A 57,671-nucleotide genomic window follows, 5' to 3' on the forward strand; every position below is an offset into this window, starting at 1 on the left:
GTTAATTTAAGAGATTCTATTGTGCAGCTAATATTTTTCTCTCGAGCTTTTAGCTCAAGAGAAAAACAATGACCAGTCACATTTAACAGTCCATCAAGGATGATATTTTTTGATTGCATCAATCAGATGAATCTTTCGTTCTTACCTTAATAGTACCATTAACTTTCCAATGTGCTTTGGGCGAATCTTGAGAAGTAGAGCTGGGAACCCATACTTCTAGTTGATGGAAGGTATAGGTAATCTCAGCACCTCTGCCAGTTAATTTATCATAGAGTGAAATGGCTAATTCAGGCCAATTGGTAGTTTCATTACTCATCATTTTTCCTTTCTACCGAACGATAACCCTGGATATCGACAAGTCAAATTAGCGTATTCGCATTTATTTTGTGCATAGAGTTAGACAGCAAAAAAAATGATTATATATTCCGTTATGACAGATTTTTTATTGTTGTTTATCATCATGTGTAATAAAGAACCGTTTCAATCTCGAAATTTCTCTGCTTAATTCCGCCTGTCTTACTAACCCTGACTTGAAGAATTGGTCATGAAACAAGTAGCTATCATCGGTGCGGGTATAGCAGGTCTTGTTTGCGCAAGAGAGCTAAAAAAATTCAAATACAAGGTGACTTTGTTTGAAAAATCCCGTTCTTTAGGAGGCAGATGTGCGACTAGAAAGTGGAATAGTCATATCGTTGATCATGGTTTACAGTATTTCACGCTTTCTAACGAAGAGATCCATAAAAACGTCAAATACTTATGTTATTCCAGGATAGGCCTATTAGACAAAGCCATCGTTGATTTACAAGGAGCAGAATGGCAGCCTGATGAGAAAAAATATTATCATCTAGACGGAAATAATCGTATTGGCAAGGCTCTGGCTCAAGGTCTGGACATTAGAATGGAATCGCCGATAACTACTTTGCAACCAATTACTTCGAAATGGCGAGTGAATGATCATAGTTTTGATTATGTCGTGAGTAGTGTTCCTTTTCCTCAATTAAACAATTTTATTCCTCTAGAACCATCCCTTCAAATTCGATTTGAACCTTGTTTGACGGCCTTGTTCTCCTATGAAGGTTTACCACAGAACATGAGTGCAGACATCTATGGCATCATTGACACCTCCAACACGTCCATCATTTCTTGGAGCGCTTGCGAAAACCATAAAACCAACCGTATCCCTCTAGACGAAACCGTTTTCGTGGTTCATGCCTCAGAAAAATTTAGCCGAGAATATTTAGAGACCAGCTCAGACGCATACCTACCTCACCTTCAAAGGGAACTCGAGAACACTTGGCAACTTTCGCCTACCAAACAAAAGAATTCCTTTTCACATAGATGGAGATTTGCTCGCTCCACAGACCCTTACTCCCTTCCCAATGCGCAATTACCAGAAAATTTTTTTGTATGCGGAGATAGCATCGTAAAGTCTCGCTTCGAAGACGTATGGCTAAGCGGTTTGCAAGCCGCTTATTTATTAATAGCCAAAGACCAACAAACTGAAATACCATTTGTAGACAAACAAATAATAACAACTTGAGCCATAAAATGAGTAATTACCTAATCATTGCCTCTAGCAGTACAATAGGACAAGAATTAGTCAAGATTCTTCATCAACAAGCAGACCAACTCTATTTAACTTCCAGAAACCCTGATAAAATTCAGCAACTAGCAGATGAAACACAATCCTCCTTTTCTGCTCTAGACGCATCATCATTTGAAGAAGTGAACCAAGTCTTCGAAGATGCAAGTGATAAATTGGGGCCACTGGATGGGGTTGTTTGTCTCGCCGGCTCCCTTTTACTAAAAGCAGCTCATCAAACATCAGAGCAAGAGTATTTACACACGATACAAACCAGCCTAACAACAGCATTTGCTACTACTAAAGCTGCAGGTAAGCACATGAGAAAAGGAGGATCCGTTGTTTTGATCAGTTCAGCAGCAGCTATGCAAGGCTTTGCTAACCATGAGGCCATTGCTGCAGCAAAGGGAGGGGTAATAGCCCTTGCTCGTTCAGCAGCTGCTACCTACGCCAGACAAAATCTGCGCTTCAATGTCGTTTCACCTGGATTGACTGAAACAGCACTAACCAAGAGTCTTTTTGCCAATGAAGCAAGCAAACAAATCTCCGAGAAAATGCATGTTCTAGGTCGATTAGGTGAAGCGCATAAAATCGCTTTAAGCATCGCTTTCTTATTAAATCCTGAGAATGATTGGATTACTGGTCAGGTGTTAGGTATAGATGGAGGACTTAGTCGAGTCGCACCAAAGATTAAAGGCTAAGAATTAACGCATTTTTGAATTATATTGAAACATCGATATTTGTCATACCTCGGTCCAACCAGCGTACCCAGTAGATCCAAGTATTTATGATTTCGCCACATTGATCCCCTCATATCAAGCACTGATCCAAGCATCATGGGAACTCTACAGGTTTTCTTCCTTAAGATTGGCAGGTTGGATTAGGCACTGTGTCTCCTAATTAGAAAAGGCCAGCTTCTGCCAATACAATTACGGGCAACGACCTTATTACATGGTATTACCGGTTGATGAATTTTTAGGCTGCTCTAGCAAATATGGGGAATGATCTTTGAGTTTATTTCATTTTTCTTGCCTAACCACATCACCAAGACACTATCTTTGTCGCACTTTACAAATGGAAAAACCGAATTGATTATGGGTAAAAGTACTTGGATATTTTTATGGGCTCTGACTGTAAACTCAGCAGTCGGACAAATTGAGGAACCTGAGCCAAACACTATACCTCCAGAAGAGATTCAAGAAATTACCTTGCCACCAGCTCTGTCGCCTCCATCTATCAAAATCAAGCCCATACAAATCGTATCTGCTTCTCCTATACCAAAAGATCTTCAAGATCCAGACAAGCCCATTGGTCATCAAGAAGGTCTACAGATCTACTACCTCCTCGAAGGCAAAAATCTAGTCGGAATCAACAAAGACTCCTTTAAATTGGACTTTTTAACGATGGCTGGTAAGGAAGATTTCTTGGAGCAACAAGGCAGGAATCTCACCCACGTATCTATCATCTATACAAAATTTTCTGAAGACAAGAAATACGGGATCTTTGCTCTTCATATCCCCTGCGACAAATTCTACTCCAAACCTGATATTTCTTTTAGAGGTTCTGCGAAGATTCTTTCTAGCGAATCTCCAGAAACAGCCAGCATCCTTTTAAGCATGGAATCAAATGAAAAAAAACGGGTAGGTCCCTTTGAAATAGAAAAGAACGGAGCCAATGCTTCCTTTTTTGGCATTAGTCTGGATGCCAAAAAAGGACTCGGCATTAAGTTGCAAGGACCCATTGAAATCCTAAGCAAGATCGAGGTGTTGGATGGGAAAAAGCCTCTATCAATTTCAGGTGGTATCTATGAGAACGGTGGTAAAACTTTCTTCTACCGCCTACCAAAAGCGGAGAATGTGAAGGTAGTTTGTCATTACTGGTCGAACGCTCAAGAAATCCCAGTAATTATTAATTACTAGAGTCGCTTTCATTTATTGCGAAAAGGCAGGAGGGGTAATATTTTTTAAAAATCTCTTGCCAAAATGGAATCAAGCTGCCATCTTATTCGGCTAATTTGTCAACTTGACCCAATTTCTAAGATAATTATGGTAACACCTAAACACGAATCCGTTAAAGAAGCTTTGCAACATGTTGAGAATCCACAAATTCTCATCAATATGGTGTCCCGCCGTGTTCGCCAACTCGGCATGGGCTACCGACCATTAATCAATGTTAATCCTCGCATGACTTTCCTAGACGTTGCTTTAAGGGAAATTGCCGATGGCAAGCTTTCCTATGAAGCAGTAGAATTTGCTGAAGACGAAGATTAAGAAACCCTCGCCTACAGCCTTCTCTCTGAATAATGCGGGTGGAAATATTCTCTTCCTGCGATGGCTCAAGAAATAGAAATTAATAACAGGCGCGCGCGACATGATTATCATGTTCACGATAAACTGGAAACTGGCATCTCGCTCCAAGGCACTGAGGTCAAGTCATTGCGATCTGCACAGGCTAGCTTAAGTGATGCCTTTGCTCGCTTAGAAAAAGGTGAGTTGTGGCTCTACAATTTCCATATCTCACCCTATGACAAAGGCAACCGAGAAAACCATGAGCCGAAACGTAAACGTAAACTGCTCATCCATAAGAGGGAATACCGCAAGCTCAGTGGCAACGTCGTGCAGTCAGGTAAATCTCTCATTCCTCTTAAAGGCTATTTCAAAAACCGTTATTTCAAAATCCTCTTAGGTATCTGCACCAGTAAAAATAAAGGCGACAAACGCCAAGATCTTAAGACACGCGATGTCGAGAGATCCATTAGGCGAAACTTTGGTCGCGTCTAAAAAAACTTCCAGCATAATCGTTGCTTATGGATCAAATGAACCCTTCAAAGCACTGGATTCCTGAACTCCAGCGCAAGCTTCCACTCTCCGTAGTTAAAGTCGACGAGAAATCTCTGCACACGCACGGAGGGGACGCATGGCATGCTCACGCCATGCCCGAAGCGGTTGTTGAAGTCAGACATGAAAAAGACATACAAGCAACCATGCGGATCGCCTCAAAATACAAAATCCCTGTGACAGCCAGAGGTTCTGGTCGCGGTTATGTCGGCAGTTGTGTCCCCGTTAAAGGTGGCATCAGCCTTTCCTTAACGAAACTCAACAAAATCTTAGAAGTCTCAGCCAAGGATAGTCTAGCCGTTGTTCAACCTGGAGTCATCACCGAGAGGCTGCAAATAGAAGCAAAACGCAAAGGCCTTTTCTACCCTCCAGATCCTGCCAGCCTTAACGAAAGCTCTATAGGTGGTAACATAGCCACCAATGCGGGTGGGCCACGCTGCTTGAAATATGGAGTCACCAAGAACTATGTTATGGGACTGAACATTGTATTACCCAATGGTGAGTTAGTTAAGACCGGTGGGCGGTGCCACAAAAATAAATTAGGCTTCAACCTGGTTGACCTCTTCCCAGGCTCTGAAGGCATGCTCGGAATCATTAGTCTAGCAACGCTTAGACTTATCCCCCATCCTCCCGCACGCTCTGTCTTGGTAGCCTCTTTTTCAAAAGTTAAAGCTGCTGCTAAAGCTGTCACAGCTATTCAACAAGCAGGCTACCTGCCCTGCGCATTAGAGATTGCTGACAAATTTACCTTAGAGGCTGCGAGAGGTTATAATAAAAGTGTTCCGCCTGGTGAAGCACTTATCATTGTAGAATTAGATGGCCAAGCCCAGTCCGTCCACCGTGAAATCCGAGCGCTCAAAACAGTCATTCAAGAAATCGGAGCGCTTCAAACTTCCATCGCTTCCACCGAAGCTGCTTGCGAAAAACTTTGGGATATCCGGCGTAGCTTTTCCTACAGCCTGCGTGCTACCGGACTAATCAAAATGAATCACGATGTTGTTGTGCCTCGGGGTAAACTTACAGAATTATTCAAAGTAGTTGAGAAAATTCAACAGTCCTTTTCTGATTATCGTGTAGCATCTTTCGGTCATGCTGGCGATGGTAATATTCATGTTAATCTTATGATAGATCCATCTGAAGAAGGGAGGCCTAGAGTACGCAAAGCCATCGATATGCTATTTGCATCTGTTCTCGAACTCGATGGCACTATTACCGGTGAGCATGGAGTTGGCCTCGCTCGCAAGCCTTGGTGGAACGTTGCTACTAGCAGACCTTTACGCTCCCTTCACCACACCATCAAAAACGCTTTAGATCCTCACCATCTGCTCAATCCCGGCAAGTTTTTAGGGTAGAATATCACAATCATATTGATACCCTGGTAGGGGAAAGCATCTCCCTCATCAACACGAATGATAACCAAGACTTATTATACAAGAATTATTGCGCTAGGATGCTGGCTGGGAATCTCATGCAGTATAACTCTGGCTGAAATACTAACCGAATCCAAGGAGCAAACAGAATTAACCAATACTAATAACTGGCCTGAATTTCGGGGTGGAAATGAGGGGCGAACTCAAGTGCGCAACTTACCTCTTGCTTGGTCGGACCAAGAGGGAATAGCCTGGCGTTTAGACTTACCCTCTCAAGGACAATCTAGCCCAATCGTCTGGAATAAGGCTATTTACTTGACCGGGGTATCCGGTAAGAAAAAGGAGAAACTTCACCTTTACAGCTACAATCTCAGCGATGGAGCTTTGAATTGGTCGCGTGAATTCAAATCGCCGCAACTAAGAAAGATGAGCAAAATGGTTTCCCAAGCGGCACCAACCCCAGTAGCAGACAAGGCAGGAGTTTATGCTTTCTTTGAAGGAGGCCTCTTTGTGCATACTGATCACGATGGTCATATAAACTGGCAACGGAATCTAATTGCAGACTACGGAGAAATCAAAGGTAGTCATAGCCTTGGCAGTTCCCCCACGCAAGACAACAAATACCTCTACCTTCTGGTAGACCACGATGCCCCAGGCTACCTACTCGCCTTGAATAAAGCTTCCGGTGCAACTACTTGGAAAACAGACCGACCGAAACGTGTTTCCTGGTCATCACCCATTTTACAAGACAAGACCATCTACCTTAGTTCTAATGGCGTGGTTCAAGCATACGATGCCTCTAATGGAAAACAGTTATGGGAAATTGATGGTATTTCAAAGAACACTGTCGCTTCGCCTATCATTGCTAATAGTTTACTACTTGCCGCTAGCTCAAAAAAAGGTGAATGCATTGCAATTCGCCTGTCCGCTAATGAAGAGAAACCTCAAATTGTTTGGCAAGCCGCCTCAACTTCAGGTGGATTTGCTTCCCCACAGGTGCTTGGAGAACAAGCTTATTACACCAATAAATCCGGAGTGCTTAGCTGCGTCAACTTGAAAGATGGAAGCCTAGCTTGGAGCGAGCGCATAGGAGGTTCTTGCTGGGCTTCACCTATTGTGGCTGGCAACTACCTTTACTTCTTTACTAGAGATGGGAAGACTGTGATCTATAAAAAAGACGAAGAACGAGCGAAACAGATTGCTGAATCAAAATTAAAGGGTATCAAAACCGTATATGGTGTCGCCGCTGTTGATGGAACTCTCGTCATGCGAACTGAAAAACAACTGATTTGCATTGGCAAGCCTATGCCTAACTCAAATTTTTGATTATTGTAACCTTTGATAAAAGCAAATAAACCGAGAAAAAGGGCTGTGCCCACAGCTCAGTATGATAGGTCGATTCCTCTATACTTAGGCATTTTTTGAATTCATTTTAAACATGCATATTTGTCTTATCCTGGTTCAACCGAGGTATGCAAGAGGTTTAAGTATTCCTAGATTGTACTGCCGAATTGATCCTCTGATACCACAGGGATCCAAGCATTAGGGACTATACAAATCTCTAGAGACTTTCATCGGTGAACCCAGGGACTTAGAGGTTGGATGAGGCACTATTGCCTATTCGTTATGAGTAAGTGAATGCACTAAGATTATTTTCATAAGTTAAGATCCGTGAAAATCAGTCTAATCTTTAGCTAAAACCCATACCCCCTCACTTTGATCTGGTAACAGTTCCACATGCTTCACTTTGAAAGAATGCTTTTCTACGAGTTCAGTAAAAGCTTCTGAGGAAAAGCGGTTAGAGAAAAAAGTCCTGACAGATTCCCTAGCCTCCACCTTAATCACATTACGCTCGTAGTTGATATCTAGATCATCATTGAAGAGAGCATTCACCTCTACTCTCAGGTAGTTTATTCCTTGAACAGCAGCGTTACATAAATTAAATTCCCAATTCCATGTATCTTCTGGGACATCTAAGTCGTCCCAGAAGCATTCTAACCAGTGCTTAGTCTCAGGGTTATCGTACTGTGTTATTAACCCATGTTCATCCATTTGATCACCCAGCAGATTGGCACTGATGATCAGAATATCTCCTAGCTCTAGTCCATGACTCAATTTTGCAAGAGCATGTGCTGGAGACATGTTAGGAATCATACCAAGGAAAAGAAAAACGCGTGACTTATCTTTTTTCCTTTGGCCCACAAGAGCATTCAAATCTTCAGCTTGCAAAAAATCTCCTATACTTCCCCTCAAGACCTTGCATCTGCTTAGCTTATTTGCCTCAAGACTTGCTTGTGTTACTAATGGCAAGCTGATGTCGGAAGGTAGATAAGAGATATGATTCCCAGTCCGCAATAAGGCTTCCAATAAAATCATATCCTTATTTCCTGCGCCACACCCTAGGCTAGTCACTTCTACACATTCCTGATCTGCTAAAAGTTTGGTCACATAATCAAATGCTTTCTCATATAGCCTTTTACCCTCTGAATGTATGGCTACCGGTGAATAAGCCTTATGCAGCTTACTCCATCTTTGTGACTGGCGGTAGCTAAGATAGTGAAACTTAGGGGCTATTTGCTTGTTGATTAAAGAATCACGTAATGATTTTTGGTGAGTTGTTAGAAACTGACTTTTATGAACCCAGGTAGATAGGCCCTGTTCACCATGATCATATTCCATGATGTTTTACTCGTTTTATACTTTCAAAGCATCTAGGTCTTGATTGAGTGAACGTGGCAGCATACGAAGTGCTTCAAGGTAGCCGTTAGATTCAATTCCTTCTAGCATCTTATCAGATCGCTCAAGTAAATCTTTTGCCTTACGCACGGCATAGGTATGACCACCGGACTTGATGACTTTATCCACCACGATGCCATAGTCACTACCCTCACCATGTAAAATGACTTCAGAAATTTCTTCTGACTCTTTTTCATTAAGCTGCTCTAACATCCATATAACTGGTAGTGTCATTTTTCCACGAGCAAGGTCTGTACCTAAGGTTTTGCCAAAAACATCTTCTTTACCAAATAAATCCAGACAATCATCGTAAATTTGGTAGGCTGTGCCGAGTTGATCCCCATAAATAGAAAAACGTTTCTGTATATCAGTGTCTTGATCTGAACAAAAAGCTGCCAATTCAGTAGCAACTCGGAACAAAGCCCCAGTCTTCATACTGACAATTTTCAGATAATCTTGGACTGAGAGTTTCAAATCATAGCGCCTCTGCGTCTGAAGAATTTCTCCGGTGCACACTTCACTAGCCGCATCAGCTACTTGCTTGCTAACTTCTGAAGAAGAAAAGCGTGTGCACATCTTAAAGGCGTGGGCTAACAAGCTATCGCCTACTAAAACAGATAGTTCATTGCCCCATTTCTGGCACATAGTGGGCTTTTTACGCCTTATTAAAGCTTGGTCCATGATATCATCGTGAATAAGAGACGCTAAGTGAATAAGCTCAATAACTACTGCCAGATCGATGTGTTTTTTATTCAGCTCCCCTAAAGCATGTGCACTTAGCAAAACTAAAGCAGGCCTAATGCGTTTACCGCCTGTTTCCGTTGCATATTCAACATACGCCATGACATTTGGGTCAAATGTTTGGACTTGTAAGGCTATACTTTCGTTAACCTTCTCTAGATGAGGTATGATATCTTTGAAGTGCTTCTTTAGTTGTGTCTCCCTAGCTAATGCAGGAAACTTATCTAAAACCTTGTTCATCAAGGAGTCGCTTTTTGATACCATCTTAGCCACATCTTAATCTAAATTACCACAGCCCAAAGTCAAACTTTCCAACTCTAATGTGATGTCAAAAATATTTTATCTTCAGAGAGATAGTATGAATGTGCTTGCGAAGCACATTTGTCTATCGCATAACTTTTAGTTGATGCTTTTGGGTAAAATAAGACTCAGCTTGATCACTTGCTTGGCAGTAGCTCTTATTCTGAGCTGTGGAAAGGAGAATGAAGTCATTAAGGAAGTTGATGCTTTAATGGAGGGTAGAAACTACAAGCAAGCGCTTGAGAGACTACGCAGAGCCCTAAAAGAAGACCCTAAAAACCCTAAGCTATTGCGCCAACAAGTTTTACTTTTTCTCAAAAGCGAACAGGTCAATTATTCTATGGCCGCCTACGAAAAACTTCATAAAGCTAAGCCAAATCATCCCGTGTTAATTAATGCACTCAGCAACAACGATCCCGTTATACGAGTGACCTCAGCAAAGGCTTTAGGACTTATGCGCAGGCAAGATAGTATTGATGCGCTTATCAAAGCAGCTAAAGATAGTGATAAATCTGTTCGACAAGCTGTTGTGCTTGCTTTAGGCGATTTAAAAAACAAAAAAGCAGTTACAGTTCTTATTGAGACTTTAAAGGATCCAGATTGGTTCGTCCGTGCTGAAGCTGCCCAAGCTCTCAGTAAAATTGGAGATAGCCAGGCCGCTGAAGAGCTTTTCGCCCTTCTCAAGGATGAAGACGTATATGTGCGCAAGAACGCTCGTAAAGCGCTACAGGACCTGGCAAATGAAGAAAATAAAAAGACCTACATTGAGGCCCTTACTCATGATGACGACGAAGTTAGACTTATGGCAGCAATATCTCTGGCCAACATTGGTGACGCGTCCTCATTAAGTGTTTTAGTAGAAGAACTTGATTCTAGTGATTCTGCAGATCCTATCGATGTGATCCGAGCTTTAGTCAAACTTCGAGATAAACAAGCTCTTCCAGCCCTTCGCAAGACTATGAAGGAAGCAGACGGAGAAGCTAAAGCATATGCTATATTAGCTCTTGGGGAATTCCGAGATAAAGAGTCCACAAGCGCTATTAAAAAGCTATCACAGAGTAGCAGTACTACCCGGGAAGTGAAAATGGCTTGCCTCATGGCTCTCAAGCGCATGAATCAACCCATGAGATTGCCGGATGAAAAGTAGCTAAGGCATTCTTTCAGCTTTTTTCAATTCTGCAAAACCGCTAGATTTAATTTATGCCTGATTGGATACTTTACGTTTTATTAGGAATCATTACTGGATTTGCCAGCGGCTGCTTTGGAATAGGTGGTGGAGCCATTATGGTGCCTATTCTCATCCTTTTCTTTAAAGTTCCCTATCACACTGCTATCGGAACCTCACTAGCACTGATTATTCCGATATCGCTGGCAGGTGGCTTTAAAAATTTTCAAATAGGAAAAATTGATTGGAACATTTTTTACGCCGCAGCTATTGCCGGCATTGTTGGAGCATTGGTTGGTGTTTCCCTTATTCAAAAAGTCCCTGCTGAATACGCCAGAAAAGGATTTGCCGTTTTTTTGCTTTTTACCGCCTATCGCCTTTGGGTCAAATAAGTGTTTGGAGCAGAAAGTGCTTAAGTTATAAAGTCACTATAAGCAATACTTCAAGATCCCACAGCTCCTCCAGATAATTACTACCTTACTCCTCTGAACCCTTTTCCATGGCTGCAAGCTTTAGTTCGAGATCTGAAGCTTCTAGCTGGTCCATGAGTTCTTCTACCTCACCCTCCATAAAACCTGTCAGGTTATAAATGGTGTAGTTGATACGGTGATCGGTAATACGGTTTTGGGGATAGTTGTACGTGCGAATTTTCTCGTTACGATCCCCAGAACCTACTTGTTGCTTCCGATGTTCCGCGTATTTTTTGCGCTCTTGTTCTTGTTTTGCTTCGAGAAGACGGGCGCGTAAGATACTCATAGCCTTCTCACGGTTTTTGATTTGGGAGCGCCCATCCTGACATTTGACTATGATGCCGGTGGGTAGGTGGGTAATCTGCACCGCAGAATCTGTTGTATTTACTCCCTGTCCACCAGGCCCACCTGAGCGACATACATCCACACGTATCTCATCTGAGCGAATTTCCAAATCCACTTCTTGTGCCTCAGGCAAAACAGCTACGGTAGCAGTCGAAGTATGAATGCGGCCCTGGCTTTCAGTAGCAGGAACTCTTTGGACCCGGTGAACACCACTTTCAAAACGCAACTTCTTGAAGACATCATCTCCATTCATTTGAAAGGTAATTTCCTTATAACCCCCGGACTCTGAAGGACTCGCATCCATCGGCTCAATCTTCCATCCTACGCGTTCAGCAAAGCGATTGTACATGCGAAACAGATCTCCTGCAAATATGCCGGCTTCATCCCCTCCAGCACCCGCACGAATTTCCACGATAGTATTACGGGAATCATTTGGATCTGGCGGGACCACAAACTTTAAGAGTTCTTTTTCAGCTTTTTCCCAATCATTTTCTAGCTCGGGCAACTCTTCCTGGGCCATTGCCATAAGCTCTTCGTCCTCAGCCTTGGAGACTATTTCCTTATTCTCTGCTAAATTTTTTTTAATGGTTTCGTAACGCTCTGAAAGTTCTATGGCAGTTTTCAGGCGCGAATGTTCCTTTAGAGAAAGCTGAGCCTCCTGTGGATTGTCGTAGAAATGAGGTCCTGAGATAAGCGTCTCAAGCTCCTTAAAGCGCTTGTAAAAGCCTTCTATATGTAGGGCGAGGTCCATATCTAATTCTCAGTAATTTTTATGGACTTGCCCAGGCAAAAGGCATGAATCTCATGCAACAAGAACAGTCCACATGAGATCCTGTAAGCTATTTTCCAGCTTTTTTCTTCTTCTTTCTGTTGGCCAGAATAGATTCGCCGAAACGCTTCTGAAACTTATCTACGCGTCCAGCGGTGTCGACTAAACGTGTTTGACCTGTGTAAGCAGGGTGTGAATCGGATGTCACGCCACACTTGACTACAAAATGCTCTACTCCCTCAATCACCCGAGTCTCCTCGGTCTTGATAGTCGAACGGGTCGCAAACTCGCGATTCGTCGCCAAATCAACAAATACTGTTGGATTGAGCTCTGGATGGATTCCCTTTTTCATACCGAAACCTTTCTTAAAAAATAAAACGAGCTAAGGATCAAACCAGCTTTCTGGCTATTAGGCAAGCATTATGTCCACCAAACCCAAAAGAATTGCTCATAGCCACCCTGATTTCTGCCTCGCGTGCCTCGTTAGGCACATAATCTAGATCACATGCCGGATCCTGTTCCTCTATATTAATTGTAGGGTGAACAACCCCTGTTTTGATGGTTTTTAAGCAAGCAGCAAGCTCAACACCGCCTGCAGCCCCCAGTAAATGACCTGTCATCGACTTAGTAGAACTGACCAATAGTCTATTTTTTGCATGCTCTCCAAAGACTGACTTTATTGCCTTCGTCTCCGCCACATCACCTACCGGTGTTGAAGTGCCGTGAGCGTTGACATAATCTACTTCCTCTGGATCAAGACTCGCCTTACGCAACGCAAATTCCATGGCCAGAGCTGCCCCATTGCCATCAGAAGGGGGACTTGTCATATGATAAGCATCTGCTGAGGCCCCATAACCCACTATCTCACCATAGATCTCAGCACCACGCTTCTTAGCAGCCTCGTATTCCTCAAGCACAACCACACCAGCACCCTCACCCATCACAAACCCATCACGATCTTTATCAAAAGGTCTAGAAGCCTTTTCTGGCTCATCATTTCGGGTACTAACCGCTTTCATGGAAGAAAAGCCCCCCATTCCCAAAAAGGTAATGCTAGCTTCACTTCCTCCCGCTAGGGCAACGTCCACATCTCCATCAGCTATATAACGGAAGGCCTCTCCTATGGAATGCGAAGCAGTTGCACATGCCGTCACTATGGCAAAGTTTGGACCTTTAAAATGGTATTCGATTGCAATCATCCCGGAAGCAATATTACTAATCATCATCGGAATCATGAACGGGGAAATTCTTCCAGGACCTCGATTTAAGCCATTACTGTGATTATCTTCCAGGGTCTTGAGACCACCAATACCTGCGCCTATGAAAACACTTGAACGCTCCGCCGGGTAAGCATCTTTCTCTAAGCCAGCGTCTTGAAAAGCTTGTCTTGCACATGCAATTGCTAGCTGTGTGTAGCGGTCGCATTTCCTCACTTCCTTGGCGTTATCGAGATATTCTAGAGGATCAAAGCCTTTTACCTCCCCAGCTATACGTGAATTCAGGTTTGATGCATCAAAATGCGTAACCGGCCCGATCCCACTTTTTCCGGCAACAAGATTCTTCCAAAACGTTTCCAGGTCATTACCTAGAGGGTTTATTGTCCCTATCCCTGTTGCTACGACTCGCCTTTTGCTCATACTATTTTCTACTAATTTCTCCCTGAAATAGCAAGGGCACCCCATTCCAACAGGGTGCCCGAAAAAAACGAAAGTGATACTAGCTTACTTTCCGCCGTCTTTTTCTTCAATATACTTAACGACGTCACCAACTGTCTGAAGCTTTTCCGCATCCTCGTCGGGAACTTCGACACCGAATTGTTCTTCGAAAGCCATTACCAATTCGACCACGTCGAGAGAGTCCGCTCCCAAATCTTCGATGAATTTTGCCTCTTGCGTGACCTGTTCTGCATTCACACTTAGTTGTTCTACTATTATATCTTTAACCTTTTCTTCTATTGATTTCTCTGACATTTATGCTCCTAACATCATTTGGTTAACGCTTCTTATGACTTTCTGCGCGCGTTTGGCAACAAAAATCTTTCATTTTCTTTTTTCATTGTTTCTTTAGATAAACAATCCTCCGTCCACTGTAAAGACTTCACCGGTAATATAACTTGCTGCATCAGTGGCTAAAAAAGCCACCAGGGAAGCAATATCCTCGGCTTTCCCTAACCGTTTGAGAGGTATCTGTTCCAGTAATTTGCTCTTCAAATCATCCGATAAAACCTCTGTCATATCTGTTTCAATGAAGCCGGGACACACAATATTACAAGTGATGCCTCGAGCCGCAAATTCTTTAGCTGTCGCCTTGGTGAGGCCTATCAGGCCAGCTTTTGCTGCGGAGTAATTAGCTTGCCCAGCATTGCCATGAAGACCTATTACAGAGCCTACGTTAATGACTCTGCCCTTGCGAGCTCTTGCCATTTGCTTGGCAACTGGACGAGTCCAGTAAAAAGCGCCTGTTAAATTTGTATCGATGACCTCTTTCCAGTCATTGGTGCTCATCCGCATCATAAGACCATCTCGTGTGATACCGGCGTTATTGATCAGTATATCCACCTCGTCAAATTTCTTAAAGATTCCACTTACTGCTGCGTCTACATCTTCTTCTTTACTGATGTCTACTCCATATGGCTCATACTGAACGCCAAGAGCTCTAATTTCCTCTGAAGGAAGAGTTGCTGACTCCAGACTGCGACTCACCCCAGCAATATGGCAACCTTGTTTAGCGAACTCTAGCGCAATGGCCTTACCAATACCTCTGCTAGCGCCTGTGACAATCGCTACCTTATCCTTTAAGCTCACTAAGCACTCCTTTTAATTCTTCGTAATTGCCCGCTGACAAACACGGACTTGGGGTTTTTATACGGTTACACAGGCCTTTAAGCACACGACCAGGACCCAGTTCAATAAATTGCTCAATGCCATCATCCATCATTTGGCGAATACATTTCTCCCACAAGACACTCCCTGTAACTTGCCCGATTAAAGAATCCCTAAGTTCGTCTTCATGTTTTGTAGGATAGCCTGAAATATTCGCATAAACGGGCACGCCGTTACTTCCTAGAGAGACAGAAGATAACTCGTTCTTTAAACCATCTTGTGCTTGTTGCATCAAACGCGAATGATAAGCTCCGGCTACTTTAAGTGGGATAATCTTTCTTAATCCCATTTCTCCGCCTATTTCCACAGCTTTTGGGATCAATGCTTTCTCACCAGAAAGCACTACCTGACCTGGACAATTGATGTTTGCGACTTGCAGCCCGGTCTTTTTCGCAACTTCCCGAGCTTGTTCCTCGGTAGCACCTAGTAGTGTTGCCATTCCGCCCTCAGTTGCTTGACAAGCTTGTTGCATGAGTTTTCCTCTCACGGCTACCAAATTTAGGCCATCTGCAAATGAGAAATGTCCTGCTGCCGCATGAGCGGTGAATTCACCTAAGGAAAGACCTGCGCAAGCAGTAAATACAAAGTCGGGATATTCTGCCTTGAGTATAGTGAGCAACGCCATGCCATGAACATAGAGTGCTGGCTGACAATAGCTGGTGTCTGTTAGCTTCTCTTCAGGACCATTGAAGCAGACGTCCTTAAATCCATTTTGAAGAAGCCGATCCGCTTGATCAAAGAGATCTTTTCCTTCTAATGAGAGCTCATATAGGTCTCTTCCCATCCCTACATGTTGCGCTCCTTGTCCAGAAAACAGTAATGCTAATTTTTTCAAGCCGCATATGGAACCACGTCCCCTATAGGTAGACAACCTTTTTTTACTTACCAGGTGGAATAAAATAGAACTAAACCCTACTAGCCCAAGAACTCGTAGGATACTTTTGGCGAATTTCACTCCTCAATTTTTGCGCCCTTTGGGGATTACCTAGTTTCTCATAGGACTGAGCCGCATGATAAAGTGCCTCTGCGCAGATTTCCCCAAATTGATCCATGGTAATGGCTAGCTTTTCTAGTTGTTTGGCTGCTACTTCCAGAATCTTAACATCCTGAGGAAACTCTTTAATAGTACCCCCTGATTCCGCAACTTCTATTAGCATCTTACCCAACTCTAATTGTGCCTCTGCCTTCGTCTGATTTGAAGAACGACCAGACTTTACTACTTGCGACCAGAGTTCATAGGCTTGATCATAATCTTTTTTATCTCTAGCGAGCCTCCCTTTATAGTAGAGAGCATCAAAATTTTTGGGTGATCTGGGATACTTCTCTTTTAACTCATTGAATAACTGATCAGCTTGTCCTGCGTCCTCCTGAGATAGTGCTACGAGTGCCTTGTAGTAAATAGCTGTCGCCTGAGCCTTTTCCTTGTCTGAATAAGCTTCGGCTAAAGTAGCGGAGAGCTCTTTGATTTTGCTGTAATTCTTAACATCTAGCAGAAGTTTTAAATAATTATCGTAGTTATTAATGGAAATAGATCGAGGATCAGGAACTGAGCTAAATGCCTCTTCATAGCGGTCGGAAGCTGCCTTTTTCTTGCCTCTTTCTAAAGCGATGCTGGCCAGAGCCAATCGATATTGAAGTTGTAGTTTGGCGCTATCTGTGGAACCAATCTGCTTGCTCAGTTCTTGAGTCACTTCCTTTTCCTTTACAACACCGTTGGCGATTCGAAGTAACGCGACATTAGTCCAACGCTTAAAGGCTTCTACACCTTCTTTAGTATCAGCAAATTCAACACCCGCAGTCCATAGTAAGTCTGATGCTTTCTTGAGACGATCATCCCATTTGGTCATATCCTCCGGTGACAAAACAGCGGGCGGTCCCATCTGCTCAGCCAACTTCCTATAAAAGCCGGCAATGGTAATAATGGCATAGCTACCGTAATTATATGCCGCGCCACCCTTATTAGCTAACGCGCTACCTTCAGCTTTCCTTTGTTTATAGAACTCATAGATGGTGTTTAGGGCTTCAATTGCTTTATTCAGTTTCTTATCGACCTTTAGATAATGATCACTGCGCTCCTTCAATGCGGCTAAAACAAATGGAGACTTCGGATACTTTTGGATCAGCTCATCTTGAGCTTTAAATTTAGCCTCTATGTCACCCTTCTGTTGGTGCAGTTGCCAGATTTTTTGATAGGCCTTCGGAGCTTGTGCTGTATCTCCGTAGTTCGCTATGATTTGATCGAAATAGCTTCTAGCTGCATCATATTTTGTTGGATCTTGCTTAGCTAACTCACCCAACAAACGCCCAACTTGAAACAACGCGACAGGGGCATCTTTTGAATCAGGATAGACTTTTGCATAGTCCTTGAAGGCTTCTATCGCCTTATCTATTTCCTTGGTTGTTAAATAGAAACGAGCAATTGTAAAAGCTGCCTTTTCCTTAACCATTTGAGATTTTGCAGTGTTAATTACCTTTTGAATGAGGTCTAATGCTTTTTCTTTCTTGCCGGTTGACCAATAGGCATTTGCCAGCCTGAACTGAGCATCTTCGAATTGCTGATCATCACTACCGCCAGCACTAATATACTCTTGGTAAGCTTTGATAGCCTCTTCGGTTTTTTTAAGCTCCATGTAACAGTTAGCAATGTGGTAGGTAGCCTCAGCTTTCAAGTCTCCGTCAGGATTATCGGTTATGTATTTTCTGAATTCTTCTATAGCCTCTCCATATTTGCCTTGCGTCATCAATGAACTTGGTAAGAGAAAACTCATTCGCTTCACCGTTTCATCATTAGGGTATTTTGCCAAAAGATCTTTATATAGTTTATCTGCCTTATCCGTCAGACCTTGTTGTGCATAGGTAAAATAAATCTGCAGTGACGTGGTCTTCTTCTGATCCTCTTCCATAAAAGGCTCAAAGTAACGATAAAGCACTCGCGCTTCATCATACTTTCCTAATTTTATCATGGCATTAGCGACTCCCAGCATAGCCCTCATAAAGGGATCTTGATCGGCTTTGATTTGCGCGAGCTTTTTAACCTCTCTTTGATGATAACGTTTATTGCGCTTAAAAAGTGCCTCGCTAGACGCAGTGGCTGTCATACGTTTTCTTGCTTCTTCAATCCGCTTCTCTTGAGAGACAATGATCTTTCTTTTAGATGGCACTTGGTTGAAGATCTCAAAGGCTTGATCAAATTTCCCTTCATTTAAATCAAGAAGACCTAGCTTTAATATAGCATCCGCAGCAAAGGATAAATTAGAGCTGCTCTGAAGCTTTTTAAAAATGCCCTTGGCCCTATTATAATATTCGTTAGCTTGGCTTTTGTTTTTCTCTCGCTTCGCTTTATCTCCCTGTTCCATTGCAGTCTGGCCCATCAAAAATTCAATGTTATCTCTTAATATGCCCTCTTTATCCTCCTTTTTTAAGGCTTCGAGTGTTGACCAAGCCTGGGCATAATCTCTGGTGATAAGGTTGGCTTGCACCTGTATGAGTAAAGCGTCTTGCTTAAACTCTGTATCAGGGTTGTCTTCTAAATACTGGGCTACTTTTGAAGCTACATCCCCGTAGAATTCTTCTGCCTTGATCTTGTCCCCTACTGCTTGAGCTTGGTCAGCTTGTGATTTGTAACATTGAATGATGGTGAAGGAGACCAGTGGTTTGATTTCTTCTAAAGTCTGCTGAGTCTCCTTATCCCCCTCCTCAGCCTTTAATGTAAGAACCCTTTCCAAGGTCTGAATCGCTTCCTGATGCTGCTTTAATGTTAAATATGCAGATCCAAGAAAAAACTGTGCTAGGGGTGCTTGATTAGGGCGAATACCCTTTGTTTTTTGTAAAGCCTCTATAGCCTTTTTATGGTCCCCTAAATTAAAATGAGAAACTCCAATGATATAATTGGCTGTCGCTTTTTGTGAATCATTTAGACCGTCCGAACCCAGGTATCTTGTCATGAACTCGATGGCTTTAGCATACTCACCACGACTAAAGGCTTCTTCGGCTTCTTGGGCTAAGCCACGAGATTGAGAAAAGACCTTAGCAGGCTCATTCGCCCAGGTTACTAGTAGCAGTAGCGAAAAATATAGGAATTTACGCATAGTTATTCCATTTTGACATAAATATGGCTATTCCGAAGCAAAAAATTGCAATTAAAAGCTTTAAGACTCTTATCATAGCTCAAAGAACCTATTTAATTTTCTCTTAGAAGCTGAATGAGCGCAGAAAAATCCTTATCCTGCAAGCCCTGAGATACGCCCTTTGCGTAGAGCTCTTCGTTACACTTTGTCAATGGCAAGAGACTGTCTCCACCTGATGACAAGGCAAGTTTGATATCTTTGTGCATATGCTTGATAGAAAATTGTGGTGTATAATCATTTTTCGTGAGTTTGGGCATCTTAAGCTTAGCCACCCCGGATTGAGCAACGTTTTCAGACAAGACTTTGAAGAATAATTCGTCTTCTATACCCGATTTCCGCGCAAAGCTGAGTCCTTCATTCAGAGCTTGAGAAATCATAGCTATCTGTATATTCATAGCTAATTTAATGCCGCATGCTTGTTCCACGCTGCCCACATCAAAGCAATTTTTAGCAATTGGAGCCAAAACCTGTCGGGCTTTCTCTTTTGCCTTCCCCTCGCCCCCCAAAAAGAAAATATTGGCTCCTTCCTCTGCTGCTATTTTGCTACCGGTAAAAGGGGCTTCTACGTAGGAAGTCCCCAAAGCTTGAACTTTATCTGAAAACTTCCTAGCCCATTCACCGGAAATAGTGCTCGATTGAATGATCAAGGCATGCTTATCAACCACCTCTATGATTTGATCTAATACACCCTCAACAGCAGGAGGATCAGCTACCACAATATGAATAGTTTCGGCAGCAGAGACCGCTTTTTTTAGATTTGGCTCATAACCCTTCAAATCCTTGGGCGTTCTATTCCATAAAGACAAGTCATACCCTATTTGATGATAATGAGGTGCCCACGCGCAGCCAATGATTCCCAACCCAACTAAACATATCTTCATGTCAGCATCGTAGGCGGCCTTCTAGCTTCTTGCAATTTAAACCCAAAAATGCCTGAATGAGATTTATTTATGGACCCAATACCTCTAGCTACTAGGTTGCGTTTCATTCAACATCCCGAGCAATGTTCCTTTTACAACATGGCCGTCGATGAAGCCCTCCTGCGTCTTATCAATGAAAAAGAGAAACCTATCTTAAGAGTCTATGGTTGGTCTGATCCAGCCGTTTCTATCGGCTACTTTCAGAAAATGGATGACGTGCCTGAGGGCAGACCTTTTGTGCGGAGGTTTACTGGTGGTGGACTAGTAGACCACACCAACGATTACACCTATTCCATCATTGTTCCCCAGCAGCACCCCATCTACCAAATGGGTACCTCTAAAAGCTATGCTAAAATCCATGAATCCATTAGTCATGCCTTAGTTGATTTGGGACTCTCGGCAGCACTCGCAGAAGAATGTTCAACGGGTGATAGCAATGCATGTTTTGAGAAACCTGTTCGCTACGATGTCATGCAAGGCGAAAGCAAACTAGCTGGTGCTGCCCAAAGACGTAACCGTTTAGGTTGCCTGCACCAAGGCAGTATCCTAGTGCCTAATCTCGACCATGGCAAAATGAACCCCGCACTGCTGCGACATCTACTGCCATTGCTTGCTCAAGATTGGGAAGAGTCCTCGCTGGACAGCCAGGAACGAACCAAAGCAGAAAAACTTACTCAACAACGTTACTCCACTTACATCTGGAACCACCAAAGGTGACACACTACCAACCCAACTGAAAGTTTTCAGCTAGTTTTCTCAAAATCAACTTCTCGATTAAGTATAGAACGCACGCCTAAGTTTAAAGATCTCTAAGTCTCTATTACATAGTAAGAGTTAAACTCTTGATCTACCTATGATACTAAATTCGCACACCGACTTTCTCCTATTTGGCGTGGTCCTGGCCGGCTAATAACCATAAACTAAAACAATCCGCGTCAAGTGAGATCCTAGCAATACATCAGTCTCATTGCTGTCCCAAATGGCAACTTTGACCCCAAGCTTCATATTTAGCTAACTATTTCTGCATAAGTGGACGAAGTCAGAGGTAATACTTAAAAGAAATTAAATATATGCACAAAGCCCTTCTATTTACCCTCCTAGGAATCTATACTCTTTTCAATCTCAACTCTTATTCAGCCGTTGCTCTACAACTTACAGATCTTGAAGAGAGTAATATCGAGCTAGTCACCAATACTTCCCTCAGCCTAGCTACTACCGATACTTCTCCAAACAACAGATCGGATCTTATCAAGCCCAAAAGAGAATTGGAGAAAAAACCTACAAGCCAGATAGAAGAATTTAAACCATCAGATGAGGCTGCCGTGTTCATCATGGATACTGAGATGCATTCCAGCCATCACACGAAACATACTTCCCTTGAGGGTAGTAGCCCCATAAAATCTTGGCTCATTATTGCTGCAGCGATTCTTTTTTCAGCCGTTCTAAGTGTTCTTACCTATTTTATTACTCGCAACAAGAGCGTCGTTTACCGCTTCTTTGCTTGCTCCGGTTCCATCTTAGGTGTCACAACCCTAATGTCTGTGATCGTATATGTTGACCTCAATATCGCACTCCAGAAAACAAGTCTCATCAGTAGAGATGATATCCCTATTCTAACTACCTTAGCAGATGCCGAGGCCAGGATGTTGGAACAAGCGCTCTACTTAGAGAAGTATCTAAGCAAAAGTCAAGAAGCCTATACAGAAGCATTTATCAAGCGTGGCAAAGAAGTGAAGCAAGAACTTATGGATGTCGAAAAACTTCTTGAACACGCTAAGAACCATTCCATAAGCGAGAATGACCAAAAAGCATATAGTCATATCTTAGGTGAAGTCATTAAATTGGAAAAACTACATGACGAGTTCGATAAAACAGGAGAAAGACTTGTGGAAGCGAAAAAAAATGATAACACTTCGTTAGTCAGTGACCTTACGCAAACGGTGGCCAAACAAGAGTTTGATATGAGAAAGCTATTCAATAACGTCATCAACCAGGAAAAAGAGAAAACGATCGCCAGCGCTCTTGAGACTGAAGCTGCCAGTAGGGAAGCGCAGCTAGTTCAGATTGTTGGAGCAGTCACTGCATTAGTAGTGGGATTGATCTTAGCATTCTTCATGGGAGTTCAAGTCAACAAATCACTTCTAGCCATTTCCAGCCGTATTACAAACAGCACAGACTCAGTAAATGAAAATTCAGCAGAACTTTCTAGATCTTGCATGTCGATTGCAGATGGCGCAAGCCAGCAAGCAGCAGCCTTTGAAGAAACCAGCGCATCCATGGAAGAAATATCCAGCACCGTAAATACCAATGTCGAACATGTTGAAAACAGTAAGCGCCTTGCGGATTCTGCGCTCTCATCAGCTCAAGCCGGTGTCGATAATATGGGACAAATGAAAAACTCTGTTGAAGCAATTAGTGAATCCTCTGACGAATTACACAAAGCTATGTCAGACATTAAAAGCTCTAGCGAAAGTATATCAAAAATTATCAAATCGATTGATGAGATTGCTTTCCAAACCAATATTCTCGCCCTTAATGCTGCTGTTGAAGCAGCCCGCGCCGGAGAAGCAGGAATGGGATTCGCAGTTGTCGCTGACGAAGTTCGCAATCTTGCCAAGCGCAGTGCCGACGCTGCTCGAGAAACTTCTGAGATGATTGAGGATGCCAACCTGAAAGGATCAAAAGGTGTAGAGGTAAGTGAAAGCATCCTTACCAAACTTCAGCAAGTCGTGTCTAGCACCGGAAAGCTTGAAACCAATTTACTAGAGATTCAAAACAAAGTCCACGAGGCCAATAACTCTACCGCAGAAATTGAAACTTCCTCTAAGGAGCAATCGGTAGGAATCACCCAAGTCAATGAAGCCATCACACAGATGGATCAAGTCACTCAGCAAAATGCCGCCACTGCTGAAGAAAACGCGAGCCTTGCTCAAGAGCTATCTAATGAAGGCAGACAACTTAAAGGTATTATCGATGATTTGAACAAGATCGTGCTCAAAAAGGGTTCTGAGCCCTCAAAGCCAGTATATTCAGCACCAGTTGAAAACACAGAGCCCTCTAATCCTCCTTCCTTAACGGCTAGCGTTAGAAAAAATCAACCAGCCCAGGAGGCCGTTTTCTCGGACGACGACAACTTTTTCTCTTAGAAATGAATGAAGACTATCAAGCGCCGTGCTCTTAGCTTGAAGTGCTAATGACTTGAATTTCCCTCATATCATCTAATAACTTACTCATGCGTTCATCTATCTCAGGCTTAATTTCTCCTTCCTCTTTCCAATCATCCTGAGATACATACAAAAACCTGGGAACAATCACTGAACGAAAATCTAGCATCAGATGATTGGCAAAGCCCATGATCGACATATAGCTACCGCTCCCTCCCGCTGAACAAATAAAGCTAATCACTTTCTTGGTGAAAGCTCGCCCAATTAACTCAATCACATTCTTAGCAGCTGAATTAACATCATAACAATAGATAGGAACTGCAAAGACAATATGAGATGAACGCTCCACCTCAGCCTTTAAGTGTTGCGCTTGACTAGATTCCCACCCCTCTCTAGTGCCAGAAAACGGCAGAGCAAACTCTCTTAGATCCATCAATTTAACGCTTACGCTAGCCTCTAACAGTTTCTCTGCAAACTGCCTTGCTAATAACTGAGATTTTGAATCCTCATTTAAACTCGTTGAGATAATGGTGACATGTTTCATCTACTAGTATTACCAATGTTTTCCGCATCTTACGACCTTTTCCAAGATGAAATAAACACAGCCTAGTTCTCTTCAAAAATACAAACATACTTTGCTAGATTACAGTCTTGGCAAAGGGTGGTATCATAAACAAAAGGAATATCTTGAAACTTGCCATTAGGCTTAACTTTCACCTTCAACACCAACTCATAAGGAACATCACTAGGAAGTGGTTGTAAGGCAATAAAGATTTCCTCTTTAGCAATCAGACCAAGCTCTTGCTTACCAGATGAAGCTTGAGCCACCACCTTGACTTCGGAATCACTTGATTCGAAAGCTTTTAAGGACTTATCTAATAAACGAACCTCTACAAAATGCTTTTTAGAGGCAAAAAACTCGACATATCCTTTGCCTAATTTCATAACCCGTCCACCATTAGGTCCTTTAGTTTTTTCTTTCGCAATCACCGGCAATGCCAAGATGGTTAGCAATATCCAAGTCGCTACTATTTTAATGTATTGAACCCTATTCACTCTATTGACTCTGTATTTTTTCATATGACGCTTTTCTTGTTATGGCTATTTCATGAAATCTTTCAAATTCTAATTACTGCCTCTTAATACCCTTTTAATTTTCTAGCTATCAATAAAGTCCAAGGCTAAAAAAAATACCCCATCACTTCATCAACTACTACACATGCTAGTAAATTCAAAACGTACAAGATAAAATGAAATCAAAGAAGATAGCTAAGACAAGGAAAAGAGAGTGGACGAAAATGTATTAATCCCACCTCAGGACTGAGCTGTTTTAAGCTAGAAAGGGCCAAACCATCAAGTACAGAGAGCGCCAGTTCAAATAGAATTGGGACATGAATCTCCAAAGGTGACACTTCTAATTGACCTATTTCATACGTATGAATAAAGAGGCGGGTATCATTTATTGACAGGCTAAACCCTTGGAGATTTTTTATGGACCTATATGCCAGACATGGCCTTCTAGTTCTTGGACCTAGCGGTTCCACGACTTTTGCCTTGATGAGGCAGGCTGGCCATGGCGCATGCAATCTAATTTATGTTCGTTTACTCTCTAGACCTCGCCAATCATCTACCTTTTTTATCTGTTGTCTTGAGAATTGTCGCAGAATTAATGGAAGCTCAGCAAAAATTTATCAATTTCTGCAATCATTCATCACCATGAATCGTTCTTCTAGTACTGATGCGATTGAGGTGTCAGACACGAAAACCTGCGTCATGTAATAGAAGTTGAAGGAGATGCGCGATAGCTTGAGCCGTAAGAAAAAGAGAGTTGATGAAAATGTATCCAATAGGGATACCTCTAGAAGGCCCTACGTTTCTTGAGACCAAGATCCTGCACAGATCTTTAAGTTCTATTGCATTATTCGGATTAAACTAAAACTTAAAAATAGGAGAATGGAAAATGAAATTTAAAATACTGATGATTATGATAGCTGCTTTGTTGCTAAACCTAGCCAGTAATCAGGCTATGGCCGCTAAAGACCCCAAAATTATTGTCGCTAAATTCCATGCAGACTGGTGCGGTAGCTGTAAGGCTATGGAGGATAGTCTAGTCGACTTATCAAACAAATTTGATGGAAAAGAAGTATTATTTGTAACATTTGATCGAACCAATAACACGACTACACATCATTCCGAACTATTGGCTTCGGCCATGGAATTGGGTGAGATATACGATAGCCATGCAGGCACAGGCTACGTCCTATTAATCGATCCAAAAAACGGAAATGTCATTGAAAAATTAAAGGGGATGAGCACCAAGGAGATGGGGAATAGCATTGCTGCAAAGCTGTAGTATAGTACGTTAAGACTGCTAATCCGTCCGACCCGGGTTAAAGTCTTTCACAAAGACTAAAAACAATCACAACTTACGAGTATTTTCTAGTGGAAGAAAAAGATCTTATTCAGCACGGTTATCGATACGCCCTATCGCTCACTCACCATCACTATGATGCAGAAGATCTTGTCCAGCAGGCCTGGATCAAATTACATAAAAAGTACGGAACGGTTGAAAATAAGAACATTCTTTTCACCACCGTTAAAAATATTTTTTTGGATCGCTACAGAAAAAATCAGATCGTTGTTTTTGAAGCCTTAGAAAATCAAGACACCCCCACCAAAGACCATTCACCTGGTGCAGAGATTGATATGGAAACCATTCTCTCAACCCTAAAATACGAAGAACGCGAGGCGCTCTACCTAAATATCGTCGAGGGATTTACCGCTAAAGAGATTGCGAAACAGACAGGAAAGTCACGTGGCGGGATACTAAGCTTAATTTTTCGTGCCAAAAAAAAGTTAGAAAAGACCTTTTCTGAAACAGATGATGGGAAAAGGAGGGCTTAATGGATGAGATAGAAAAAAAGCATAAGGAGTATTACCAGCAGCAAAAACTCTCTTCGAAACGAGTAGAAGAGATACTAACCTCCGCAAAAGAGGTCGAGTTAGAAGTTCCCTGGTGGCGAAAAAACGCAGGTATCTTACTAAGAGTAGCAGCGTTTCTGCTGATGTTTGGCATCATTTTTACATTCTCACTAAAAGACTCTCGCAAGAACGACCTAGGGTCAACTGTAGCTCGTGACTTAATAAAAAATCATAACAAGCAACTAAGACCCGAAATTGTTTCTTCAAGCTACAATGAAATACAGGGATATTTAACGAGAATGACTGTTTCTGTTGAACCCGCTGAAATCTTTCTCGAAAAATTCGAGATTATTGGGGGGCGCTATTGCTCCGTTCAGGGAGAACTCGCGGCCCAGCTTAAAGTCCGGGAAAAGGAAAGCAATCGCATGGGTTCCTTATACGTCTGCTCAGACAAAAGCATGCTCGATAGAATTCGACCCGACGTTTACGAAATCAATAGTCAATTGGTAGAAATTTGGAAAGATAAAGGAAGAATCTTTTTCTTAGTGCTCTGAGGGAGCATGTGCTCCCCAATAGTTATCTCTCTCAAATTTCCTAAGGCTATCACCCACATAATTGCTATCACCCACATAATTTTCTAATGGAATCTATGTCAAGAATGGGATCGCATCCTTTACAAATTTGCGAACAAGCCTAGCTTTACAACAACTACTTCAAGTATTTGATCTATAAAATATGAGACATCGCAATACTCTAAAAGTCGGAATCTGTGTCATGATGGCCGTGCTCGCTGTTGAAACTTCTCAAAGTTCGGAGAAAACTGCTCTGAATTCAAACCGATATATGGAGGCATATAAACAGTACTCGGATGCACAAGCCCCCCTCCCAAAGGATAAAATCAAACACTTTGTTTTCATTTCCCGGTACCAACTCAAGAATCATGTTTTCTTGAAGAATTCTCGTATCGCTGGTGCCCAGATTCTCTATCCATGGACTCAGTTGGAAACGGACCGAAGCCAATACAACTTCAAGAACATTCGAGACGATCTTCATTATCTGCTGTCTAAGGGGAAGAAACTCTTCATCCAGCTCCAGGACACCACTTTCCATCCAAAATGGAAAGCTGTTCCGGATTACATGCAGACACCTGAATTTGATGGAGGCCAATTTGCCAAACAAAATCACAAAGGCCTCCCTTCTGGTTGGATTGCCAAAAGATGGAATCCAATAGTGCAAAAACGCTTTGCTCTATTGCTCCAAGCCTTAGCAGAGGAGTTTGACGGTCACCCCAGTTTTGAAGGTATCAATTTACCAGAAACTGCGGCAGAGGGCCTAGATAGCCAGCGTGACCCCACATTTACTCCTGAAGTCTACGCAAAAGGAATCAAAGCCAACATGCTCGCTATGAAAAAGGCCTTTCGAAAATCCGTAACAATGCAATATGCAAATTTCATGCCTGGTGAATGGCTGCCCTGGGAAGACAAAGGATACCTCCGAGCAATTTACCAACATGGAGAAAAAATTGGGGTAGGCTTAGGTGGACCCGATCTGATGCCCAAACGAAAGGCACAACTAAACCATGCATTAGCTTTGATGCATGAGGGGTCCTTCACCGTGCCCTTGGGCGTTGCGGTGCAAAGAGGTAATTACATTGGGATGACAGGAGCCGACGTTGACCCTGGCGAAAGCATAACCAAAGATGGCGAAAGTAAAGACACTAACATACCTTTGTTACACGCTTTCGCCAAACACTTCCTCAACGTGCAATACATCTTCTGGCAAAATGAAGAGCCTTACTTCAGTAATGTTTTCCTCACTATTCTCCAATAGGCTGATACAGGAGGGTTTCCCAACAGATTATCTTATTCCTGATTCCAGACCATTTTGATGGAATTCTCAATCCCATACCCTTTGGGGCTAGCCTCAGAGCGATTATTTGCGGCGAACATCGTAATTCGATCATCTTTCTTCTTAGCATCCACTCTGCGACGGGTAGGTATTTGGATAAAACCATTGGAATCATTTTCCTTTAGCCAAGCAAGCGCATAGGCAAGCCATTGCTCCCGATAGCTTTTGGTCTGCACAGCAAACCAAGATATCTCATCATAGCCCCACACCCAAATTCCGCCAATGCTCCTTCCTTCTCTTCCACTGTATCCCCAGTTATCAAATTCAACTAAAAAAGGTAGCGACTTACACTGCCAGCCACTGGGAGTAATCCCCCCTTTACTTTGACCATAAATCCGGGTTAGAGGTTGCTGAAGAGACAACTTAATCGCCGTAGGCTTACCTTGAACCTCAAGGGGCCTGAGAGGAAATGAATGAAAATCAAAGAGCAATTTACCCTTGTGTAACTCACCATGTGTACGCGCATCACAAAGCACAAGGTGTCTTCTTGCATGTTCTTTGGCATAAGCCCGCACCCGACTTAGCATATCAAACCAGTGTGTATGGTCTTCATCTGCATCATCCATCAATGCCACCTGGCCAAAGTGAATGGCTTCTATCCCGGAGTCGATATAGCGCCTAGCTCGGTAGTAAAACCATAACCGTGTTTCTAATTTGGACATATCAGGGACTGAACCCTCAGGCCAACGATCCACATGCTTTCCATCATCAAAGAGCATGAACTTATATTTAAAATTTCTTTCTTCGACGACCTCCCCAAATGCCTCGAATGCCCAGGCAGGAATAGGAATATTTCTCACTTTTGGGGAAACTACTTCAGAGATGCAAGCTTGAAGAACCATCTCAGGGTCCATCGCATGAATCTTAGCAGCAGCCTCCTTTACTTCTCGAAAATGCTTTTCTTCACTACCCATAATGTATCGGATATAGGCCGCTCGACCTATGAATTTTGCACCTATGCTTTGTAGCATTCTCAGATCATCGTCAAATGAGTCAGTAGTAGGACTGGGATAGGAGCCACAAAGGCCTACATGAGTTACAGCACGCGATAAGTAATTTTCCAGGACTTTGCGGGAAATCGTACCATCAAATTGATACTTTCCCTCTACAGCACAAGCCTTGAAACTTAAAGCTAGCGTAGTAGCTACGCATAGAAATATCCACGGAATCCCAAAAACTCGTATAGCCATTTTCTCAAATAATGTAGGACCTTGTATAACCGACTAGCTATAGAGCACGCATAGTGCGAGAGAGACTTAAAGACTTGTACAAGCTTCCGGTGCCAAGAAGCATAGAGTCTCTTAGAAACATTACTTTGGGTTCATCTTCGTCGACTCTCTTTACCATGTCGCTCAAGCTTTTACGCATTTCATTCAATTTTATGACATCATCCGGATAAAGTCTACCACTCCTTGTAAGAACTTAGCTGCGGTAGCTGTTCCTATAAAGATAAAATATGCGCTTTTATTTTGAGTGCCCTTAACTCCGGGTCTGGATATGTAATTCCTTAAGCTGCCTAGGAGTGACTTCCGTTGGAGCCAGGGCCATAAGGTCAACCCCTTTGTTGTTCTTAGGGAACGCCATGACCTCGCGTATACTCGTTGCGCCTGCCAACATCGCAACTAGCCTATCTAAGCCTAAGGCAATACCTCCATGCGGTGGTGCGCCAAAACGAAAAGATTTCACCATATAACCAAATCGTTCTTCCACAACTTCTGGGTCAATTTTCAAAACATCAGTGAAGACTTTTTGCTGAAGGTCAGGGTTATGGATACGAATACTCCCCCCACCAAGTTCTACCCCATTGAGAACAATATCATAATGCTGACCTCGAACTTTATCCGGATCTGATTCTAAGAGCGGCACATCTTCCGTTACTGGAGAAGTAAATGGGTGATGTGTCGCAACATATGTTGCCGCATCTTTATCATAGATCATTAAGGGAAAATCAACGACCCAATGGAAGTCCCAGATATCTTTCTTTTGTAGCTTGCCCAGCTTTTCTAAATACTCAGCGCAACGCAAACGAATTTGCCCAAGCACCTCACAAGCGTCTACCCATTGGTCTGCGCCAAATAGAATAAGATCGCCTTCTTCAACATCGAGCTTCCTTTTTAAAGCCTCTTTTTCAACATCGGTAAAGAATTTAACGATGGGGGATTTCCACTTACCATCTTCCACCTTGATCCAAGCTAATCCTTTAGCTCCTAAGCTTTGGGCAAGCTCTGTTAGACCTTCTATCTGACCTGTCGTTATTTCTGCGAAACCCTTCGCATTAAAGGCCTTCACAACTCCGCCTTTAGAAACCACAGACTGGAAAACCTTGAAAGCACTGTCTTTGAACTCATCAGTAAAGTCGACTAATTGCATCTCAAAGCGGCGATCTGGCTTATCTATACCGTACTTATCCATAGCCTCTTTAAAGGGTATACGCTCGAAAGGAGTGGGAATATCTACATCAAGAACATCTTTCCATACTCGCTTGAGCATTCCTTCAATGAGGTTGTAAATATCCTGGCGATCAATAAATGACATTTCTATATCAATCTGAGTAAACTCTGGCTGCCGGTCCGCGCGTAAATCTTCATCACGAAAACACTTGGCAATCTGGTAATATTTTTCTACGCCCGCCACCATTAACATTTGCTTATATTGTTGAGGAGCTTGAGTCAGAGCATAGAACTTTTTGGGATTCATTCGTGAGGGAACTAGAAACTCTCGTGCCCCTTCAGGAGTACTCTTGAAGAGTATGGGTGTCTCAATGTCCAGAAACCCCTCAGCATGCATGTAGTCACGAACTGCTTTGACTGCCTCGTGACGTGTGCGCAAATTCTTGAGCATCTTGGGACGACGCAGATCGAGATAGCGATAACTCAAACGTAAATCCTCGTTTACACCATCTTCATCAATGGGAAAGGGAGGCGTTTCTGCTTCATTGAGAACTTCTAATTCGTCCACCAAAATTTCTATCTCACCGGTTGTTAGGTTTGCATTCTCCGTTCCTTCGAGACGCGCAACAATTTCACCTTTCACCTGGACCACAAATTCACTACGAAGCGTGTGGGACTTTTCAGCAGTCTCCTTATCATGTTCAGGGTTAAAAACAATCTGAGTAATTCCTTCACGGTCACGTAAATCAATAAAAATGACTCCGCCATGGTCACGCCAAGAGTCTACCCAACCTACTAAGGTTACCTTTTGCCCAATATCTTGCTTACGCAGTTCGTTACAATGATGTGTCCTAATCATGTCAATAGTTCTTCTAGTGAAGGTTTGAAAGCTACCTTGCCATTTTCTAGCGTAAAGGAAATTTCACTTTGTTCTCTAGTTGCCAGGATCTTTACCTGGCATTTTCCAGAAGGAAATTGCCCATCTATGACAAATGCTAGCTTTGCTCCCCGATCTTCAGCAGCCTGGAACTGTTTACCGATTTTAAGGGCACTCATGCTGTAATCTACCTTTAGCCCGCTATCCCTTAGGTCTCGAATAAAACCTAGCGCTGATGAACGAAGAGCCTCATCTACAATGACTACATATGCGTCAATTAGAGATTTTCCTACCGGTAGTAGCCCCTTGTCCTTGAGAATCTCACCTAATACCACATCTCCCATACCAAAACCCACCGCAGGCAAATCCTGGCCAGTAATCAATTTTACAAGGTTGTCATAGCGCCCTCCTCCAGCAATTGCACGAAATTCACCGGCCCGATCATGCACTTCAAAAACAGCCCCCGAGTAATAAGCAAGCCCCCTGACAATAGTAAGATCCACAGACACCCAGTCCGCATACCCCATAGCTTGAAGCAATTTCATTAACTCAGACAATCTCTCACTAGAGGCTCCTTTGGAGAAAGCCTGCTTAACTTTGGGATATAAATCGCCTAATTTCTCTTGAGTCACTTTTTCATCAGTTCGCTCAATTTTATCTAGCACTTGTAAAAACTCATATTGTTTATCTTCGGATACTGCGTGATTCTGCATGAAATCCATCCAATATTGACGGTCACTAACCCTGACCACAACATCTTCAGCCGTTAGTCCAAGACGTCTAAATGATTCAATGAGCAGTGCAATTAGCTCCACTTCGGCTCCTGATCCCTTTTCACCCATAATATCTGCGTTCCACTGGAAATGCTCACGCAGGCGTCCCCTTTGCGCCCGCTCGTAGCGAAAGAGCTGCGGGATAGCAAACCATTTCATGGGCTTTTTATACTCTCTTTGTCGCGCCCCAGCCATCCTAGCAAGCGTTGGCGTCATCTCCGGGCGCATGGCAACTTCTCGTTCCCCTTTGTCCTGAAAGTGATAAAGCTGTCCTAAGATTTCCTCTCCAGATTTCTTCTTAAATAACTCTAAACTCTCTAATGGAGGCCCGTCATACTGCTCAAACCCACAGGACCCGGCCACTTCACGCCACGTTTGGAAGATATATTCTCTGATACTACACTCAGATGGATAAAAATCCCTAAAACCAGGTAAACTTTTAAAAACCGTCATATTACAAAACCTTTCCGGACAGCTTAGACAGATGGAGATTGTATTAAAATGGGAAAACGAGGGGGGTAATTATAGAGATGGATTTACATCCGTAGCACCCAAGGGCGGCGACGCATGATTTGATGCAGCGGCCGGAGGTCTGTTACTATTGGCCTGAATCTCTAAAATTTCTGCAGCAGAATATTCTCTTCCTTCGGGTAAATGATCTGTAAGTCGTTCACTCAGAAGAGATACCTTATGCTTCATTTCTTTTCCTGGCTTAAATTTAACCACCGCTCTAGGTGGTATTGGCACATCATTTTCTGGCTTATTAGGGTTCCTACCGACTCGAGCCTTGCGAAGCTTTACTTCGAAAACACCAAAATTTCTCAATTCTACTGTCTTACCTTCAGATAGACTCTCCGTTAAGTAGTCTAGTGTTTTTTGAATTACATTCAAAACGTCTTGTTGAACCATTCCCGTTTCATTGCTGATGCGGATCACCAAATCCCTCTTCGTTAAATTAGCCATAACATTGAGCCTTAGTCACTTATCTATATTTTCCCGAGCTTGCAAGCTATTAATTTTAAAAAACCACCAACTCTTCAAAATTCACATAAACCCTTATAAATTACCAGCTTATCTATAAAATTTTTATTTCAGCAGCTTTAAAGCAGTTTACCTGCCATTGCCTCATCAAAAGTCTTAAAATGTCGTTTCGAAACCTTTTCCAGCAAATCGGCCCCCCCTTTTTCAGCAATTTCCTGGGCAAGTGACTGTACTTGCTTGCTAGCACCTTTGAGAAGAGCATAAGACGCTTGATCACTCAGTTTTTTTAGACCCTGTAAAAAACGCCATCTCGCTAAAATAGATGCAGCAGCAACTGCAATATCTTGCTCTGCTTTAGGTCTTTGTTCTAAAAAAATCTCCACATCTTTTCTCTTCAATTCGACTTCTATTAAACGAGGATTGCCAAACTGATCAGACAAAGCCCTTGGACAATTTTTTATTTTCAATTTCAAATTCTCAATAACCTTAGCATGTCCCCAAGCTAACAAGCGATTTAAGTTGCGAAACTTGGCATAAAGCTCGTTGTATTTTTCTGGAAAAATGGTGATTACTTCCCAAGCGCCACTATTTGATCGCATGATTTTCTCAATTTCTAAAGTCAATTGCTCAGCTCTTTTGTCTGTTAATCTTTTACTATCCTTTACTCCCGCTTCTATTAACCTTTCGGCAATGACATCGTTAACATAAGCGCCAGCTATGACTAATGGACCAAAAAAATCACCTTTTCCCGCTTCATCCACCCCAAAATGAGGCTCAAACATTTCAGGATGTTGCTCTTTGGCCAAATATTGTTCATAGCCGGTCACTACAGTTTGCAAGACTAGCGGCTCAAGATAAAACTCAATAAATTCTTTGGCGTCCTTTCCATTAACTACTATCTTCCCACTATGATAATAATTGACTCCGCATTTTCTTAACTTTGCAGCGAAATAGCCATAGGATAAATCCCGAAAATCAAAACCCTTTTCCTCTAGGATTGCTTTTAACCGTTCCCCTTGCGCCTCATTGATTTCAAAAGTATAGGAAGATGGAGGATTGCTAGGCATACCTATAGACATTACAAACAAAAGCTCATGCGACAAAAGAAATCTACATTAGATATCCAGCTCACAGCTAGTATCCTACGAGCTTTTCACCAAAACCTACCAGAATGGTTTATCCAAAACCGAAGAGATCTTCCCTGGAGAAGAAACCGTAATACTTACACAACTACGGTAAGCGAACTTATGCTCCAACAAACACAGGTAACTACTGTTATACCCTACTTTAATCGTTGGCTTGAAAAATTCCCTAGTTGGCCTGAACTAGCTCAAGCATCTGAAGAGAAAGTTCTGAAAGCTTGGGAAGGACTTGGTTATTATCGTCGTGCCAGATTCCTTCATGCGTTAGCAAAAGTAGTCACTTATGAATATAAAGGGAAACTACCTAACGATGTTGCAACATTACAAAAACTACCCGGTATAGGACCCTATACAGCAGGCGCTATATCTAGCTTAGCTTATAACCAAAGCTCAGCCATTTTAGATGGGAACATCGAAAGAGTTTTGTGCCGTGTCTTTAACCTTAGCCTAAATGTCTCTGAATCTAAAAATAAGAAAGCGCTCTTTTCTCTCTCGTCTCGCTTATTACCACCTGAATCTTCTCCCGAACCTCGTATTTTCAATGAAGCACTAATGGAATTGGGGGCATTGGTTTGTTCGCCCAGGAAGCCTCAATGCCTCATTTGCCCTCTCCAAGAAATTTGCCAAGCAAAAGATCCAGAAAAAATCCCCGTAAAATCACGAATGAAGACTATCCCGGAAACAATGGTGGTTCCCCTTGTAGAGAAACAGGGAAAGCTTCTTATTTTAGAGCCCAGCGAAAGTGGTCGCTGGAAAGGATTTCATCGTTTTCCTTTTTACGACCAAAAAGCCTTTTCGTTAGATGAAAAGTTTGCCACTTTCACTTTCAATATTACTAAGTACAAAATAACAGCTCATTTACACCACGCTCAACTCAACACAGCCCCTAAACCTCAACCATTTATATGGCTCTCTCCTGAAGAGTTAACTCAGCTCCCTCTGCCCAACCCACAACGTAAAATCTTAATGCTCTATAAAAACAAAGTCGCCTCTCAATAGTTCAAAAAACCTTAGAAATTCTAGAAGTTGTTTGAAAACTTTGCCATGTCCTCAGGGAAACTGATTAGGATTACCCTGCTAGTGGCTGAGCTAGTGCTTGCCAAATCTTAGATTTTTTAGACTTCTTGAGTTCCTCAAGCTCTGCAGCTTGTTCTGCCGTTAGTGTTGCTTTGATAGCGGCAGATCGCTCCAAAATTAGCTTGCGTATTTTTAATTTTCTTCCAGTGACATCAGGAACCTCTTGTATTTTCTTATAGGTATCTTCGTAAATACCTTTTACTTTTTCCCTTTGCTCGTCTGTAAGCTCAAGTTCATCGGCTAACACTTTTAGCCTTTTTTCAATTTCCTTACTTTCAGCAGTCTCTTCAGCATAAGAAATAACTGTATGCGTTAGAAAAAGCGCTCCTATTATTAGTGTCATCTTTAATGTAATATCTTTCATAAGGCTTGGTACATACTTTCCGTAAGAGTTAATTTTTTACATAAGCTTAAGGCTATACAGTAGTATAGTGTATCTAATTGGTTCCTAATTCCTAGTGAATTTTTACTATGCTGTTTGCTAAAGGTGAGTTAGACATAAAAGCATTAAGCATGATTACTGGTTTTACTTGTTATTTGTTTGCTTATTGATTCTCAATAGATTCCTCTTGCTTTATTCTTAAACAGAACGAGTCTCTAGCATCGCTTGCCCAAGGATTTGAGTATTTTTATCTGCCATAAAGTTTTTTTCTACCCACGCCCTACCATTAGCACCTAATAGGTCACACAATTCCTTATCATTGGCTAAGCGGTCTACTGCTTCCGCAATTTGAATTGGCTGCGTCGGATCTACAGTGAGACCTGTGATCTCATGTTCAATCACTTCTAAAACCCCATCGGTCATGGACCCAATCACAGCTAGTTGATGACTTAATGCTTCAGGAATAACATTGGGAATACCATCTCTATCCCCCTGTTGATCCACAACTCCACTGTGAATGAAAATATGAGACTTTGCATAAGTGCTTTGAACTTCTTCAGGCTTCATAGCACCGGGAAAATGAACACTGTCTTCTAATTGGTATTTTTCGCGTAACGCCTCTAGACTACTCCTTAGAGGGCCTTCACCAATAATAACTAAGTCAAAAGAAATACTGCGCTCTTTTAAAATCTTACAAGCCTCAAGCTGATATACTTGTCCTTTCTTCTGCACTAATCTGCCAACACTAACTAGTCGTATTACCTCACTCTGTCTATTGCGATGATTGTTAGCATCGGGAAGCTTCGGCAATCCTCTCCTGGCTAAGACTACCTTCAAATCGTTGCGCGCCGTCATTTTTTTCAAATAACGCTCATTGGACTCCGTCGTCGTATGAACAAACGCACAGGAACTTAACTTATCCTTGAGAAAAGGATCTCCACCGAAGCGATAGATATCATAAGCATGACCTCCAAAGCTGAAAGGAATCTTACTGAGTGATCCCATAATAGCGGCTGCAGTCGCCGGACCCGTGGCCCAGGCTCCATGAGCTAACAGATACCCACCAGTGCGTAATTGGTCTACATGATTAATAGCACAAACCAAGCCTAATAAACTATGGAACCACGCGTCTACACCTACAAATTTTCGTCCAAAAAATAATCGCATCCCATAGGAGAAAAGCGCTGGCTGGCGCAACCATTCCTTAAAAAACTTAAACGGGAAAAGCACTAAATCTAAGACATTGCCATAGTGCACAAGATGTCCATGGGGAGGAGTAGACTTGCGCATAAATTTCGGCAAGCAAAATAATGGATATATCTCCACTTGAATCCCCTGGCTCATGAGACCAGATACTTCTCGTTGGATAAAAGTTTGAGAAAGCGTGGGATACCTATAGACAAAGTAGGCTATTTTCATAGAAAACTAGAGATCATACAAAAAATACATGCCCTATGCTCATCAATCTGCCAACGGATGAGCAACATCGCGCAACAACGCACTTCTCTTGACCAAAACTTCTGTTTTCTGGCCTAAAAGATCGATCAAAATTTTTACCCTATCTTTTGCAGGCATCACTTGCTTGACTAAAGCACTGACCCCATGGAAAGGACCCTCTGTCACCACAACTTGATCACCTTCACCTAGAATATCTTCCACTTCAATGACTTCGTTATCCACTGTGTAATGCTTGAGTTCACAAATAATTGATTCATCTACAACTGCATACTTTCCACCGAACCTCAATACAGAACTCACTCCATGGGCTGATCGAATCATAGGAATCATTTCCGGTGTTACTCGAGCAAAGAAATAACGAGGAAAGAGAGGCTCAGTCACCCAAACAACCTTTGAACGCACCAGTTTTTTAAAACGAATTTTAGGCAGAAAATTTTCAACGCCATATTGCTTAGCCATACATGCAACACTGATCATTTCATGTTTAGGCTGGGACTGAAGACAAAGCCACTGGGCATTATCGCCCTCTTTTCTATCTTCAAGTAATGGTAAAATCATGAGCTACAACTCTATTAATGCATTCAAGGGCCTATTAAAAAACTGTTCAAAGCAGGAACTGCTTCTGATGTTTTTTTGCGCCAGCGATTGAGTTTATCTAATCGATTTTGGATAAACTCTTTTTTGTCCTTTGAAAAATTCTCGCCTGCTACCTCTAGGGTAGCCAATCTTTGGCCCAAATCATCTACACCTGGAGCAACCCTCTCTTTTAAAAAACCGGAAACCAAATGACTTAAATTTGTCTCAGCTTGAAAATAATCTCTTCTTTCCCCTGCAACATATACCGTTTTGATCGCCCCTATTGTCCTCAATTCCTTGAGCCCTTGACTTGTTGCTCCCTTGCTTAATTTTAACCGTAAGATGAGATCATCCATAGATAAGGGCTCCTGGGAGATGAATAGCAACCCATAGAGCTCTCCAACTGATTTTGGTAAGCCTATAAACTTCACTATGCTAACGCAGATATCAAGCATCTGAACTTCTGTTTCAGATAGGGTCTCCTCATTCGAACCCTTTGGACTGTTGATACTATTTTGTGTCGCCGTAGCCATCATTTGTTAAAGTAGAATAAAATTCATTTTGTTCAATAAAAAATGAACAAAATGAATTTTGCCCTTAATTCTCATTAACGATGAAACGCTTCCGCCTGTGATTTGGTAAGGGAGATCAGCTATTTAGAGAAGATCTTTTTAAAAATACCTTTACTTTTCACTTCTTGAGTGAGTTTATCTGCTTTGATTGGAGCCGGTCCGCCTTCTGATCGTATACTTGGGTTTTGTTGAAGCACTCTTTTTCTGGTAATTACGTCATCGGCCAAACGTAAACGGTGACTTAGAATCTGACACATACCCACCATCAACATACTGGCTGCTTGAGGAATCTGATCAAAGAAATCTTGTAGCGCGAAAGCATCTAGATGCCATAGCACTACTGTATCAATGACTTTAATGCTGGCTGAAGCAGGCCCAGGCTCAAAAACGCTTAACTCGCCAAAGCAATCACCCTTCTCTAGAAAGCCAAGAGAGATTTGCTCGCCGGCATAGTCGAGAAGGACCTCTACCTTACCGGCAACAATAAAATAGAGTTTCTTTTGCTCTTCCCCTTGCTTGATAAGTATTTCATTGGCGGCAAACTCTCCAAAAACTCCATAGAACTTCAGTGCCTCGAGATGCTCAGGTTTGATATGGCTTAATATTCCTACAGGTTGTAAATCAGCAAAGACTTCTCCTTCAGACACCATTGCACTCCCTGTTGACTTTTACGCAGCAAAACATACTCAACAGTTATTTAAAACTACTAGCCTCCAAAAGAAAGCTTTTTCACTTTTGCGTAAGTGCATGCGTTAAGAACATCAATAACACGTTGATGTTTAGCATCAGGATCAGGTCGTATAACCACAGATTGATCGGAATCAACTTCAACTAATCTTTTCAGTCGGTCTTTAAGACTTGCCAGCTCAGTATCCTCTGGCTCACCTATGGGATTTTTATTAAAACTGACAGAGCCATCTTTATAAATGAGTATGTTAACAGGTGGATTTAAAACTTTCTGTTCGGTCTTCACTTTCTCCGAATTCGTAGGAACTTGAACACCGAGCTCATTTTCGACAATCTTTTCGCCGGCAGCTACTGTAAATGCCGCCAAAAGAACAAACATAAGATTCACCATCGGCGCAATCTGTAAGCCTATATCTGGCTCAACATCAGGTTTGAATGCCTTCTTTGCCATATTTTTACTTATTCTCCTGGGTTGAGAACGTCACATTGATGATACCCACTGATCCGCAAACTTTCATAATATCTCTAACCATCCGGTAGGGAACATCCCCACTTGCGCGCACGAGAACGCGGTAAGTCGCGACGTCGACACCTAGATCATTTGCAATATCCATACTCTGGATTAATTGAGCTTTAATATCTTCGGGCTCTTCGTATTTAGCATCACCTATCTGTATGGTGTTATTGCCTAAGAGGTTGTAAACATTAATAATCGTCTCACCAGGTGATTTTTGAGGATCCAAAGCATCTACAGCCTTTGGCAAACTAACTTCAGCTACTTGCTGCATAATCTCCATATTAGCGGTGGCTACGAAGAAAATAAGTAAACACATCAATACATCACACATCGTGGATATCTGAAACTCTGGATCTTGCTCCTGTTCCTCAAACTGTGATGCTCGACGCGCCATAACCAACGATGTTAAAAAAAGATAAAAATATGCATTAGTAGGGTGCTGGTGCACCAGGAGGTCCCGGCTGAGGTGGATAACCTCCTCCCATTGGAGCAGCATCCATAGGTATTTGTTGAGGACCAACCTGCACCCCAAAGAGCTGATCGATAGGTATGTCCTCTACAAGTAAATTTGCTTCCGTATCCGCGCTTGCCAAATACTTATTACCCTCTGTCCTAAGCACATAATATAGTAAAAAGGCTGGAATCCCTACTACCAGTCCGCCGGCAGTTGTCACCAATGCCTCTGAGATAGCAGCTGAAAGTGGCCCAAATTCTGAAGCACCTTTTTCGGCCAATACTTTAAATGCCTTGATCATACCAGTTACTGTTCCAAACAGACCAAACATGGGAGCAACAACACCAACTACCGAAAGGTAGTTCAGATTCGATTTAATTCTGGCTCCTTCTTTTATGGATGCATCTGCCAATGCATTTTCAAAATTTTCACGACCTTTACCGACTCTTTCCAGTGCAGAGCCAATAACCTTTGATAAAAAGCATGGGTTCGCCTGGCAAATATCCCATGCCTGCTGGTAATTACCTGCCGTAATGGAATCTCTTAACAGCGCGACTAAAGCAACAGGTGCTAGCTTAGATTTCCGTATCTTCAAAAATCCTTCTACGGTAAAGGTCAAAACCAACACCGACAGGATGAGCAGAAAGTACATAGTAATACCACCTGCGAAGAAAACGTCTAAAAAAGTTTCATCCTTCTTGATTTCATCTGCTCCTGGTTCCTGACCGTGACTCATTGAGGTCAAAAGTATTAAAGTGATCATGGGAAGCGTGAAATACACAAAATGAAACCCACGTTGGACTAGATATTTTTTCGAGTTATTATTCATATAATATTATTTAGATGTTAGGTAATGTAGATATTTTTTACCTAATTAACAGTTAAATCTTTGTTATCCTTTCTTAGAAGGTCGGCTCTTTTTTGAGCCGCCTGAGCTCTTGACTGAGGCTTGCTGTAGATTAGCGCCACTTTCAAGTAACTTTCCAGGGCATCCGCTTTCTGTCCTTTCTTTTCTTGTATCTGCGCCCTTTGGAATGTTAATGAACTCAACAAACGTGTCTTTGACTCATCAGGTATGGGCTCATCCTTAGGAGTGTTTTCCTGAATAAGCTTTTCGGTAAGAATTGCTGCCTTCTCCAAATCTCCCTTAACGAAAGCTAATCTCGCAGTAACTACATTACCCTGTACTTCATATTCCGAACCCCTGTAGAGGCTAAGAATTTGCTCTGCTAATTGCTCCGCCTTAAAAGTCTTGCCCTTTTTAGCATAGGACTCTGCCAAATAAACTGCGGCATCAGCAACCCAGCCCACTTCCAAACCAATGTATTTATCTACCAAAGGTTTGAGAATCTTAATAGCTTTGTTTTCATCTCCGGAGGCAGCCGCATCTGCCCCCTCATGGTAAGAAGGACGTTCCTCCATGATAACCCGCTCAATCGTGTCCAATGGATAAGGTATAGTTCCTGCCGCTAACTTAACCAAGACTTTACCATCTTTAATTTCCTGAATTTCTCCTTTGACGGGATCGCCTTTTTTTAGAAAAATCTGATCTTCAGCCCAAGAGTTTAAATTGGAACAAGCAATAACAATCCATGAGCAAAAAATTAAACGAAAATTAAAACCAATTGCCATAATCTATATAGAGTGTTTTGCCTAATTAACATAATATAACAAGAAAATTAATATATGATCTCTTTAATCCACGACAAATTTAAATATATACTTATCGCTATTTTAATAGTTTTGATTGCGGCATTCGTTACTTGGGACTACAACAGCGCCAATCAAGGTGGGGGGATGCCGACCCACGTTGGAGAAATAGCGCATAAAAAAATTAATCGCGCACAGTTTGCCTCAGCACTGATTGCTACTCAAGTCTTATACAATATATCCCCAGATTCATATGCGGAGCACCTGCAAATGATGATGCGCGGGGGGATGTTTTCAAACCGTGACCAAATCATGGAGCGACTCACCTGGGACCGACTCCTTGTCACCCAAGCAGCCCGCGAAGCTGGAATTCAAGTTACCAGTCAAGAAGCTCTGGAATTCGTCCAAAGCTCCGCGACTTTTCAAGAGGATGGAAAATTTTCAAGCGCCAAGTTCAAACAATTTGACCAAAACTTCCTGAAACCTCAGGGAATTACAGATGGCCGTTTCGAAGAGATCGTTAAAGAACAAATCATGTACAATGAGATAACCTCCATGGTTAAGGAGTTGGCTATCGCTCCGTCTGGCGAAGTGCAGGAACTCCTAAATGATCGGTACAGCCCTACCACGCTATCCCTTGTTCGTTTGAAAAAAGAGGATTATAGCAAAGACTTACAACCATCTAGAGAGGAGCTTGAGGAGCACTACAGCCAAAATGCTTCAAAGTATAGCACCGAGGAAGAGCGAGTCGTCCAGTATGTAGAATTCCTCCTCCCACTTCCCGTTACATTGGAGGATAAGGAAAAGAAATCTGCCATCAATAACCTTGGACGAGAAGCTTATGATTTTGCCGAACAATTCGTCTCGAACCCAGGTGAACCAACCCCAGAAATTTCTTTTGAGGCGGCAGCTGAAGCTGCTGGGCTAGAGATACTCAAATCTCGACCTCTGAAACAAGGGAAATCTTTTTATCAAGGCACTTCAGAAACCTCAGCTACACAAGCAGTTTTCCAACTCAATGATGCTCAACCTATCAGTGAACAAATCCAAGTAGAGAATGGCTTTGTCGTTCTAAAACTAGTTGATATCAAACTTGCCGAACCCATTTCCTACGAAAAAGTCGCCAAAAAGGTTGAAGAAGATTACTTATTGCAAAAAACTATTGAGAAAACTACCGAAGCTGGAAATGAACTGCATGCCAAAATTCAAGATAAACTTACAAACAACATTTCCTGGGATGGAATAATCGAGGAGCTCAAGTTTGAAGCTGAAACACTTGAACCCATTGTCCCCGCAGAGGCAAATAACTTAAAAGTTGAAGATGCCAATGTGATACGCGCTCAAGTTGGCCAGTTAGAGCAAGGCGACTTAAGTCCATTTCTAACAACTGATAATGGGGGCATCATCCTATATGCGTTGGAGAAAGGTGAACCCTCTCCTGATAAAGTTTCCTCTCTAAAGCCAATCTTTGAACAACAACTAAAGACCCAGGAACGCTCATTTTATGTCCAAAATTGGATCCGAGGACTTTATGAAAACCCTGGCACAGTTCTTCCTGCTAGCCTTACTCAACCCGGCGCCTGATGCCTAACAAGGATTACTTCCTTAATGTCACTCCGCAACTAGGCATTAGCGCCAATTGTTTTTATATTCAGCTCGGTAAGAAGGGATTTGTCTTTGATGCCGGAATGGACCCCAAGGCAGAGGGGTACGATGCAACTCCTCATCTGGAATGGCTCGATCATCGTCCCTTAGATGCTATCTTTCTTTCCCACGCGCATCATGATCATACTGGCGCAATACCGCTCATTCAATTGCGCAATCCAGATGCTAAAGTATTTATGACAGCAGCTACTGCTCAATTAGCGGAGCCACTTCTGCATAACTCGGTAAACGTCATGAAACGCAACCGTCTTGCTCATGGCATCATGGACTACCCTCTTTACACGCATCAAGATATTGACCGTGTTAAAGAACGCTGGCATGGCTGTGGTTTACAAACTCCTTGGTCAATAGAAGGCTTCCCAATCAAAGAAAAAGATTCTGTCGCAGTAAAATTCCGCATGCACCATGCGGGACATATTTTGGGGTCTGCTGCAATTGAAATAGAGGTCGATAACCAAACAATCCTCTATACCGGTGACTTTAATTGCTCTGATCAAACACTTCTTAAAAAAGCATCCTTGCCCCAGAAAAAAATTGATATCCTCATCATTGAGACAACTCGTGGAAGTCATCCAACTCCCGAAGGTTTTAGCCGAAAACAAGAACGTCGCAAATTCATCGAGGCACTAAATAAGACTTATGATAAAGGCGGATCTGCTCTGATCCCTATCTTTGCCATGGGAAAAACTCAAGAAACCATTTCCATGCTGCACCTGGCGCAAACTCGTGGGGAGTTACCTACTGAGCCCATTTATATAGGTGGTTTGGGAAGAGTCTTTACTTCAATCTATGACAACTTTGCGCAAGATTCACCTCGTTACCATCCTGACCTAAACTTACTCCAAGAAATCCAACCTCAAGTTGTCAACTGGAAGAAATTGGATGACTTTAAGTCTAAGCGTGGACACTTATACCTCATTCCCTCAGGAATGATGACTCCGCATACAACATCTAATAGATTAGCCACCTACTTCTTATCTAGAGAACAAAATAGTATCTACTTTGTTGGTTACACTGATCCCGAAACTCCAGCGGGCCGACTCAGGGCAACACCCTCAGACCAGCGTATTACCCTCAATCATGACTACGGCGATCAGCCTATACTCTGTAATATTGAACACTTTGACTTTACCTCACATGCGAACCGTGAAGACATACTCTATTACATCAGAACGGTAAATCCACGAAAATGCTTTCTTGTGCATGGAGATCTAGAAGCCACACAGTGGTTCCAAAGTAAATTAGTCCAAAGCCACCCAAATATGAATATTCACGTGCCTGAACCTGGTGTAGAAATTTCTCTTTAAACCATATAATGTTATAGAAGTTGAAGAAGATGCTTAAATGCTTGCACCACGAGGATAAAAAAGGCGTTGAAGATGTATCCAGAGTTGACACCTCTAAAGGATTCTATAATTGCCTAAACCAAGGTTTTGGAAAGATTTTTAAATCTCTGTTGCATCATTCGAGGTCAATCAAGAGATGTTTTGTCTCAAGTTGGGAATATAAAATTTACTTCCCTACACTGAATTCGCATAGTCAATGAATACTTCTTCAGGACATGTATAGCACCGTTATGAGATTCGCTATGCTGGTGATTGGCCTTGAGCTAAATACTTGGCAGCTTGCCGCAAGCTATCATGAGAAAAGTTTCTATCCCAAACAGTTCGAAGAAAGAAAGAGCTTAGATAAGGAGTTTAAAAAACTGGAATTCAGCTCACTTCTGACAGAAGACTTTTGGGCTATCGAGAAAACGCCTTTTATTGAAGCAAATGAGAAGCACGGCTTTTTTTGGGTATCTAATAAAAATAAGGAAACTGCGAGAGCATTTAAGATGCCTGTAACCTTTCGCAGCACAAAAGTAGAAGAGGCGCTCGTCCGCTTTTCCAACCTTCACCCACAAGAAATAACCCTGTATCTATACAACCGAGGCGATGCCGGTGAAATCTCTAAGGAGAAATTTTTAGATCTTATTGAAAGGACTTCCCAAGAACTTAATACCTGGCTTCAATCAAATGGCAAGAACCAGCCAGAAATTAAAAGAACCGCAGGGTCTCGACTAAACAGAAAACTTTGGGAAACATCTCTTATGGTCACCCAACTCGAGTGGAGCCACACCATAGGAAGAGGAAGCGATAACTTCCGTTATCGCCCCGAGTTCGCACGAGTAACCATGACTCCCCCTCAACTTCAAACCACTGCATCAAAAAGCCTATTTGCTGAGAAAGACGAAGAAATTACTCTGGAGATTCTCAGAGCTCGGGTAGAGAGAAAAGAAAATGGAGATGTTGCTATTACTAAATTACCCATGGTTGACCAAGGCCCCAAAGGGTATTGTGTCGTGGCCTCCGCAGAGCGCGTATTCCGTTATTTTGGCAAAAAGGTAGATCAACATGAATTGGCACAAATGGCCAGAAGTGGAGCTAATCAAGGCACGAGCATTGAAGCCATGATGGAGGTCCTCAAACGCCTACAGTCAAAATTTGATGTCAACCTAAGAAGCCACTATGAATTTGAATTCGATGATTTTTTGAGGTTTGTTAAAGACTACAATAGGCTGGCCAAAAGAAAGAAGATTCCGGAAGTAGAGCTTGGCATCATGGTCGACATGCTGGAAGTCTATCGAGTCATGCAGCTAGATCTGTTGACTGAGGCAAAAATTAAAAGACAAAAAGCGGATTATAACCGCTTTAGCACAAAAATTTCGAAATACACGGAGAACGGTATACCTATTCTATGGAGTGTTATTGTAGGCAAAGTTCAAGAGAATCCTGAGCTACGAGGCATGGGTGGACATATGCGGCTCATTATTGGATATAATAAAAAAACTTCAGAAATTATCTACACAGATTCCTGGGGCTCTGGACATGAATATAAGCGCATGAGTTTAGACGACGCCTGGGCCATCACAAAAAATCTCTCTACCATTGAGATCAAAAATCTTACCTCCCAAATCAGGGCTCTTGATTCCTAGGCTGGAAGGATTTCATGTTACCTCACTGCGTTGCTCCAATTACCCTAATCCTCTATTCCCAATTTAAGTTTACCCGCAGGTGAGATCATAGCAGGTTCCCACTGGGGCTCCCATACAAGCTCAACATCCGTTTCGGAAATCTCATCGATTGCCAAAATCTTACTTTTGGCATCTGCTGCTATGGACGGCCCCATACCGCAACCCGGTGCAGTGAGGGTCATTTTGACATTAACCTTTTTATCCCCTTCGGAATCAACAATATCCATACTGTAAACCAGCCCTAAGTCTACGATATTAACGGGTATTTCAGGATCATAGCAGGTTTTTAGCGCAGCCCAGACTTGCTCCTCAAGAGGGCCCTTTTCAGGTTGTGAATCAGCGGACTCCATCACTTCGAAACCAAGTGCATCTGCATCGCGCGAGGCTAAGCGAAAAAGCCCGCCTTGAGCATCTACATGAACGGTATAAGTTCCACCTAATGATTGGGTAATCACAACCGAAGTTCCTTTTTCAAGAGTTTGGGTTAACCCATGAGGTATCTGTATCGCTTCAACATCTCTCCTTAGCTCAATCTTTTCTCCTGTCATTTGTTGCATCTAATGAAGTTGCACCAAGTCCGCAGCCTCGTCAACTACCACAAATAGTTGCAATATTGATGCCATGATATTAGCTAGATCTTCATCGACTCACTTTTCCTTGTGGCTGAAGCTTTTAGGCATTTCGTTCCACTTCAATTTCAGCGTCCCTATTAAAAAAGGTGGTAGGCACAAAAGAACTCTCTACTCTTATATACCAGTGGCTATTCATCTAGATGATCTAAACCCTGCACAACGAGAAGCAGCAAGCACGATTGAGGGTCCTGTTTTAGTTCTTGCAGGGGCAGGGACCGGCAAAACGAGGGTCATTACTTTTCGAATGGCCTATATGATTCAAAAAGGAATCTGCCCCTCCCAAATCCTCGCTGTGACTTTCACCAATAAGGCGGCCAACGAGATGAAGGAGCGTTACTTAAAACTCGTTGATGCCAAACACCACCCAAATGCTTTCGAACTGATTGCCAGCACCTTTCACTCTTTTTGTGTTCGCGTACTTCGAAAAGAGATCAATCTACTAGGTTATAAAAAAAATTTTACGATATACGACGCCAGTGACCAGCTTGCTCTAATCAAAAAAATCATTACGCGCGTGGCAGGTACTGATCATAACCTAGATGCATCGACTGTTGGCACAAAAATCTCATTAGCCAAAAACAGGGGAATAGACCTCTCAGAAGCGGCTGGTGATCAACTACTACAACAAATAGCTTTTCGCTACCAGCAAGACCTTCGTCTACATAATGCTGTTGATTTTGATGACCTTTTACTCCTCACTGTTCAACTTTTAAGAGAACACCCTGAAGCTAGAGAGCGCCTTCGAGAACAACACCGCTACCTCATGATTGATGAATTTCAAGATACCAACCTACTACAATTCCAACTCGCTGAGCTACTATGCTCTGACAATTCGGATCTATTCGTTGTAGGCGATGATGACCAATCCATCTACTCATGGAGAGGCGCAGAATCCAGTCATATTTTAGAATTCCACCATCATTTTCCAGGAGCCAAGATCGTTAAATTAGAGCAAAACTACCGCTGCACGCCCAACATTCTACGAGCAGCTAATGCAGTCATTGCCAACAACGTTCGACGTCATCAAAAACAGCTATGGGCGGAAGGGAATCCTGGTTCTTTGATTCGCTTAGCCGCCATGGAGAATGATCTTCACGAAGCCGAATGGATCGCCTCAGACATTGCCAAAATCAAAAGAGAAAATGATTACTACTGGGAAGATTTTGCCATTCTTTACCGAACCAATTTACTGTCTAGAGTATTTGAACAAGAGTTCAGAAAAATGAGTATTCCTTACAGAATATTAGGTGGTATGAGCTTTTATGAACGCAGAGAAGTCAAAGATATTCTTGCTTATCTACTCGCTATCAAAAACCCTGATGATGACATCGCCCTACTCCGCATTATCAACAACCCACCCAGAGGCATAGGTAATAGAACAATTGAAAAACTCTTGGACCAATCTCGACGACGAGAGTGCTCCATCTGGGAAGAAATACAAGTAACCTACAAAGCTTTTTCTCCCAAAGCTGCAGCAGCTTTGGAAAATTTCGTAGACCTTCTACAACATTATCGTGACGCCTTTTATATGGAATCTTGCAAAAGTGAAATTCTTAAAGAACTGCTAGATGAAATTAAATACTTTGAGGATTTGCGGCGTTCTTGTAAGGACGACCAGGAAATGATATCTCGTAGTGACAATATTAAAGAGCTTGTATCAGCCTTAGCCAGTTATGAAGAAACACAAAAAGGGGATCTTGATGCCTTCCTAGATACTGTTGTTCTCGATCAAAAAACCGATGATAAAGAGGATAAGGACCAGACGGGTGTCACTCTAATGACTCTACATGCTGCCAAAGGTTTAGAGTTCAGTCATGTCTACTTGGTAGGTCTTGAAGAAGGTTTCATGCCCCATGAAAAGAGTAAGTTAGATAATAATATCGATGAAGAGCGCCGGCTCATGTACGTAGGAATCACTAGAGCTCAAAAACAACTGACTTTAAGCCATTGCTCCAATAGAAAGAAATACGGGCAGGATGAGCCTCGCCATCCCTCTAGCTTCCTAACTGAATTACCCGAGGATACCCTAGACCCCTTAGACACTAAAATACATTTTATCCCTGTTGAGCACAGTCAAGGAGCAACCCAGCTAAGCGCTCTGAGAGCAAAACTTAATTCAGTCTAACCATGCCCTATAACTACCCCATAACAGAGGCTATTTTACAAACATGGAGATGTTTAATAGGTCAAGCTTGCATTCCTCTTATCATTTATTAGGAAGAGGTGGCGGTGAATTTGTCTTATTCTTGGTGACAGAATTAACAACATAAAAAGACAACCTAATACCTACAATAGTAATGATAATGCCCCAAGCAATACAGGTCCCTATGTAAATGATATATTCTAGAACACCATGGACTTCAACATATTCATCGTACTTTGCTAGCACTTCATCAACTTCATCTTGAAAATCTAAATGAGCGTAGTCTCTCTGGTATTCATCTAAAATAGACCCGATCATCTCTTTATCCCCATCGCTAGGTTCATGAGACTCTACGAAAGATTCAAGAGCATTCTTATACTCCCTAGCTAAGGCAAAGTCATATATTATACCTGCAGGCCATGCAACGTAATCACTTATTTCATAAAGCGTATCGGAAACACTTTCATCCATAGAATTCGCGATTTGATACGTGGCTTCACAGACCAAAAACTGAACGACAGTCCAGAAAAAGCCCAGGACTATCCAAACCGGAATAATAATATACAAAGCGTTCGTTGAACTTCTTTTTAATGCAACAGACGGGTTACTCTTTATGGATGTCATGATAGATTCTTCTCAAACTAGTAAGCTCTATAAAATGAGTTCGTTTCCATGCTAATATTCACAATTTAATAGCCAAGTTAATAAATAGACATGCCGTAAGCGATTCAACTTATTTATGAGATAATGTTAACCTTCCAAAAAAATTATAAACTTAGCAAGATCTTGCATAATCATGTCTTCCATAAAGACTTCTTTAAGAGATAGAGACTCCTTTCTTATGATTAATAAATGATTAACTAAGGGACTCTTTATCAAATCGAATGACAAGTCATTTATTTCTTCTCATTCTTAAATAAGAGCTTCAGCATTTCATTGTGATCATACATGCCCAAACACTCCTCACGATGGATGGAGCTCCCATTCTAAATGGAGCTTTACGAGTAGAGGGCAACTGCATCACCGAAATAGGCCAAGAGGGTGAGCTAACACCTAAAGAGCATGAAGAAATAATCCGATTCGATGAGCATGTCTTACTGCCAGGTTTAATCAATGCTCACTGCCACCTTGATTATACATGCTTGAAAGGAGCCTTTTTCCCAGGCCAAAGTTTCACTGAATGGATCAAACGCCTCAACGGCTTGAAAAAAAGTCTTTGCGACAATGACTTTATACAATCAATAGAAGACGGTTTTAAAGAGCTGGTAGACACGGGGACTACGACTGTTTTTAACGTCGAAGCCATGCCCAATCTAATCCCCCACCTATCAAAACCTCCCATACGAACCTATTGGTTTTTGGAGCTTATAGACCTGCGCAACAAGCTTGCGACTGATAGCCTGCTACTGGGTTCATTGGCATTTTTCGAAGACAAAAAAGATGATTGGGTTGGTGGATTTGGACTATCTCCTCATGCACCTTACACAGCCTCCCCTCAGCTCTACCGCTTAGCAAAGCAGTGTGCCCGCCAGTTTAACATGCCTATTACGACCCACATTGCAGAATCTTTGGAGGAACAAACCATGTTTCTTTACGGAGAAGGACCTCTTTATGAGTTTTTAAAAGACCTTGGAAGAGATATGAGTGATTGTGCTCAAGGATCCGCACTATCTCACTTAATAGAGTATAGCGCTATCGATCAAAACGTGATTGCTGCTCATGTTAATTATCTACAAGAATACGATTGGCCTCTACTAGAAGGCACACCGCTTCATATTGTATACTGCCCCAAATGCCACGAATTCTTTGGCCATACTCGCTTCCCTTTAGAAAAACTAGAAGATATTGGATGCAACATCATGATTGGAACAGATAGCTTGGCTAGCAACAATTCCCTCGATCTGCGTGCCGAAATCCGCCATGCCAGGCTTTACTACCCACATCTTACCAGTAGGGAATGGATCCAAATGATAACAACACGACCAGCTAAAGCTCTACAACTTCAAGATAAACTCGGCTGCCTCAAGCCAGGTGCTTATGCAGACCTGATTGCTCTGAGATTACCTAGTCAAACAGATCCCTATGAGGCAGTAATCCGAAGCAAGTCACCACCAGAATTGGTTATGGTGAATGGTAAGGTCCTAGATCCCCTACTTATCACCACAAGCTCATAATCAATCAGCCACCTGATCACCAGGTTTGCACTAGTATGGAAGTGGCCTCCTGAACAACCGCCAGCTGATCATTAGCGAGACAATGATAAAACCTACAAGACAAGTTATTATCACTATAGAATTCTCGTAAAACAACATGCCGATATAGCGGTCCATATTCATCGTCTTTTCAGGAGACTCCAAATTAAATAAAAAAAGCCCTCCAAACATAATTACACAGGATGGTATGATTGCTTCGAGCCAAAACAATAGAGGGCCCACCTTTAGCTGAAGAAATAACATGACCGTAAGTAAGATGAAGGCTATTGAAGCCAGAAAAATAAACCAGTAACAAAATAGCAGCTGATAAATACCGTATGGTGCCTTCATAAAAAGGTTTTCCTTATTATTTTTACCTACCTCAGTGACCATTTCACTACCCATAAAGAAATCCTCAACCGCTTGCATCTCTCGTGTAGTTATTTGGCCATGCTTAGGTATCTGAACCTCTAAGTTCATTCCAGCACTGTAGTAAAGGGTCGTTAGAATAAGGAGTATTGAAAAGGGCGTCAGACAAAGGAGCAGTTTTGCCAGGAACCTATTGCAACTATGAATGGGTTTTGTTTTAAGGAATTCATGTATATCCACTAGAGGATTTTGTCCTATTGCATATATTGCACCTTGAGTAATTCCGGGGGCAAAAAGAACTGTCACCATTAATAGATGCATCATCCAGCAAAAAGCTACAGATACTAGAGTGTATACCCTATTGGGCTCCTTGAAGTCCACTAGTTGAGTTCCTAGCATTAAGACAAAAAATCCAAAAGGCAGCACCTGATGAATGTGAGATCTAAATTCAAACCATGTCAAACGCAGTATTTGCTTAATACTTTTCATTTTTCACTCCTTTTTTTGGTCATTTCTAAAAAAAGATCTTCCAGATTCTGACCACTACTCTCTTTTAATTCATCGAGTGGTTGATCAACAACTAATCGACCATTTGTAATAATTCCTAGATGATCTGCAACGCGTTCCAGATCACTTAAAATATGTGTCGAAAAGAGAACGGCTCTTTTTTCGCCGCTACGAATAAATTCCAGCAAGGCATCAAGCATGATGCGCCTGGCTACCACATCTAGATTAGCAGACGGCTCATCAAGAATGAGAATTTGAGGTTGATGCGCCATGGCTAAAATAAAAGCTAATGCCCTCTGAACTCCTTTTGACAAACCAAAGATCAATTTTTTCTTGGGAACATGAAAGGCCTCCAAGAGGTGCTCCACCATTTGTTCGTCCCAGTGATTATAAAAGGAACGAGTTATTTTCAAGAGCCCTTCTACTGTATATGTAGGGGGAAATCCTGAATGCTCACTTACGTAAGAAACCTGCTCCCAAAAGACTGGATCTAATGCATAAGGATCTCTGCCACTCACTTTGATCTCTCCAGAATTTTTAGAAATTAGCCCTGTAAGCATGCGAATCATGGTCGTTTTCCCAGCACCATTCCGTCCCAACAGTCCATAGATACTCCCCCACTCAATATTTAGTGAGAAATTTTCGATGACTTGAGTTTTCTCGTAAGACTTTGAAAGCCCTTGAATTTCTATTGCCTTCTCCAACATACCTTTACTCCATTATCTTGTTTTAAATTTTTCCTTAACCATCTCGATGACTTCTTGTTCACTTAGCTCAAAAACTAGAGCTTCGGAAACTAACTGACTCACGGTTTTAGCAATTCTTTCCCTTCGTTTATCTCGGGTGATTTCTTTTGCTTTTTCATTTACATAAGTGCCAATGCCACGTCTCGTTTCCAGCAATTCCTCACTTTCCAGCGTTTGATAGACCTTAGAAACGGTTAGCGGGTTAATTTTGACTTGTGCCGACAACTCACGAACAGATGGCAGTTGCTCTCCCGCAGCCAAACGACCCGCTAAAATAGAATCTCTCAATTGTTCAACCATCTGCCTGTATATGGGAACTCCGCTATTTGCTTCTATCTTAAAATCCATACAAGTGTATTACTGTTATACTTATGTAATATACTAATACAGTTTAGGCAAGAAAAATTTTGCTTTTCTCCGAGTTCACCCTCTAGGAAAGCAGTTGCTTAAATAATTAATAAACTTCTACTTGGCATGAGAAGCCCTCTCAAGAAAGGCCTTTGGTGAGCCGATATAGAAGGTTAGAGCCTTCTACTGGGGTAAGGCCATTTATTATAAAAGTTCGATGGGATTCATATGCTAAAAGAAGCGTCTAAGGCTCAAGATGAGAGAGATTCCGTACTGGTTCTAACAAATGACTTGTTTACACCTGCCTCTAAAACTTCGCGCTTCATTTCCTTAGCACTCAGACGACTGGGAATCCGAAACTGGGTCCGGGATACATCTGATATCCGTTACCTCTTTTCACTACTAGAGGAACACCAACTCACTAAGCACATTGGTGCTAGCGAGATGATTCATGTCGATCGTTTTCAGAGTCTCGTAAACCTTGCTGAGATAAAAACCATCCTTTCGCTAGACCTTCATTGGTTTTTTACTCCTGAGCCTTTTGTTTCCATGGAAAATGTTGATAAAATTATCTCGCTCTGGTTCGATGATCTTAGAACAGCCTGCACTACCTCACAATCCATTAAGCCTGCTGACCGCAGCTTTCAGGAAACGCTAACTCATCCCAAAGTGCATCATATGTTTTACGGGAATGCTCAGATGGATGAAGCGAAAGAGCTAGGTATTACCAACCGCTATCACTCACCTCTGGCAGCCCCACAGGAATATTTGAGCAGCGATTCTCCCCTCAAGTATAGGGGGAGATTAGCTTTCGTTGGTAACCCAGGCATACCAAGCCCCCCTTCTGCTGAGGCTCTCAAGCTACTGCATAAAAAGGCTGATCTTACAGAGCTTAGAAAGGCCTCTATTCAAGAGATAGAGTCTCAACAGGCTTATCATCATTTTAATTCTACTCACCGTGATATACCCAAACTCATTTCTCGAGCACTCGAATGTAAACTAGCCCATCCTCACAAATCTTCACTTTCCCTTCTTTGTGAAGTTGGAAAAGAGTATCCGGAGGCACTCGAAGCTTTAAACAATTCTCGAAACATCCTAGAGGCCGCCATCTTAGTGAAGTGTGTCAACCGCTACGATCGCCCTGCTATCGTCTTCCGCCTATACCAACAAGATAAAGTGGATGTTTTTAGTGCTCCTTGGGAATGGAAGCCCTATGGCATTCAAGCAAAGCCACTTGTGCGTTTTCACGACCTGCCTCAAACCTATAGAAGCTATGTGGCTCAGCTAAATGGTGCCAACCCTGCCCGCGATGCCACGGCTAACGAAAAACTTTTTGAAATTGCGGCCTGTGGACGAGCCTCCATCAACATATCATCCCCCGACATCCTAGAATGTTTCGAACATAAAAAAGAATTTTTAAGTTACAAATCATTAGAAGAAATCGAAGAAAATGCTCTGTATTATTTAAAGAATCCGGACGAACTTTTACAGATTGGCGAGAATGCCAGAGCCCGTGTTGCTAAGCAACATACCTGGGACCACCGGCTACAAACAATTCTGGAGAAATTTTAAAGGCAAATATGGCTAAACCTCGTTCAGTTCTCATCTACAGTCACGATTGGTCCTACGCCTTTACCAAAACAACGGAATTCCTAGGACAAGCTTGCGAACGCTTGGGCATACAGACTTTAGTTCGTGACTCTTGTGATGCGCGAGCAACTCGGCTTGTTACTGAAACTATCAATCATGATGAGATTACCCATAGAACTGAAAAGGATATTTCGAAACGATTGCATACGCTTGTTAATGACTTCGGCATCGATTGTGTCATTGCTCTAGACCTGGGTTGGCTTTTTATCCCAGATTTATTTATTGAAAATCAAAATATTAAAAAGATCTATTCCATCTGGTTTGATGATTTCATCAGCTGGTGCGGTGCTCCAAATAATGCCATTTTTCCCTATCGTAAAAACAGCTTCCAAGATGCGACAAAGCACGACAAGGTACTTCACTGCTTTTACGGAAAGGCTATTGCTCGAGAAGCTCAACGGCTTGGCTACGAAAATCAAATTCACTCAAATCTGGCTGCACCCCGTGAATTTCTAGATGAAAACATCACCTGCACAGTCAAAGATAGGTTAGCCTTTATTGGCAATCCTGGATCGAGACAAGAACCTAGCAAACAGATTCTTAAACATCTACAAGAAGGCGCAACCTTAGCAGAACTTCGACACCTCAGTGCAGGCGAAGTCCTTACCGCCTTAGATCGAAATATATGGGGGTGGGTCAAAGAACACCCTCAACTAAAAAGCCTCATTGGAACCGCCACACTTATGAAAAAGGAAATGCCATACACTTCCGCATTAGAAATACTGGAAATTTGTGGCAAGGAACAGTACCCAGACGCCTTACACTTTTTAAATGAGAAAAGCTATATCCTAGAAGCATCTCATCTAGTTAAATTTGTTCTACGATATGATCGCCCAGCATTTGTTTATAATCTCTACAGCAAAGGCTTATGCGACGTGGTTAGTAACGAAAATGAATGGGCTCTTTATGGAGTGAAAGCGCTGCCTTCTGTCCTAGCAGATAAGCTACCCGAGTGGTACATGAAGTATCCTGCTCATCTAAATGCAGCTAATAGTATCCGAGATGCCACAGCCAATGAAAAACTCTTTGAAATTAGTGCCTGTGCCCGTGCTTCTATTAATCTCAACAGCCCTGATGTAGCAGCGTGCTACAATGAAAACGAAATCTACCTCGTTAATAGCTTTGAAGAAGCTGAAGAAGTAGCACGTGCCATTATCAAAGATCCAGATACTGCCCTCACTCGAGGCAAGCGCTGTCGCCTGCGGACTGCCAAAGAACATACTTGGGACCATCGCCTTGAAAACCTCTTCAGATTTTTTCCAGAACCATCGCCCAAACTGTGACAAAGAGTCACCTTGTCACACCCATGTGTGTCACACACACTTGCTGACGACACACTTACTTTCATAAGTGCTTGATTATCAACAACATTATTTTCAAGGCGGCTTGGCATATCACTTGCCTTTAAACATGCATGGGAAGAATTTTAGGTATAGATTTAGGGACAACAAATTCGTGCATGTCAGTTATGGAAGCTGGTCAACCTGTTGTTCTAGAAAACTCGGAGGGAGCTCGCACTACTCCTTCAATTGTTGCCTTCACGAAAAATGGTGAACGTATAGTTGGTCAAGCGGCTAAGCGGCAAGCAGTCACTAATCCAAATAACACTGTCTTTTCTGTCAAACGCCTTATTGGGCGGAAATTTTCTGAGATCAAAGAAGATGTCAAGAGACTTCCCTATTCCGTTGTTGAAGCAAAGAATGGTGATGCACATGTCGAAGTGGAAGTAGACGGTGAAAAGAAAGTTTACTCTCCTGAAGAAGTTTCCTCTTTCATTTTAGCAAAACTTAAAGCAGATGCAGAGTCCAAGCTTGGCGAAACTATCACGGAAGCGGTTATAACCGTTCCTGCTTATTTTAATGATAGCCAGCGTCAGGCAACAAAGGATGCAGGTAAAATTGCAGGTCTAGATGTAAAGCGCATCATCAATGAGCCAACTGCTGCCTCACTGGCTTATGGTTTGGATAAAAAGAGCGATGAAAAAATCGCAGTCTACGACTTAGGCGGTGGAACTTTCGACATCTCTGTTTTAGAAATCGGCGATGGAGTTTTTGAAGTTTCGGCTACTAACGGTGACACTCACTTGGGTGGAGATGACTGGGACAACACACTCATTGATTGGGTTCTGGATGAATTTAAGAAGGACAACAGCATCGATCTCCGCGGTCAAGCAGATGCTCTACAACGCATCAAAGAAGAGGCCGAGAGAGCTAAGATTGCCCTGTCGTCATCACAAGAATATGAAATCAATCTTCCGTTTATAACTGCCGACCAAACCGGTCCGAAGCATATTCAATTAAAGCTTACCCGTTCTAAATTAGAGCAGCTTACAGACAGCCTCTTTGAGCGTACAAAAACACCCGTTCATGCTTGCTTGAAAGATGCAGGACTTAGCACAAATGATATCAACGAATTAGTCCTAGTTGGTGGTATGACGCGCATGCCTAAAGTAGTTGAAATTGCTCGTGAGCTTGTCGGCAAAGAACCTCACAAAGGAGTTAATCCTGACGAAGTTGTTGCCATTGGGGCCGCTATCCAAGGCGGTGTCTTACAGGGCGATGTAAAAGATGTTCTTCTTCTTGATGTCACTCCACTTAGCTTAGCTATCGAAACGGCTGGAGGCATTGCAACT

56 protein-coding genes (1 of these 56 running past the window's edge) are annotated in these 57,671 nt (G+C 42.3%); 24 read left to right on the plus strand and 32 right to left on the minus strand.

Annotated elements, in window-relative coordinates:
- Positions 1 to 118: 118 nt before the first annotated feature.
- A complete protein-coding gene (locus AAGA18_08555) occupies positions 119 to 319 on the minus strand; it encodes a hypothetical protein (protein ID MEM9445391.1) in 201 nt (66 codons plus the stop codon).
- A 225-nt stretch (positions 320 to 544) separates the two neighbouring features.
- Between AAGA18_08555 and AAGA18_08560 the strand changes: the two genes are divergently transcribed.
- The 7 genes from AAGA18_08560 to AAGA18_08590 all read left to right on the plus strand — a co-directional run bounded on the left by AAGA18_08560 (position 545) and on the right by AAGA18_08590 (position 7,115).
- Complete coding sequence (locus tag AAGA18_08560; protein MEM9445392.1) at positions 545 to 1,540, plus strand: FAD-dependent oxidoreductase; 996 nt, start codon at positions 545 to 547, stop codon at positions 1,538 to 1,540.
- Between the two features lie 8 nt (positions 1,541 to 1,548).
- Positions 1,549 to 2,283 (plus strand): SDR family oxidoreductase, encoded by a 735-nt coding sequence (locus AAGA18_08565; protein MEM9445393.1) that lies wholly within the window; start codon positions 1,549 to 1,551, stop codon positions 2,281 to 2,283.
- Between the two features lie 393 nt (positions 2,284 to 2,676).
- Entirely contained in the window at positions 2,677 to 3,501 is an 825-nt protein-coding gene (locus AAGA18_08570; protein MEM9445394.1) for a hypothetical protein, read from the plus strand.
- A 126-nt stretch (positions 3,502 to 3,627) separates the two neighbouring features.
- Positions 3,628 to 3,852, plus strand: coding sequence for a DNA-directed RNA polymerase subunit omega (locus tag AAGA18_08575; GenBank protein ID MEM9445395.1), 225 nt, complete (start codon positions 3,628 to 3,630; stop codon positions 3,850 to 3,852).
- A gap of 60 nt (positions 3,853 to 3,912) precedes the next feature.
- Entirely contained in the window at positions 3,913 to 4,362 is a 450-nt protein-coding gene (gene smpB / locus AAGA18_08580) for an SsrA-binding protein SmpB (GenBank protein MEM9445396.1), read from the plus strand.
- A gap of 26 nt (positions 4,363 to 4,388) precedes the next feature.
- On the plus strand, positions 4,389 to 5,771 hold the full coding sequence (locus tag AAGA18_08585; GenBank protein ID MEM9445397.1) for an FAD-linked oxidase C-terminal domain-containing protein: 1,383 nt from the start codon (positions 4,389 to 4,391) through the stop codon (positions 5,769 to 5,771).
- 57 nt (positions 5,772 to 5,828) lie between these two features.
- Positions 5,829 to 7,115, plus strand: a complete 1,287-nt coding sequence (locus tag AAGA18_08590; protein MEM9445398.1) for a PQQ-binding-like beta-propeller repeat protein — start codon at positions 5,829 to 5,831, stop codon at positions 7,113 to 7,115.
- A gap of 357 nt (positions 7,116 to 7,472) precedes the next feature.
- Here AAGA18_08590 and AAGA18_08595 read toward each other — a convergent pair whose 3' ends face one another.
- Positions 7,473 to 8,468: an L-histidine N(alpha)-methyltransferase gene (locus tag AAGA18_08595; GenBank protein MEM9445399.1), complete on the minus strand. Its 996-nt coding sequence runs from the start codon at positions 8,466 to 8,468 to the stop codon at positions 7,473 to 7,475.
- A gap of 15 nt (positions 8,469 to 8,483) precedes the next feature.
- Positions 8,484 to 9,506, minus strand: a complete 1,023-nt coding sequence (locus AAGA18_08600) for a polyprenyl synthetase family protein (protein MEM9445400.1) — start codon at positions 9,504 to 9,506, stop codon at positions 8,484 to 8,486.
- 172 nt (positions 9,507 to 9,678) lie between these two features.
- Between AAGA18_08600 and AAGA18_08605 the strand changes: the two genes are divergently transcribed.
- Both AAGA18_08605 and AAGA18_08610 read left to right on the plus strand, forming a co-directional pair.
- Positions 9,679 to 10,713, plus strand: a complete 1,035-nt coding sequence (locus AAGA18_08605; GenBank protein ID MEM9445401.1) for a HEAT repeat domain-containing protein — start codon at positions 9,679 to 9,681, stop codon at positions 10,711 to 10,713.
- A gap of 53 nt (positions 10,714 to 10,766) precedes the next feature.
- A complete protein-coding gene (locus tag AAGA18_08610; GenBank protein ID MEM9445402.1) occupies positions 10,767 to 11,123 on the plus strand; it encodes a sulfite exporter TauE/SafE family protein in 357 nt (118 codons plus the stop codon).
- Positions 11,124 to 11,208: 85 nt separating this feature from the next.
- On the opposite strand, the gene prfA is transcribed toward AAGA18_08610, so the two are convergent.
- The 8 genes from prfA to AAGA18_08650 all read right to left on the minus strand — a co-directional run bounded on the left by prfA (position 11,209) and on the right by AAGA18_08650 (position 20,205).
- A complete protein-coding gene (prfA, locus tag AAGA18_08615) occupies positions 11,209 to 12,297 on the minus strand; it encodes a peptide chain release factor 1 (protein MEM9445403.1) in 1,089 nt (362 codons plus the stop codon).
- An 88-nt stretch (positions 12,298 to 12,385) separates the two neighbouring features.
- Entirely contained in the window at positions 12,386 to 12,667 is a 282-nt protein-coding gene (locus tag AAGA18_08620) for a type B 50S ribosomal protein L31 (protein MEM9445404.1), read from the minus strand.
- A gap of 37 nt (positions 12,668 to 12,704) precedes the next feature.
- A complete protein-coding gene (gene fabF / locus AAGA18_08625) occupies positions 12,705 to 13,952 on the minus strand; it encodes a beta-ketoacyl-ACP synthase II (protein ID MEM9445405.1) in 1,248 nt (415 codons plus the stop codon).
- Positions 13,953 to 14,036: 84 nt separating this feature from the next.
- Positions 14,037 to 14,285 carry an acyl carrier protein gene (locus AAGA18_08630; protein ID MEM9445406.1) on the minus strand — a complete coding sequence of 83 codons (249 nt, stop codon included), beginning with the start codon at positions 14,283 to 14,285 and terminating at the stop codon, positions 14,037 to 14,039.
- Between the two features lie 93 nt (positions 14,286 to 14,378).
- A complete protein-coding gene (fabG, locus tag AAGA18_08635) occupies positions 14,379 to 15,119 on the minus strand; it encodes a 3-oxoacyl-[acyl-carrier-protein] reductase (GenBank protein ID MEM9445407.1) in 741 nt (246 codons plus the stop codon).
- Positions 15,103 to 16,032: an ACP S-malonyltransferase gene (gene fabD / locus AAGA18_08640; GenBank protein ID MEM9445408.1), complete on the minus strand. Its 930-nt coding sequence runs from the start codon at positions 16,030 to 16,032 to the stop codon at positions 15,103 to 15,105. The genes fabG and fabD overlap by 17 nt, the downstream gene beginning before the upstream one ends.
- A 70-nt stretch (positions 16,033 to 16,102) precedes the next feature.
- Positions 16,103 to 19,285, minus strand: coding sequence for a tetratricopeptide repeat protein (locus AAGA18_08645; protein ID MEM9445409.1), 3,183 nt, complete (start codon positions 19,283 to 19,285; stop codon positions 16,103 to 16,105).
- A gap of 92 nt (positions 19,286 to 19,377) precedes the next feature.
- Complete coding sequence (locus AAGA18_08650; protein ID MEM9445410.1) at positions 19,378 to 20,205, minus strand: NAD(P)-dependent oxidoreductase; 828 nt, start codon at positions 20,203 to 20,205, stop codon at positions 19,378 to 19,380.
- Between the two features lie 69 nt (positions 20,206 to 20,274).
- On the opposite strand from AAGA18_08650, the gene AAGA18_08655 reads away from it, so the two are divergent.
- Complete coding sequence (locus AAGA18_08655; protein MEM9445411.1) at positions 20,275 to 20,961, plus strand: hypothetical protein; 687 nt, start codon at positions 20,275 to 20,277, stop codon at positions 20,959 to 20,961.
- A 353-nt stretch (positions 20,962 to 21,314) separates the two neighbouring features.
- A complete protein-coding gene (locus AAGA18_08660; protein ID MEM9445412.1) occupies positions 21,315 to 23,390 on the plus strand; it encodes a methyl-accepting chemotaxis protein in 2,076 nt (691 codons plus the stop codon).
- Between the two features lie 31 nt (positions 23,391 to 23,421).
- Here AAGA18_08660 and AAGA18_08665 read toward each other — a convergent pair whose 3' ends face one another.
- The gene (locus tag AAGA18_08665) at positions 23,422 to 23,952 is read right to left on the minus strand and encodes an NAD(P)H-dependent oxidoreductase (protein MEM9445413.1); all 531 of its coding nucleotides are present in this window, start codon (positions 23,950 to 23,952) and stop codon (positions 23,422 to 23,424) included.
- A gap of 62 nt (positions 23,953 to 24,014) precedes the next feature.
- Complete coding sequence (locus tag AAGA18_08670; protein MEM9445414.1) at positions 24,015 to 24,488, minus strand: hypothetical protein; 474 nt, start codon at positions 24,486 to 24,488, stop codon at positions 24,015 to 24,017.
- Between the two features lie 880 nt (positions 24,489 to 25,368).
- Here AAGA18_08670 and AAGA18_08675 point away from each other — a divergent pair.
- The 4 genes from AAGA18_08675 to AAGA18_08690 all read left to right on the plus strand — a co-directional run bounded on the left by AAGA18_08675 (position 25,369) and on the right by AAGA18_08690 (position 28,160).
- On the plus strand, positions 25,369 to 25,761 hold the full coding sequence (locus AAGA18_08675) for a thioredoxin domain-containing protein (GenBank protein MEM9445415.1): 393 nt from the start codon (positions 25,369 to 25,371) through the stop codon (positions 25,759 to 25,761).
- Between the two features lie 89 nt (positions 25,762 to 25,850).
- Complete coding sequence (locus AAGA18_08680; GenBank protein ID MEM9445416.1) at positions 25,851 to 26,312, plus strand: sigma-70 family RNA polymerase sigma factor; 462 nt, start codon at positions 25,851 to 25,853, stop codon at positions 26,310 to 26,312.
- Entirely contained in the window at positions 26,312 to 26,884 is a 573-nt protein-coding gene (locus AAGA18_08685; protein ID MEM9445417.1) for a hypothetical protein, read from the plus strand. The genes AAGA18_08680 and AAGA18_08685 overlap by 1 nt, the downstream gene beginning before the upstream one ends.
- Positions 26,885 to 27,065: 181 nt before the next feature.
- On the plus strand, positions 27,066 to 28,160 hold the full coding sequence (locus tag AAGA18_08690; protein MEM9445418.1) for a hypothetical protein: 1,095 nt from the start codon (positions 27,066 to 27,068) through the stop codon (positions 28,158 to 28,160).
- 32 nt (positions 28,161 to 28,192) lie between these two features.
- Here the strand turns inward: AAGA18_08690 and AAGA18_08695 are convergent, their stop codons facing one another.
- From AAGA18_08695 to rnhC, 5 genes are all read right to left on the minus strand, one after another.
- Entirely contained in the window at positions 28,193 to 29,428 is a 1,236-nt protein-coding gene (locus AAGA18_08695) for a hypothetical protein (protein ID MEM9445419.1), read from the minus strand.
- A gap of 289 nt (positions 29,429 to 29,717) precedes the next feature.
- Positions 29,718 to 31,487 (minus strand): aspartate--tRNA ligase, encoded by a 1,770-nt coding sequence (aspS, locus tag AAGA18_08700; GenBank protein MEM9445420.1) that lies wholly within the window; start codon positions 31,485 to 31,487, stop codon positions 29,718 to 29,720.
- Positions 31,484 to 32,731, minus strand: a complete 1,248-nt coding sequence (gene hisS / locus AAGA18_08705) for a histidine--tRNA ligase (GenBank protein MEM9445421.1) — start codon at positions 32,729 to 32,731, stop codon at positions 31,484 to 31,486. The genes aspS and hisS overlap by 4 nt, the downstream gene beginning before the upstream one ends.
- Before the next feature lie 69 nt (positions 32,732 to 32,800).
- Positions 32,801 to 33,241 (minus strand): HU family DNA-binding protein, encoded by a 441-nt coding sequence (locus AAGA18_08710; protein ID MEM9445422.1) that lies wholly within the window; start codon positions 33,239 to 33,241, stop codon positions 32,801 to 32,803.
- 137 nt (positions 33,242 to 33,378) lie between these two features.
- Complete coding sequence (gene rnhC, locus AAGA18_08715) at positions 33,379 to 34,326, minus strand: ribonuclease HIII (GenBank protein MEM9445423.1); 948 nt, start codon at positions 34,324 to 34,326, stop codon at positions 33,379 to 33,381.
- 27 nt (positions 34,327 to 34,353) lie between these two features.
- Between rnhC and mutY the strand changes: the two genes are divergently transcribed.
- Positions 34,354 to 35,400 carry an A/G-specific adenine glycosylase gene (gene mutY, locus AAGA18_08720; GenBank protein ID MEM9445424.1) on the plus strand — a complete coding sequence of 349 codons (1,047 nt, stop codon included), beginning with the start codon at positions 34,354 to 34,356 and terminating at the stop codon, positions 35,398 to 35,400.
- 70 nt (positions 35,401 to 35,470) lie between these two features.
- Here mutY and AAGA18_08725 read toward each other — a convergent pair whose 3' ends face one another.
- The 9 genes from AAGA18_08725 to AAGA18_08765 all read right to left on the minus strand — a co-directional run bounded on the left by AAGA18_08725 (position 35,471) and on the right by AAGA18_08765 (position 41,756).
- On the minus strand, positions 35,471 to 35,821 hold the full coding sequence (locus AAGA18_08725) for a hypothetical protein (GenBank protein ID MEM9445425.1): 351 nt from the start codon (positions 35,819 to 35,821) through the stop codon (positions 35,471 to 35,473).
- 237 nt (positions 35,822 to 36,058) lie between these two features.
- Positions 36,059 to 37,279: a glycosyltransferase gene (locus tag AAGA18_08730; protein MEM9445426.1), complete on the minus strand. Its 1,221-nt coding sequence runs from the start codon at positions 37,277 to 37,279 to the stop codon at positions 36,059 to 36,061.
- A gap of 42 nt (positions 37,280 to 37,321) precedes the next feature.
- Entirely contained in the window at positions 37,322 to 37,876 is a 555-nt protein-coding gene (locus tag AAGA18_08735; protein MEM9445427.1) for a transcription termination/antitermination NusG family protein, read from the minus strand.
- A gap of 23 nt (positions 37,877 to 37,899) precedes the next feature.
- Positions 37,900 to 38,430, minus strand: coding sequence for a hypothetical protein (locus AAGA18_08740; GenBank protein MEM9445428.1), 531 nt, complete (start codon positions 38,428 to 38,430; stop codon positions 37,900 to 37,902).
- A gap of 116 nt (positions 38,431 to 38,546) precedes the next feature.
- A complete protein-coding gene (locus AAGA18_08745; protein ID MEM9445429.1) occupies positions 38,547 to 39,116 on the minus strand; it encodes a cyclic nucleotide-binding domain-containing protein in 570 nt (189 codons plus the stop codon).
- Between the two features lie 56 nt (positions 39,117 to 39,172).
- Positions 39,173 to 39,604, minus strand: a complete 432-nt coding sequence (locus AAGA18_08750; GenBank protein ID MEM9445430.1) for a biopolymer transporter ExbD — start codon at positions 39,602 to 39,604, stop codon at positions 39,173 to 39,175.
- Between the two features lie 4 nt (positions 39,605 to 39,608).
- Entirely contained in the window at positions 39,609 to 40,064 is a 456-nt protein-coding gene (locus tag AAGA18_08755) for a biopolymer transporter ExbD (protein ID MEM9445431.1), read from the minus strand.
- A gap of 34 nt (positions 40,065 to 40,098) precedes the next feature.
- A complete protein-coding gene (locus AAGA18_08760) occupies positions 40,099 to 40,887 on the minus strand; it encodes a MotA/TolQ/ExbB proton channel family protein (protein ID MEM9445432.1) in 789 nt (262 codons plus the stop codon).
- 107 nt (positions 40,888 to 40,994) lie between these two features.
- Positions 40,995 to 41,756: a hypothetical protein gene (locus AAGA18_08765; GenBank protein MEM9445433.1), complete on the minus strand. Its 762-nt coding sequence runs from the start codon at positions 41,754 to 41,756 to the stop codon at positions 40,995 to 40,997.
- Between the two features lie 54 nt (positions 41,757 to 41,810).
- Between AAGA18_08765 and AAGA18_08770 the strand changes: the two genes are divergently transcribed.
- The 3 genes from AAGA18_08770 to AAGA18_08780 all read left to right on the plus strand — a co-directional run bounded on the left by AAGA18_08770 (position 41,811) and on the right by AAGA18_08780 (position 46,413).
- A complete protein-coding gene (locus AAGA18_08770) occupies positions 41,811 to 43,358 on the plus strand; it encodes a peptidylprolyl isomerase (GenBank protein ID MEM9445434.1) in 1,548 nt (515 codons plus the stop codon).
- The gene (locus AAGA18_08775; GenBank protein MEM9445435.1) at positions 43,358 to 44,746 is read left to right on the plus strand and encodes an MBL fold metallo-hydrolase; all 1,389 of its coding nucleotides are present in this window, start codon (positions 43,358 to 43,360) and stop codon (positions 44,744 to 44,746) included. Before AAGA18_08770 ends, AAGA18_08775 begins: the two co-directional genes overlap by 1 nt.
- Positions 44,747 to 45,015: 269 nt before the next feature.
- Positions 45,016 to 46,413 (plus strand): hypothetical protein, encoded by a 1,398-nt coding sequence (locus AAGA18_08780; GenBank protein ID MEM9445436.1) that lies wholly within the window; start codon positions 45,016 to 45,018, stop codon positions 46,411 to 46,413.
- Positions 46,414 to 46,457: 44 nt separating this feature from the next.
- On the opposite strand, the gene sufT is transcribed toward AAGA18_08780, so the two are convergent.
- A complete protein-coding gene (sufT, locus tag AAGA18_08785; protein ID MEM9445437.1) occupies positions 46,458 to 47,000 on the minus strand; it encodes a putative Fe-S cluster assembly protein SufT in 543 nt (180 codons plus the stop codon).
- A 73-nt stretch (positions 47,001 to 47,073) separates the two neighbouring features.
- Between sufT and AAGA18_08790 the strand changes: the two genes are divergently transcribed.
- Positions 47,074 to 49,209 (plus strand): UvrD-helicase domain-containing protein, encoded by a 2,136-nt coding sequence (locus AAGA18_08790; protein MEM9445438.1) that lies wholly within the window; start codon positions 47,074 to 47,076, stop codon positions 49,207 to 49,209.
- 81 nt (positions 49,210 to 49,290) lie between these two features.
- Here the strand turns inward: AAGA18_08790 and AAGA18_08795 are convergent, their stop codons facing one another.
- On the minus strand, positions 49,291 to 49,851 hold the full coding sequence (locus AAGA18_08795; GenBank protein MEM9445439.1) for a hypothetical protein: 561 nt from the start codon (positions 49,849 to 49,851) through the stop codon (positions 49,291 to 49,293).
- Positions 49,852 to 50,165: 314 nt separating this feature from the next.
- Here AAGA18_08795 and AAGA18_08800 point away from each other — a divergent pair, with 314 nt between their 5' ends.
- A complete protein-coding gene (locus tag AAGA18_08800; GenBank protein MEM9445440.1) occupies positions 50,166 to 51,401 on the plus strand; it encodes an amidohydrolase family protein in 1,236 nt (411 codons plus the stop codon).
- A 30-nt stretch (positions 51,402 to 51,431) separates the two neighbouring features.
- Here the strand turns inward: AAGA18_08800 and AAGA18_08805 are convergent, their stop codons facing one another.
- The 3 genes from AAGA18_08805 to AAGA18_08815 are packed head-to-tail and all read right to left on the minus strand — an operon-like array spanning position 51,432 to position 53,389.
- Positions 51,432 to 52,277, minus strand: a complete 846-nt coding sequence (locus AAGA18_08805) for a hypothetical protein (protein MEM9445441.1) — start codon at positions 52,275 to 52,277, stop codon at positions 51,432 to 51,434.
- Positions 52,274 to 53,002 carry an ABC transporter ATP-binding protein gene (locus AAGA18_08810; protein ID MEM9445442.1) on the minus strand — a complete coding sequence of 243 codons (729 nt, stop codon included), beginning with the start codon at positions 53,000 to 53,002 and terminating at the stop codon, positions 52,274 to 52,276. The genes AAGA18_08805 and AAGA18_08810 overlap by 4 nt, the downstream gene beginning before the upstream one ends.
- A gap of 12 nt (positions 53,003 to 53,014) precedes the next feature.
- The gene (locus AAGA18_08815; GenBank protein MEM9445443.1) at positions 53,015 to 53,389 is read right to left on the minus strand and encodes a GntR family transcriptional regulator; all 375 of its coding nucleotides are present in this window, start codon (positions 53,387 to 53,389) and stop codon (positions 53,015 to 53,017) included.
- Positions 53,390 to 53,617: 228 nt separating this feature from the next.
- On the opposite strand from AAGA18_08815, the gene AAGA18_08820 reads away from it, so the two are divergent.
- From AAGA18_08820 to dnaK, 3 genes are all read left to right on the plus strand, one after another.
- A complete protein-coding gene (locus AAGA18_08820; protein ID MEM9445444.1) occupies positions 53,618 to 54,961 on the plus strand; it encodes a glycosyltransferase in 1,344 nt (447 codons plus the stop codon).
- 8 nt (positions 54,962 to 54,969) lie between these two features.
- Positions 54,970 to 56,322 (plus strand): glycosyltransferase, encoded by a 1,353-nt coding sequence (locus AAGA18_08825; GenBank protein MEM9445445.1) that lies wholly within the window; start codon positions 54,970 to 54,972, stop codon positions 56,320 to 56,322.
- Between the two features lie 131 nt (positions 56,323 to 56,453).
- Positions 56,454 to 57,671, plus strand: the 5' portion of a protein-coding gene (gene dnaK, locus AAGA18_08830; protein MEM9445446.1) for a molecular chaperone DnaK. 750 nt of this gene lie beyond the right edge of the window; only the first 1,218 of its 1,968 coding nucleotides appear in the window; the start codon lies at positions 56,454 to 56,456; the stop codon falls past the right edge of the window.

It is taken from the genome of Verrucomicrobiota bacterium (assembly GCA_039192515.1).
Taxonomy (GTDB): Bacteria; Verrucomicrobiota; Verrucomicrobiia; order Methylacidiphilales; family JBCCWR01; genus JBCCWR01.

Bases quoted from the DNA above. Each gene is read 5' to 3' on its own strand.
- AAGA18_08780 (MEM9445436.1), top strand. From the start codon at position 45,016: ATGAGATTCGCTATGCTGGTGATTGGCCTTGAGCTAAATACTTGGCAG.
- AAGA18_08710 (MEM9445422.1), bottom strand. From the start codon at position 33,241: ATGGCTAATTTAACGAAGAGGGATTTGGTGATCCGCATCAGCAATGAA.
- AAGA18_08675 (MEM9445415.1), top strand. From the start codon at position 25,369: ATGAAATTTAAAATACTGATGATTATGATAGCTGCTTTGTTGCTAAAC.
- AAGA18_08650 (MEM9445410.1), bottom strand. From the start codon at position 20,205: ATGAAGATATGTTTAGTTGGGTTGGGAATCATTGGCTGCGCGTGGGCA.
- AAGA18_08645 (MEM9445409.1), bottom strand. From the start codon at position 19,285: ATGCGTAAATTCCTATATTTTTCGCTACTGCTACTAGTAACCTGGGCG.
- AAGA18_08775 (MEM9445435.1), top strand. From the start codon at position 43,358: ATGCCTAACAAGGATTACTTCCTTAATGTCACTCCGCAACTAGGCATT.
- AAGA18_08560 (MEM9445392.1), top strand. From the start codon at position 545: ATGAAACAAGTAGCTATCATCGGTGCGGGTATAGCAGGTCTTGTTTGC.
- AAGA18_08590 (MEM9445398.1), top strand. From the start codon at position 5,829: ATGATAACCAAGACTTATTATACAAGAATTATTGCGCTAGGATGCTGG.
- AAGA18_08795 (MEM9445439.1), bottom strand. From the start codon at position 49,851: ATGACATCCATAAAGAGTAACCCGTCTGTTGCATTAAAAAGAAGTTCA.
- AAGA18_08630 (MEM9445406.1), bottom strand. From the start codon at position 14,285: ATGTCAGAGAAATCAATAGAAGAAAAGGTTAAAGATATAATAGTAGAA.
- AAGA18_08730 (MEM9445426.1), bottom strand. From the start codon at position 37,279: ATGAAAATAGCCTACTTTGTCTATAGGTATCCCACGCTTTCTCAAACT.
- AAGA18_08570 (MEM9445394.1), top strand. From the start codon at position 2,677: ATGGGTAAAAGTACTTGGATATTTTTATGGGCTCTGACTGTAAACTCA.
- AAGA18_08745 (MEM9445429.1), bottom strand. From the start codon at position 39,116: ATGGTGTCTGAAGGAGAAGTCTTTGCTGATTTACAACCTGTAGGAATA.
- prfA (MEM9445403.1), bottom strand. From the start codon at position 12,297: ATGGACCTCGCCCTACATATAGAAGGCTTTTACAAGCGCTTTAAGGAG.
- rnhC (MEM9445423.1), bottom strand. From the start codon at position 34,326: ATGCCTAGCAATCCTCCATCTTCCTATACTTTTGAAATCAATGAGGCG.
- AAGA18_08740 (MEM9445428.1), bottom strand. From the start codon at position 38,430: ATGATGGCTACGGCGACACAAAATAGTATCAACAGTCCAAAGGGTTCG.
- AAGA18_08660 (MEM9445412.1), top strand. From the start codon at position 21,315: ATGCACAAAGCCCTTCTATTTACCCTCCTAGGAATCTATACTCTTTTC.
- AAGA18_08790 (MEM9445438.1), top strand. From the start codon at position 47,074: ATGATATTAGCTAGATCTTCATCGACTCACTTTTCCTTGTGGCTGAAG.
- AAGA18_08610 (MEM9445402.1), top strand. From the start codon at position 10,767: ATGCCTGATTGGATACTTTACGTTTTATTAGGAATCATTACTGGATTT.
- AAGA18_08770 (MEM9445434.1), top strand. From the start codon at position 41,811: ATGATCTCTTTAATCCACGACAAATTTAAATATATACTTATCGCTATT.
- AAGA18_08815 (MEM9445443.1), bottom strand. From the start codon at position 53,389: ATGGATTTTAAGATAGAAGCAAATAGCGGAGTTCCCATATACAGGCAG.
- AAGA18_08820 (MEM9445444.1), top strand. From the start codon at position 53,618: ATGCTAAAAGAAGCGTCTAAGGCTCAAGATGAGAGAGATTCCGTACTG.
- AAGA18_08655 (MEM9445411.1), top strand. From the start codon at position 20,275: ATGGACCCAATACCTCTAGCTACTAGGTTGCGTTTCATTCAACATCCC.
- fabF (MEM9445405.1), bottom strand. From the start codon at position 13,952: ATGAGCAAAAGGCGAGTCGTAGCAACAGGGATAGGGACAATAAACCCT.
- AAGA18_08695 (MEM9445419.1), bottom strand. From the start codon at position 29,428: ATGGCTATACGAGTTTTTGGGATTCCGTGGATATTTCTATGCGTAGCT.
- AAGA18_08760 (MEM9445432.1), bottom strand. From the start codon at position 40,887: ATGATCACTTTAATACTTTTGACCTCAATGAGTCACGGTCAGGAACCA.
- AAGA18_08765 (MEM9445433.1), bottom strand. From the start codon at position 41,756: ATGGCAATTGGTTTTAATTTTCGTTTAATTTTTTGCTCATGGATTGTT.
- AAGA18_08805 (MEM9445441.1), bottom strand. From the start codon at position 52,277: ATGAAAAGTATTAAGCAAATACTGCGTTTGACATGGTTTGAATTTAGA.
- aspS (MEM9445420.1), bottom strand. From the start codon at position 31,487: ATGATTAGGACACATCATTGTAACGAACTGCGTAAGCAAGATATTGGG.
- AAGA18_08600 (MEM9445400.1), bottom strand. From the start codon at position 9,506: ATGAACAAGGTTTTAGATAAGTTTCCTGCATTAGCTAGGGAGACACAA.
- AAGA18_08685 (MEM9445417.1), top strand. From the start codon at position 26,312: ATGGATGAGATAGAAAAAAAGCATAAGGAGTATTACCAGCAGCAAAAA.
- hisS (MEM9445421.1), bottom strand. From the start codon at position 32,731: ATGACGGTTTTTAAAAGTTTACCTGGTTTTAGGGATTTTTATCCATCT.
- AAGA18_08750 (MEM9445430.1), bottom strand. From the start codon at position 39,604: ATGGCAAAGAAGGCATTCAAACCTGATGTTGAGCCAGATATAGGCTTA.
- AAGA18_08825 (MEM9445445.1), top strand. From the start codon at position 54,970: ATGGCTAAACCTCGTTCAGTTCTCATCTACAGTCACGATTGGTCCTAC.
- AAGA18_08565 (MEM9445393.1), top strand. From the start codon at position 1,549: ATGAGTAATTACCTAATCATTGCCTCTAGCAGTACAATAGGACAAGAA.
- AAGA18_08735 (MEM9445427.1), bottom strand. From the start codon at position 37,876: ATGATTTTACCATTACTTGAAGATAGAAAAGAGGGCGATAATGCCCAG.
- mutY (MEM9445424.1), top strand. From the start codon at position 34,354: ATGCGACAAAAGAAATCTACATTAGATATCCAGCTCACAGCTAGTATC.
- AAGA18_08810 (MEM9445442.1), bottom strand. From the start codon at position 53,002: ATGTTGGAGAAGGCAATAGAAATTCAAGGGCTTTCAAAGTCTTACGAG.
- AAGA18_08595 (MEM9445399.1), bottom strand. From the start codon at position 8,468: ATGGAATATGATCATGGTGAACAGGGCCTATCTACCTGGGTTCATAAA.
- AAGA18_08670 (MEM9445414.1), bottom strand. From the start codon at position 24,488: ATGAAAAAATACAGAGTCAATAGAGTGAATAGGGTTCAATACATTAAA.
- AAGA18_08690 (MEM9445418.1), top strand. From the start codon at position 27,066: ATGAGACATCGCAATACTCTAAAAGTCGGAATCTGTGTCATGATGGCC.
- sufT (MEM9445437.1), bottom strand. From the start codon at position 47,000: ATGACAGGAGAAAAGATTGAGCTAAGGAGAGATGTTGAAGCGATACAG.
- AAGA18_08755 (MEM9445431.1), bottom strand. From the start codon at position 40,064: ATGGCGCGTCGAGCATCACAGTTTGAGGAACAGGAGCAAGATCCAGAG.
- AAGA18_08665 (MEM9445413.1), bottom strand. From the start codon at position 23,952: ATGAAACATGTCACCATTATCTCAACGAGTTTAAATGAGGATTCAAAA.
- smpB (MEM9445396.1), top strand. From the start codon at position 3,913: ATGGCTCAAGAAATAGAAATTAATAACAGGCGCGCGCGACATGATTAT.
- AAGA18_08620 (MEM9445404.1), bottom strand. From the start codon at position 12,667: ATGAAAAAGGGAATCCATCCAGAGCTCAATCCAACAGTATTTGTTGAT.
- AAGA18_08725 (MEM9445425.1), bottom strand. From the start codon at position 35,821: ATGACACTAATAATAGGAGCGCTTTTTCTAACGCATACAGTTATTTCT.
- AAGA18_08575 (MEM9445395.1), top strand. From the start codon at position 3,628: ATGGTAACACCTAAACACGAATCCGTTAAAGAAGCTTTGCAACATGTT.
- AAGA18_08555 (MEM9445391.1), bottom strand. From the start codon at position 319: ATGATGAGTAATGAAACTACCAATTGGCCTGAATTAGCCATTTCACTC.
- AAGA18_08585 (MEM9445397.1), top strand. From the start codon at position 4,389: ATGGATCAAATGAACCCTTCAAAGCACTGGATTCCTGAACTCCAGCGC.